Below are 57,671 nucleotides of genomic sequence, written 5' to 3'. Positions count from 1 at the left end.
GGGCGCCACCCCATCGCGGGGATGCTCGGCAGCTTCGCGTCCACTACCGTCGGCTTCGCCTCAGGCGTGCTGATCGGCGCCCTGGACGCCAACCTCTCCACCATCACCGCCTCCGTCGCCCCGCACGGCTATGACATCCACGTCTCCGTGGTGATGAACTACTTCTTCCAGGCCGTCTCGGGGCTCGTCCTGCCGCTGCTCACCGGCTTCCTCCTGGTCCGCTGGGTCGAACCCACGCTGCCGCCGTACCGTCCCGAGGAGGCGCAGGAGGCGCAGGAGGCGCAGGAGGCGCAGGAGGCGCAGGACGCGCGGGACGCGCAGGAGGCGGACGAGGGACGGGAAGGGGCCGAGGGGGAGGCAGACCCCACCGCGCTCGTCGAGACCATAAGCCCCGCGCAGCGGCGCGGGCTGCGGTACGGCGCGCTGGCGCTCGCCGCCTTCCTCGCCCTCGTGTTCACCTGCTGGCTGGTTCCGGGCGGGCCGCTGCGCGGACCCGGCGGCGGCCTCGTGCAGTCGCCGTTCTTCGACGGCATCGTCACCCTCGTCATGCTCGCGTTCCTCATCTGCGGCATCGCGTACGGCATCCCCGCGGGCACCATCCGCCGCGCCTCCGACGTGCCCCGGCTGATGGGCGAAGCCCTCAAGAGCATGCTGGGCTACATCGTGATCGCCTTCACCGCGGGGCAGTTCATCGCCATGTTCACCTGGAGCCATGTCGGCGACTACCTGGCCGTACAGGGCGCCGACGTGCTGCGCACCGCGCATCTGACCGGGTTCCCCGCGATCCTCGTGGCGATGGTGTTCAGCGCGCTGCTCTCGCTCGTGGTGTTCTCCGGCTCCTCGCTGTGGACGGTGCTCGCACCCGTTCTGGTGCCGGTGTTCGTCGGGCTCGGCTACCACCCGGCGGTGGTCCAGGCCGCGTACCGCGTCGGCGACTCGGTGACCCACCCCGTCTCGCCGCTCAACCCGTACGTGTACATGCTGGAGCTGTCGGCCCGCACCTACGACCGCACGTTCACCCTCGGCATGATCTTCGCCAGGCTGAGCCTGTTCGTGGTGCCGGTGGCGCTGCTGTGGACCGTACTCTTCGCGGTGTTCTTCTTCGCCGGCATCCCCTTCGGCCCCGGGGTGCCGACGAGACTGGGGCACTGAGGGGCAGCGGCGGGGCCACGCACACACGCACCAGGAGGTCGGACGCGATGGTGGAGGAGAGCGGGCGCCAGCCCGTCGACGGCGGCGCGGCCGCGCGGGGGACGGCCGGGCAGTCCACGGCGGTGCGGTGGCGGCGGGATATCCACCGGCACCCCGAGGTCGGCTTCACCGAGTTCCGCACCGCGAGCCTGATCGCGGGGCGGCTCGCCGACCTCGGCTGGGAGGTGCGTACCGGCGAGGACGCCCTCGCCCCCGGCGCCCGGCTCGGTGTGCCCGCGCCCGACCAGCTCGAACGGGCCTACTTGCGGGCCGAGTCGGAGGGCGGCGACCCCCGCTTCCTGCCCGCGCTGCGCGGCGGCAACACCGCGGTCGTCGCCACCTGGCGGGCGGCGGCCCCCGGGCGGGCGTTCGGGCTGCGGGCCGACATCGACGCGCTGCCGCTCCACGAGTCGGCGGACCCCGCGCACTTGCCCGTACGCGGCGGGTTCCGCTCCGTGCACGACGGCGTCATGCACGCCTGCGGCCACGACGGCCACATCGGCATGGCCATGGAACTCGCCGAGCGCATCACCGCGCAGCCGCCGCCGCGCGGCAGCGTCACCCTGCTCTTCCAGCCCGCGGAGGAGGGCGGCAGGGGAGCGCGCTCGATGGTGCCGCGGGGGGTCGCCGACGGTATCGACGTGTTCGTCGCGGCACACCTCGGGCTCAACCAGCCGACCGGCACCGTGGTCGGCGCACTGGACGGGCTGCTCGCCAACGCGAAGATCCGGGCGGTGTTCAGGGGCGTCGCCGCGCACGCCTCGATGGCGCCGCACGAGGGCCGCAACGCACTGCTCGGGGCCGCCGCCGCGACCCTGGCCGTACAGGGTCTCCCGCGGTTTCCCGGGCACGAGACCCGGGTGGCGGTCGGCGCGATCCACGGCGGCACCAGCAGCAACATCGTGCCGGACACCGCCGAGGTGCTGCTGGAGACCCGGGCGGACGACGGCGCCGTCAACGAGGAGTTGCGGGCCCGCGCGGAACGCGCCCTGCGCGGCGCCGCGGAGATGTACGGGCTCGGCGTCGACATCGACCTGATCGGCTCCGTCACGACCGCACGCGCGGACCGCGAGGCGGTCGCCCTCGTCGAGGCGGCGGCCACCGCCGGGGGCCTGCGGCTCACCGCGGCGAGTGGTGAGAGCGGGGTGGCGAGCGACGACGCCACCGCCTTCATGCGCCACGTCCAGGAGCGCGGCGGCATCGCCACCTACACGGCCCTCGGCGCCACCCTCACCGCCCCCCACCACACCCCGGCCTTCGACTTCGACGAGACGGCCCTGGCACCTGGCGTGGCATTCCTTGAGGACCTGGTGCGACGGTCCCTCTGACCTCCGCCCCGGCCTCCTGCCGCGGGGGCCGGGCGGACCGGGCGGGCAGGAACCAGGCGACGGCGGCGGCGACGGCACAGATACCGGCGGATATCCACAGCACCTCTGTGTAGCCGCCCGCCGTCGGCCCGCCGCCGCTGACGTGGGCGGCCAGCACGGTGGCGGTGAGCGCGCTGCCCAGGGAGAAGCCGGTGAAGCGGACCACCTGGTAGAAGCCCATGGCGCTGCCCGTCTCCCCGGCCGGGACCGCCCGCACGATCAGACCGGGAATCGCGGCGAAGGTGGTGCCGAGGCCCACCCCCAGGACACCCGTCATCACGAACGCCTGCCACAGCGCGCCGTGGAAGACGGCGAAGAACCCACCGCCCAGCGCGGCCACGAGGCAGCCGAGCGCGAGCACCGTACGGGCCCCGAGGCGTGCCACCAGGACCGGCAGCGCGCGGGAGCTGCCCAGCATCAACAGGGACAGGGGGACGAGGACGAGACCGGCCACGACGGGCGAGGCGGAGAACCCGAATCCGCCCGAGCGCGGCGACTGGACGAACTCCGTCACCGCCGAGAGCACCATGTACATCGCGGTGCCGAGCACCAGGGCGCAGGCGTCGCCCGAGAGCACGGAGGGATGGCGCAGCAGACGTAGCTGGACCAGCGGGTTCGCGGCACGTAGCTGCTGCACGGCCCAGGCCGCGAGGAGGACGAGCCCGGTGGCCAGCAGGCCGATGACCACCGACGAGCCCCAGCCCCACTCCGTCCCCTCCGCCACCGCCACCAGCGTGGCGACCAGGGCGAGCGCCAGCAGCAGGGTCCCGGCCAGGTCGAGCCGGCCGGTGCCGCCGCGTCCCGCGCCCGACGGCACGACCACGGCGACCAGGACCAGCGCGAGGCCGGAGACGGCAGCGCCGAACCAGTACGCGCCCGACAGCCCCCACGCCTGCGCGATCCACCCGCTGACCGGGTAACCGGCACCGAGGCCCGCCGCCGACGACACCGACAACAGCGCGATCATCGGCGCCACCCTGGCCCTGGGCAGTTCCTCGCGGGCGGTGGCCATCGCCAGTGGCGCCAGCCCGAGCCCCACACCTTGCAGTCCGCGGCCGACGACCAACGCCCCCAGGCCGTCCGCGAGCGCGGCCACGACGCCGCCCACCGTGACCACGGCAAGACCGCCGAGCAGCGTCGCCCGCCGTCGCGGACCGTCGCCGAGCCGGCCGAGGACCGGGGAACTCACCGCGCCGACGAGCAGTGCCACCGTCAGCGACCACTGCGCCGTGCTCAGCGACGCGTGGAAGTCGCGGGCGACGGTGGGGATCAGCGGAGCGCCGAACGAGCTGATGATGCTGGCGACCAGCGTGGCCAGCACCAGCACGGGACCTGTCAGCGCGCCGCGGCGCCTCCCGTTCATCGCGGCGCCCCGCAGGCCCGTACGCGACCGATGCCCATGGGACCTCCTCGGAAAAGCGCGTGTGATTCGCATGCAGTTTGACGGTACGCCTCTTGCGTGCGGTTCGCACGTATCCTGGGGGGATGGCGAATACGGGACTGGCGCGTGACCTGGCGGAGGCACTGGGGCAGCTCCTGCTGCGGCGCAACAGGAGCGCGCTCTACGACGCGATCCTCGAATCGGCGCCGACGGGGGTCGACCGCCAGACCTACCCGGTGCTGAGCGGGCTGGCCCGGCTCGGACCGCAGTCGGCGGCGCGGCTGGCCGACGAGGTCGGCATCGACCGCTCCGGCGCGAGCCGCTATGCCGACCGGCTCGAAGCCGCGGGCCTGCTGGAGCGCGGCCCCGACCCCGACGACGGCCGCGCCACCCTGCTCGCGCTGACGCCCGCGGGGCGCGCCGCGGCCGCCGGGCTGCGCGACGCGCTGACCCGGCACCTCGCGGGCCGGATCGCGGACTGGCCCGACGGGCAGGCCAGGGCCCTGGTCGACGGCATCCGCCTGCTCGTCGACACGCCCCCCGAGTGACTCCCCCCCCCGATGACGGGACGGCCCTCAGTCCTTGGCCGCCACCACGATGGTGCCCTGGGCCACCGCCACCAACCGCTCCTCGCCATCGCCGAGCATGTGCACGGTGCACTGGCAGACCGCCTGGCGGCGGGTGGTGGTGAGGGCGAAGGCCCGGGCGACGGCGGTCTCGCCGATCGCCGGCCTGCTGTAGTTGATCTTGTACTCGGCGGTGAGGGCGTCGCCGCCGAGTGCGAGGCCGCCCGCGAAGGTGAGCGCGTTGTCGGCGAGGTAGCTGATGACGCCGCCGTGCAGAAAGCCGTGCTGCTGCTGGAGTTCGGGGCGGTTGCGGACGCGGATCTCGGCCGAGTCGGGCCCCACGTCCGTCAGTTCCGCGGCCAGGAAGCGGCTGAAGGGCTGGGCCTCGAAGACGCTGTGCGCGAAGGCGGTGAGGTCGGTCGTCATACGGGCTGTCCTGTCGTGGAGTCGACGCGTGCGTCGATGGTGTCCTGGAACATGGCGAGCAGGCCCTCCGCGAGGCCGAGGACGTGGTGGTCGCTGCCGCCGTGCAGCAGGCCGCGCTGCACCTCCTCGGCGATGGCGAAGTCCTCCTGGTCGAAGACGGTGTCGTTGGTGAACCTGAACCGCTTCTCCAGTGCGCTCTGCCCCGCGGAGCCCGTGAAGTCCTCGGCGCGGTAGAGCATTTCGTGGGTCCACACGGTCCGGTCGGGGGCGAGCGGCCAGAACGTGTTGATGGACACGTAGTCGGGGTGGAGGATGAAGAAGGTGTTGGGGAAGAGCGTGTAGTACACCGAGGCGTAGTCCAGGATGCGCCACTCGTCCTCGGGCTTCGACGCGGTCTCCCCGATGTTGGTGCGCGCCGCGGACAGGCGGAAGTGCGGCCCGTCCTCGTCGTGCGCGATCACACCGCGCTTGAACGCGAACGCGAGGGTGTCCCGGTGCAGGTAGGGGACGTGGTAGCCCTCCAGGTAGGTCTTGATGAGCAGCTTCCAGTTGGCCTCCTTGACGACTTTGGTCTTCTTGTACGGCACCAGCGACGCCACGTCGAAGTTGACGAGGTCGTCGTGGAAGGCGCCGAGGAAGGCGGGTATGTCGAGCTTCGCGTCCCGGTCCCTCGACAGCCAGACGAGGCCGCCCGACTCGGTGGCGGGCAGCTCGATGAGGCCATGGTCGCAGGCGTTCACACCGGGGAAGTCCTGGGAGCGTGTGATGCCCTTCAGCGCGCCGTCCAGGCCGTAGACCCAGCCGTGGAAGGGGCACACGAAGTTCTTCACGGCGCCCGTCCGCTCCTTGACCAGCCGGGCGCCGCGGTGGCGGCACTGGTTGTAGAACGCCCGCACCCCGCCGTCCTCGCCACGCACCACGACATAGGGGAACAGGTCCCAGTCGCTGGTCACGTACGAGCCGGGGTCGGGCAGCGCCGAGGAGTGGCAGGCGACCAGCGGGAAGCGGCCGAAGGCGGAGGCCAGTTCGCGGTCGAGAAGGGACTCGTCGGTGTACTTGGTGACGGGGATCGTCACCACCTCGTCGAGCATCTTCTCGTCGCGCCGTGTCTCACGGAGCGTCATGAGCCGTTTGAGCATGGAGACCTGCTCGTGCTGCTGCATCTGGAACCCCTCCCCTGGGGCGGCCCGGCGGCGCGACGGGCTGGTGGCGCTCCGGCCGGGCATGGTCTGAATCGCCGTTCATTTGATCGTACGGCCGCCCATCCCGCGGAGGCAACGGAATCCGGATGGGGCGGGCAAGTCCCCCTGGGGCGGCGGAGGTTGGGCGGCCTCTCGGCGTGGCGGGCGCGGGACGCTCAGCGGGGCCCAGGCGGGTCGGGTATCCGCGCGGGGGCGCGGGGGGCCGGGGTGTGTGCGCCGAGGGCGCGGAGGCAGAAGCCGTGGATCTCGTGGCGCAGCAGGTCGTCGGCGACCCGGGGGTCGGGCGGCCCCGGCTCGGCGGGGGTGAGGCGGCCGACCAGGGACTCGGAGATCGCGCCGATCACCGCCGCCGCGGCGACCGCCACGTTCTGCGGCACGAAGGCGCCCTCGGCGATACCGTCGCCGATGACGGCCTCGCCGAGATCGGTGTACGCCCGCCGGTAGCCGAGCCGTTCGGCCTCCACGGTCGGGGACACCGGCTCGAACAGCAGGGACCACGCCATCCTGCGGCCCCTGAGCGCGCGTCCCGTGAAGGTGTGGATCAGCGCGTCGAGCCGGTCGCGCGCCCCCGCGGGCGCCGCCGCCACCGCCGCCCGCACCGCCGTCAACTCCCGGTCCGCCGCCCGCCGGAACACGGCCGCGAGCAGTTCCTCACGGCTGGCGAAGTAGGAGTAGAGCGACCCCGTGCTGACATGGGAGGCCCTGGCGATCGCGCTGACCTTCGCGCCCGCGAAGCCGTGCCTGGCCACCAGGTCGTGCGCGGCGCCGAGGAGCGCCACCTGCTTCTCCTCCGCGTGCCGCCTGGTGCGGTCGGTCTGCCGATACGCCATCGGGCCTCCTCGGCACAACACCTGAATTAGCCTTCAGAGAATAACCGAGCCGGGTGACCGCACGAGGAGCCACGCCGATGCATCTGACCGCCATGCTGGAACGCGCCGCCCGCATCGACCCCGCCAAGGACGCCCTCATCTACCGTGAGGAGCACCTGAGTTACGGCCGCCTGCTCGAACTGGCCAGGCGCGCCGCCACGGTGCTCGTGGAGCGGGGCCTGCGACCGGGGGACCGGGTGGCGGTGCAGACGTTCAACACCCCGGGGTTCGTGGTGGCCGCCTTCGGCGTCTGGTGCGCCGGGGGCGTCCTGGTGCCCGTCAACCACAAGCTGGCGGCGCCCGAGACCGCGTACGCCGTCGGGCACAGCGGGGCGCGGCTCGGCGTGGTGGCGGCGGAACTCGCGCCCCTCGCCACCGCGGCCACCGCCACGCCCGCCACCGCCACGGGTGACTCGGGCGGGGGCGCCCCCGCCACACCCCCCGTACGGTGGCTGACCACCGAGGCCGCCGCGCCCGGTCTTGAGTGGTTCGACGAACTGGTGGAGCGCGCCGAGCCGTTCACCCCCGCACCCGCGCCCGACCAGGACGCGGCGGCGCAGTTCCTCTACACCTCGGGGACCACCGGGGCGCCGAAGGCGTGTGTGCACACCCACAGGACGGTGTCCGCGGTGCCGCCGCTGATCGCCGCCACCCTGGGCCTCACCCGCGACGACCGCTTCCTGGTCGCCATGCCCATCTGGCACGCCGCCCCGCTCAACGACTGGTTCCTGACGATGGTGTTCCTCGGTGCCACCACGATCCTCCAGCGCGAGTACGCGCCCGTGGCGTTCCTCGAACACGTCGAGCGGCACCGGGCCACCGCGTTCTTCGGGCCGCCCGTCGCCTACACCGCGCCCACCAGGCTCGCGGCGGCGGGCGACGAGCGGGCCGACCCGGCGCGCCACGACCTGTCGAGCGTGCGGCGGTGGCTCTACGGGGGAGCGCCGCTGGGCGCCGACACCGCCCGTGCGCTGATGGCCGCGTACGGCACCGACCGCTTCACCCAGGTCTACGGGATGAGCGAGATGGGCCCGGTCGGCTCCGCGCTCCACCCCGAGGAGCAGTTGGCGAAGGCCGGCTCCATCGGGCGGCGCGGGATGCCGGGCGTGGACCTGCGTGTCGTCGGCGACGGCGGCCGGGACGTCGACGCGCCGGGCACCGGGGAGATCTGGCTGCGCGCCGACACCGCGATGACGGGCTACCACCGGGACCCCGAGGCCACCGCGGAGAGCTTCACCGACGGCTGGTTCCACACCGGGGACGTGGCGCGTATCGACGAGGACGGCTATCTGTACGTCGTCGACCGGCTGAAGGACGTCATCATCGTCGGCGGCGAGAACGTGCACTCGCAGGAGGTCGAGGAGGCGCTGCGCGGCCATCCGCGGATCGCGGACGTCGCCGTCCTCGGCCGCCCGCACCCCGAGTGGGGCGAGTCGGTCGTCGCGGTGTACGTGAGCGGCGACGGGGAGCCGGTGGGGCTCGACGAGATGCGCGACCACCTCGGCACCCGGCTGGCCCGCTACAAGCTGCCGCGCGAGGCGATCAGGGTCGAGCGGCTGCCGCGCAACCCGTCGGGCAAGCTCACCAAGCATGTGATCCGCGCCGAGGTGGGGATCGCGCCCCGCGACGGCGGCGCGTGACGGCGGAGACCGGCCGCGAGCGCGCCGGGGGCGCCACCTGCGGGGCCTTCGCGCCCGTACACGGAGAATGGTGGGGTGGCGGGGCCTGGGACGGCCCACGACGAGGAGCGGAGAGGAACAGGCGTGTTGCCGAAGTGGCGGTTGGGCGAGACGGTGGAGAGCCGTGCGGGTGAGGTCCGCTGGGACCGGTTCGGGCCTGAGGACGGGGAGCCCGTGGTGCTGCTGCACGGCACACCGTTCTCCTCCCGCGTCTGGGCGGAGACCGCGGCGGCGCTCGCCGCGGCGGGCCACCGGGTCCATGTGTGGGACATGCCGGGGTACGGCACGTCGGAGATGGCCGACGGGCAGGACGTGTCGCTCGCGGCGCAGGGGGAGGTGTTCGCCGGTCTCGTGGCGCACTGGGGGCTGGAACGCCCGAGCGTCGTCGCCCATGACTTCGGCGGCTGTGTGGCGCTGCGGGCGCATCTGCTGCACGGGGTGGCGTACCGGCGCCTCGCGCTCGTCGACCCCGTCGCCCTCGCGCCGTGGGGCTCGCCGTTCTTCCGCCTCGTCGGCGAGAACGCGCCCGTCTTCGAGCGCCTTCCGCCCCCTCTGCACCGGGCGCTGGTACGGGAGTACGTGGCCTCCGCGAGCCACCGGGGCCTCGGCGCCGACATGCTCGACGCGCTCGTCGCGCCCTGGACCGGGCGGCAGGGCGGGCAGGCCGCGTTCTACCGCCAGATCGCGCAGGCCGACCAGCGCTACACCGACGAGATCCAGCCGCGCTACCCGGACATCGCCGTCCCGGTGACGGTGTGCTGGGGCGAGCAGGACACCTGGATTCCCGTCGCCAGGGCCCATGAGCTGGCGTCGCTGATCCCCGGCGCACGGCTGCGGCTGATCCCCGACGCCGGCCATCTCGTCCCCCTCGACGCCCCGGCCGGACTCCTCGGCGCCCTGCTGGAGTTCCTGGCCTGAGGGCGGCCGGGCGGCCGTACGGGGCCGGGTGCCGGGGCCCGCTGACGTCAGGGGGTGTCAGCGCCCGGGCCCGGGCGCGCGGTGCCTCGCTAGGGTCGGAGCGCGGGCGCGGCCGCCCGGCCCACGGGCGCGCGAGGACCCAGCAGTCATGCGAAAGGGAACCCCATGAGCACTGCCGCCAACGTCCCGTCCACCGCACTGGTCACCGGTGCCTCCTCAGGGCTCGGCACGGAGTTCGCAGAACAGCTCGCCGCGCGCGGGCACGACCTGGTGCTGGTGGCGCGCTCCGAGGACCGGCTCAGGGAGGTCGCCGAGGAGCTGACGAGGAAGCACGGCGTCAAGACCCACGTGGTCGTGAAGGACCTCTCCCGGCAGGAGGCCGCACGCGAGGTCGCCCAGGAGTTGGCCGACCGGGCGCTCACCGTCGACCTGCTGGTGAACAACGCCGGCTTCGGCACCGCGGGGCGCTTCGAGCAGATAGCCGCGGAGCGCGACCACGACCTGCTGATGGTGAACGTCGTCGCCCTCGTCGGCCTCACCCACGCGCTGCTGCCCGGGATGCTGGAGCGCGGCAGCGGAGCGGTGCTCAACGTCGGCTCCACCGCCGCCTACCAGCCCAGCCCCTACCTCTCCGTCTACAGCGCCTCCAAGACGTTCGTACTGAACTTCTCGCTCGCGCTGCGCCAGGAGTACCGGGGCCGCGGCATCAAGGTCACCGCGGTCTGCCCCGGGCCCGTCGAGACCAAGTTCTTCGAGGTCGTCGGCACCCGCAACGCGGCCGTCGCGGGCAGCTTCACCACACCGGCCCCCGTGGTGCGCACCGCGCTCGCCGCCCTCGACCGCGACCGCCCGTACGTCACCCCGGGCCTCGGCAACGCGCTCAGCGCCCACCTCACCCCCCGCCGCCCCCGCTCCCTGGTGGCCTGGGTCGGCGAGAAGATCTGCCGCAAGGCGCTGAAGCCGGAGGACGGCCGGGGCGTCGCCGCCCAGAGCGCAGCGGGCTGAACCGCGCGCACGGGGGCGGGTTCCGCCGCCCCCGTGCGGTTCAGGAGCCCTCGTGCGGTTTCAGGAGCCGGTCGCCCCGCGCCCTCAGGCGAACCTGTCGGGGGAGAGCGCGGCGAGTGCCGGGTCGAGGGCGGTGCCGAGTACCAGGTCGGCCACCGCCTCACCGACGCCGGGGGAGTGCGCGAAGCCGTGCGCGTTGTCGCCGCCCGCCACGACGAGACGGGGGTCGCCGCCGGGGCGGCCCAGCAGCGGGTGCCCGTCGGGGGCGCGGGTCCTGGTGGCCACCGCCACCCGCGCGGGCACAGGACTGAGCCCCGGCACCTTCGCCGACAGCAGCCGGGACAGGCCCGACCAGTCGTCGGGGGTCACCGAGTGGTCGGGGTCCTCGGGGTCCACCGGCTTCGCCGCGACCCCCGGGTCGTCCAGGGTCACCCGTATGTCGTTCCCGCCGCCCGAGCCGTGGCCCCACAGCACCCGGCCGTCCTCCAACTGCCGCAGGAACGCGGGGAAGCGCTCCAGGTCGAAGTCGCCGTCGGGCTCGAAGGGCCTGAACCAGGTGACGGGCATACGCACCGTCTCAAGCGGCAGCCCGGGCAGCAGCGCAGGCAGCCACGCGCCCGCCGCGAGCACCACCTGACGCACCCTCATGGAGCGCTGCGCGGTGTGCACATGGGCGCCGCCCGGCACCAACTCCACCGCTGTGACACGGCAGTCGGAGAACACCCGGGCGCCCGCCTCCTGGGCGAGCGCCACCGCGGTGCCCGCCGCGCGCCCGGGGCGCAGCAGCCCCGCCGACGGCTCCCACACCCCCGTGTGGTGAGCGGGCATCCCGGTGTGCCGGGGGAACTGGAAGCGCAGCGCGGTCGCGCTGAACGTGCGTACCGGCACACCGTGGGCGCGCGCGGCGCGCAGCGTGCCGCCCGCGAGCGACCCGTTCTCCGGGCCGATCACCAGCGCCCCCGACGCCGTGAACAGCCCCGCGGGGCCGCCGTCCGACAGCTCGGGCCACAGCTCGCGCGACCTGCGGGCCAGCGGTACCAGGCCCGGGTGCTCGGAGCAGGCGAGCCGGAACACCCGGGAGCCGTCCTGCCAGGGGCCGAGCGCGTGCCCCGGGGTGAATCTCTCGAAGCCGACGGTGTCGACCCCGCGGGAGGCGAGACGCCACAGCGCCGCGGCTCCCCACGCCCCGAGACCCACCACCGCGGTCTCGGCATCCCATCCGCTCATGCCACCCACACTCCCGCCTCTCGTACCGGAGCCTCGGCACACTCCACCACGCGCGGGGGTGTCCGGGCATGAGTAACCGCTACTCACCCAGGGGCGGCCCGGCGGCGCGAACCCCGGGGCCGCGGCGCGGGCGTGGCACCACCGCCCCACACGGTGTCCGGCGTTTGGAGTACCGAGTACTCATGCCCGCCGGCCGCGGCGCATGGTGCCCTTCCTACGACACGGCTCAGATGTGGCGGTCGACGAGGAGGTTCTGATGCAGTTCCGGGTGCTGGGGCCCCCTGGGATCTACGACGACGTCAGGCAGCGCAGCGTCCAGCTCACGAGTCCCAAGCAGCGGGTGCTGCTCGGCGCGCTGCTGGTGCGCCTCGGAAGCCCGGTGCCGACCGAGGAGCTGATACGGGAGCTGTGGGGGGACAGCGCCCCCGACAAGGCGGCCAACGCCCTCCAGGCGCACGTCTCACGGCTGCGCCAGCAGCTCATCGAGGCGGAGCCGGGCCGGGCCAACAGCCCGCGCCTCGTGGTGCGCGGCTCCGGCTACGTCCTCCAGGCCCGCCCCGACGAACTCGACAGCGTCCAGTTCCGTTTCCTGGTCACCCGGGCCAAGCGGCTGATGGAGTCCGACCCGCACTCGGCGGGCGTGTTCCTGCGCAAGGCCCTCGGCCTGTGGCGCGGCCCGGCCCTCGACGGCGGCTCCCAGGGGCCGCTGTGCGCCGCCGCGGCCGCCCGCCTTGAGGAGGAGCGGCTGCTGGCGCTCGAAGACCTCGGCGACACCTCGCTCAGGCTCGGCCAGCACCGCCAGGTCGTACGCCGCCTTGAGGAGTTGGTGGCGTCGCACCCGAACCGCGGCCGGTTCCGCGAGCAGTTGGCCGCGGCCCTGCAACGCGGCGGGCGGCACGGCGAGGCGCGCGCGGTGCGCGACACCGTGCGCCGGCCGCGGGCCGCGGAGGCGCAGGAGAGCGGCAGGGCCGGCAATCTGCGGGTGCTGCGCGACCCGGACGCCCGCCCCGGCTGCGTCGACCTGGCCCCCGAGCCCGCCCCGGCCCGCGCGGCCGAGCCCGGCCTCGTGGAGGGGCCCGGCACCCAGGGACACGAACTCGTACGGCTGCGCAGCCGGGTGGAGGAGCTGGTCTCCCAACAGCACGCCATGCGGGCCGAACTGGAGCGCCTCACCGCGCTGGTGGAGCAGGGCGCGCCCGGCCTGCGCAGCAGCTCCGCCTGACCGGCCCCGCCCGCCAGGACACACCCCCACGTCGACCGCATGTCACTTCGAAGAGGACTGGACACGTTCATGGCCGTCATGCACAGGACCATCACCGGACCCGCCACCCCCGACCAGGTGTGGAAGGTGCTGCTGGACAGCGAGGCGTTCCCCGGGTTCATGGAGGGCGTGAGCGAGGTCAGGATCGGCGACGAGGACGGCGACAGCCGCGTCACGAGCTGGGTGGTCGAGCTGAAGGGCTCGGAGATGGAGTGGACCCAGCGCGACACGCTCGACCACGCCCAGCGCCGCTGGGACTTCGAGCAGACCGAGGGCGACCTCGCCGAGTACCGGGGCCGCTGGCAGGTCGCCGAGGCCCCCGGGGGCGCCGCGCTCGAACTGGAGGTGGAGTTCGACGTGGGCCTGCCCACGGTCGCCGACATGGTGCACCCCGCCGTCGTCCAGGCGCTTGAGGGCTACCAGCAGGCCGTGCTCGCACAGAGCGCCTGAGCCCCCCGCCGCCCCACCCCGGCCCGCCGCCCGCACCCAACGCCCCACGACCCGCCACCGGGAAGGACCATGGATAACTGATGGCTTCGACGAAACCCACGGAAGTCGCCGAGGAGTTCGCCGCCGACGTCGTACTTGCCGACGACGTCACCGGCTTCCCGGCGCCGGACCCCGAAGGGGTGTCCGAGGTGCTCCTCACCGGCGCGACCGGTTTCCTCGGGGCGTTCCTGCTCAGGGACCTGCTGCGGCGCGGACTCGTCGTGCACTGCCTGGTGCGCGGCGCCGAGCCCGCCGCCGCGCGGCAGCGGCTGACGGAGAACCTGCGCACCCTCGAACTGCTCGACGGGATGGACATGGACCGCGTCCACGTCCACACCGGCGACGTGACAAGGCCGCGGCTCGGCCTCTGCGAGGCGGACCACGCCGACCTCACGGAGCGCGTCGGCGCCGTCTACCACTCCGCGGCCAAGGTCAACTTCCTCACCCTCTACAAGTGGCTTCGCAAGTCGGTGGTGGCCGCCACCCACGAGGTGCTGCGGTTCGCCTGCGCGGCCCGCGCCACGCTCCACCACGTGTCCACCACCGGCGTGTTCGAGCCGAGGACCGACCGCCCGCCGCGCGCCGAACTCGACCCGACGGGGCCGCCCGAGGCCCTGTCGCTCGGCTACACCAAGAGCAAGTGGGTCGCCGAGCAGTTGGTCATCGAGGCGGCGCGGCGCGGTGTGCCGGTGACGATCCACCGCCCCGGGCAGGTGTGGGGCGACTCGGGGACCGGCGCCTGCCAGCCGAACGACTTCGTCTGGCGGTTCGTCAAGGGCGCCCTTCAGGTGGGCCAGTACCCGCGCAGGTTCCGCCTGGAGATGAACATGGTGCCGGTGGACTACGTCAGCGCCGCCATCGTCGCCGCGTCCCGCCACCCCGAGGGCACCGGCGGCATCTACCACCAGGTCAGCCCGAGGACGCTGAAGTCCGAGGAGATCCTGCGGCTGCTGCGCAGCGTCGGATACGACCTGGAGGAGGTCAGCATCCTGAAGTGGATGAAGGCGGTGGCCGCCGACGTCACCAACTCCATGGCGCCGCTGCTGAGCATCCTGGTGGAGTCCGAGAAGGTGGAGGTCGCCGAGTTCGCCGACAGGGTCACCAGGGACCTGCTGCGGGACTCGGGGGTCGACTGCCCCGACATCGACGAGAAGGTGTTCGGCGGCTACGTGGACTACTTCGTGCGCCACGGCATCCTGCCCGCGCCCGGCGCGTGAGGCACGCCTGACGGCCCGTCAGCAAAAGAGCGGTGTCCCGCGAGAGAACTCCTCGCGGGACACCGCTCGTTCGGGTGCGGGCCGGTGCCCGGACCTGCCTCTCCCCAGACGGCAGGTACGGGGCCTCAGGCCACCTGTTCCGAGCCCGCCGCGCCGACGAGGCGCAGCGGGGTCATGCGGTTGTCCTGGGTGCGGCTGCTGAGCTTGTCCATGCCGCGCTTCAGGTCGTTGCGGGCCGTGATGCCCAACTTGTGGTAGATGCGGTGCAGATGGTTCTCGACGGTGCGCACCGACACCACGAGGCGGTCCGCGATGTCCCGGTTGGACATACCGGCCGAGGCCAGCGCCGCGACCTCGCGCTCGCGCGGGGTGAGCGACGCCGACGCGTGCTCCTGCCGGGCGTCGCGCTCCACCCAGGCCGGCATCGGCACCCCGCAGCGGAGCTGGAGGTCGCGGCAGGCCGCCGCCGCCTCCCGGCTCTTGCGGTGCTGTCCCGCGGCCCGGAACGCCCGGGCCGCCTGGGCCGCCGCCTCGGTGGCGAACGGCAGCGCGCCCATCCGCACGAACTGCTCGGAGACGTCGGTCAGCGCGGCCCCGTCGCCCTCGGAGAGCGCCTCGATATGGCGGGCGTAGACCCGGATGAGGCCGCCGGTGGTGTGGGCCGCCCGCAGCAGCGAGTGGTGCCGGAAGCTGATCGCCTCGCCCTCGGTGACCCGGGCCGCGAGCTGGAGGGCGGCGACCGCGCGCACCGTGCGCCCCGCCGCGCCCGCCCGCTCGGCCAGCTCCGCCGCCTGCGCGCCCGCGGTGTAGAAGTCCCCGGTGTGCGCGAGGACCAGGGCGCTCTCGAACGCGACCTCGTCCTCGGCGACCGGGGACCTCGGCACCTCGGACCGCCGCGAGCGCACCTCGACGAGGGTGCGCAGCGCCCCCGCGTGGTCGCCCGCCTCCGCCAGCGCGCCCGCGAGCAGCGCCAGCGGCCAGGCCGAGGTCACCGGGTACTCGTGGGAGGTCCCGGCGGCCACCGCCCTGCGCAGCATCCCGACGGCCTCCTCGGAGCGCCCGAGCAGCCGCAGCAGCCGGCAGCGGTCGAGCAGCGCCTGGAGCAGCACCGGCCTGCCGTGGCCCGGCTCCTGGCGGTGGACGACGTCCAGCTCCTCGGCGACGTCCTGGAGGTTGCCGAGGAGCGAGGAGCAGCGGCCCGAGACGGACCTGGCGAGCATGATGGCGTCGGTGTCCCAGTCGGTCAGCGCCTCCTCATAGCGGTTGATGAGGTCCAACGCCCCTGCCGGGTCGCCGAGTTCGCAGCGGGCGAAGGCGACCGTGGGCACCAGCGCCTGGGCGACCGCGCGGCCCGCCACCCGCTCGCCGAGCATGGCCTCGCCGATGGTCACCGCCTCGTCGAGCCGGTCCGACATGACCGCGATCACGGCGCCGGTGCCGTGCAGCGCGTCGGCGTGCTCGGGCTCCACCCGCGCGACGGTACGGGCCAGCAGCTCGCGCGCGTCGTCGATACGGCCCAGGCTCCAGGCCATGTTGACGATGCGGGTGTGCGAGGCCGCGACGTACTCGTCCACCGGCACCCGTACCCGGGTCTCAAGGGCCGCGGAGAAGACCGTCTCGGCCTCCACGGAGTGGCCCTGGCCCACCAGCACCTCCCCGAGCAGCAGGGCCGCCCTGACGCGGTCGACGGCCTCGTCGGGCCGCCTGTCGACGCGCGTCAACAGGCGGCGCACATCGGTGACGTAGCCGGCCGAGTCGGGCATCGGCACGTGCAGCGGCGGCGGTTCCGGTGTGCCGGGGGGTTCCTGGAGCGCCAGCAGGCACATGCGCTCGGCGAGGGTGAAGTCCCGGCGCCTGATGGCGATGCGCGCCGCCTTCAGCAGCGCCGTGTGGTCGGGCGTGAGGCCCGCCTCGACGCGCAGTGACACGATCCTCAGGACGTCGTCGTCCCCGCGGGCCCCGGTGCGCTCCAGGGCGTCGGCTATCTCCCTGCGCAGCCGCTGCGCGGTGAGGTCGGACATCCGGGAGGCGACCACGACCCGGCTGAGCGGCACGGCGAGCCGCAGCCGCACCCGGGCCCTGGTGCGCTCGACGCTGACGATGCCGCGCAGGTCGAGGGACTCGGCGGCCTTGGCGAGCCCCGCGGCGGCGACGATCTCCAGTTCGAGCGGTTCCATGATGGCGAGCATGTGGACCAGCTCGTGTTCCTCGCTGCTCAGGTCGCGCAGCCCCACCCGGATCACGTCCGAGAGCCGCTTGCCCGGGCGCGCGGTCAGGCCCGACCAGCGCCACACCCCGTCGGCGCACTCCAGTGTGCCGTCCTCCAGGGCGTGTTCGATGAGTTCGCGGAGCATGAGCGCGTTGCCGTGGGTGGCCGCCCACAGCCGCTCAAGGGTGGTGGTGTCGGTGTGCCCGCCGAGCCTGGCGCGCAGTACCTGTCCCATGGCGCTGCTGTCGAAGCGCGCCACCTCGATGTGCTCGACGAGCCGTTCCACCCAGAGCTTGTCGACGCCCGGAGGGGTGGGCGCGTCCTGTCTGGTCGCCGCGAGCACGCTCAGCCGCCCCGCGGTGACGAGGCGGTGGAGCTGGACGCTGGAGGGCGAGTCGACCAGGTGCGCGTCGTCGATGCCCACCAGGGGCGGTGGCCCCCCGGTGCCGTCCTCGGTCGAGGGACGGATGCTGTCCAGGCACTCCGCGAGCGTGCCGAAGCCGCGCGCGCGTGTGTCGCCGCTCCATCCGACGCCGCCGACGTGCAGGACCGTGCGGCCCTCGTCGGCGGCCTGCCGCAGGGCGGTGGACAGGAGCAGGCTCTTGCCCACTCCCGGGGCGCCGACCAGGAGCGCGCCGCCCCGCCGCCCGAGGGCGGACCTGATGTGTTGCAGCTCGGTATCTCGTGCCGTTATCGGCCAGTTGAAAGCCTCACGCATTTCCATCTGCTTGTGCCCCCGCACTTGGATATTGCAGCCTGTTTTGCGATGCGTGTCCTGAATCTGTCGGTCCGCTTGGCCCCGAGGAGGTTTAAGCGTCAATTACCCGGAGGATGTGGGAAGTTGAGGTCAACGATTCCGACCCCCGCCGGATCAATTGACTCCTCGCCCGAAAGGACCGTACGAGACGCGATTTTCTGTTGTATGGCGGTCAGTATAGAACGGCAGACTGGGAGGCAAGCTGAAATGTCACCAACCCGTAGAAGAACTGTTGAAGACGCTGGCCGCCGTCGGTTTTCCAGTATGTACCCCCTTTAAACCGGCAACTTCGACCGGCAGGTCTGACAGTATCGCTGCCTGCCGTTCACCCGGAAAGGCTCGGTGTGATATTCAACATGCGCAGGAAACGATAGGCGGGCCCCCATCTGCATGCCAGAGGGAACCCGCCTGTCGGCCACTTCCTGAGATGAACCTGAGGTTCCGTCATGGGCTTGCACGGCGGTCGATCTTCCGTGTGGCCCATTAATTAATTTCGGGTCAAGAAATGTGTCCCGCGAGCACCCAGTCCCTGGCACGGTCCAGGTCGGCCCAGAAGGACGTGTACCTGCCGCCGGCCGCCAGGAGTTCCTGGTGCCCGCCGCGCTCGACGATCCGGCCCTCGTCGAGGAACAGGATCTGGTCGGCCGCGGCCACCGTCTGGAGCCGGTGGGCGATGACGAGCAGGGTGCGTCCCGCGGTCAGGGCGCTCAGCGCCTCCTGCACGGCCTGCTCGTTCTCCGGGTCGAGGGAGGCGGTGGCCTCGTCGAGCAGCACGACGGGCGCGTCCTTGAGGATGGCGCGGGCGATGGACACCCGCTGCCGCTCGCCGCCCGACAGCAGCGCGCCGCCCTCGCCGACCTGCGCGTCCCAGCCGTCGGCGAGGCGGTGCACGATCTCGTCGACCCTGGCGAGCCGCGCGGCCTCGCGCACCTCGGCGTCGGTGGCGGTGGGGCGGCCCACCCTGATGTTCTCCAGGATGGTGCCCTGGAAGAGGTAGACGTCCTGGAACACCGCGGAGATACGGGACATCAGGACCTCGGTGTCGATGTCCCTGACGTCCACACCGCCGATCCGCACCACACCGGCGTCGACGTCCCAGAAGCGCGGGATGAGCTTGCTCACGGTGGTCTTGCCGGAGCCCGAGGGCCCGACCAGCGCCGTCATGGTGCCCTCGGCGAGGGTCAGGGACACCCCGGAGAGCACCCGTCTGCCGTCGTAGCCGAAGTCGACGTTCTCGAACTCCACCGTGTTGTCCGCGGGCACCCTGGGCTCGTCCGGGGCGGGCAGGGTGGGCTGCGCCAGCAGCTCCGCCACCCGGTCCAGCGCGGCGCCCGCGGTGTGCAGGGTGGCGCCGAGGATGGCGGTCTCCGCGATCGGCTCGGTGAAGCGCACCGCGAGCACCAGCAGCGCCAGCAGCTTGGCGGTGCCGAGGTGGCCGTCGAGCGCGAGGTAGGTGCCGACGAGCAGGATCACCGTGAACGCGAGCTGGATCACCAGCGCGAAGCTGATCAGCCCCGGCACCCCGGTCAGCAGCACCCGGCGGGACGCCTCGGTCTGGGTGCGCAGCGCGTCGTCGAGACGCGCTCCCGAGCGGGCGCTGCCGCGGCCGAACACCCGCAGCACCGGCTGGGTCTGGGCGAACTCGACGACCCGGCCGCCGGTCACCGCCTGGGCGGCGCTGCGTGCCTCGTCGGCCTTCGCGCTGAGCCGGGTGCTCCACCGGTAGACCAGGGCGATCACCGGGACGGTGACGGTGGCCGCGAGCGCGAGGCGCCAGTCGAAGGCGTACATCAGCACCACCACGGTGGCCGGGGTGACGAAGCTGGTCACGAGCGGCCGCAGCAGATGGGCCGGGACACCCATGATGTCCATCACGCTTTTGGTGGCCAACTGGCCGAGCTGACCCACCCGTTCGGGCCCGAACCAGCCGAGCGGCAGCGCGGCCACCCGGTCGCCGATGCGGTGGTGCAGGCCCTTGGAGAGCATCGCGCCCGCCTCGAACCCGACGGTCAGGCTCCAGTAGTACGCGGCGCCGTACAGCACCGACACCCCGAGCATCGCCCACATCCAGGGCCACACGTCGGCCGGGTGGGAGCCGAAGAGCGCTTCCAGCACGGGCACGAGCAGGGCGAAGAACACGCCCTGGAGCACGGCGCCCACCACCAGCGCGACGACCATCCGCCGCACCGGCCTGGCCTGCTCGGGGCCGAGCACGTCGATGAGTTGACGGATCATCAGCCGATCCCTCCCGCCACGGTGGCGTCCACGGGCCGCGGCTTTGCCGCCTCGGGCCCGGGGGCGCCGCCCGGCTGCCAGTCGGTGGTGCGTTCGTGCGCGTGCCACATGCGCGCGTACCTGCCGTTCGCCGCGACGAGTTCGGCGTGGCGGCCGCGCTCCACGACGCGGCCCTCGTCGAGCACCACGATCTGGTCGGCGTCGACGACGGTGGAGAGCCGGTGGGCGATCATCAGCACGATACGGCCCCTGGTCAGCTCGGAGAGCGCGTCCTGGACGACGGCCTCGGAGTGCGGGTCGGCGTAGGCGGCGGCCTCGTCGAGGACGATCACCGGGGTGTCCGCGAGCGCCGCGCGGGCCACGGACACCCGCTGCGCCTGCCCGCCGGAGAGCCTGGCGTCCTCGCCGACCACCGAGTCGTAGCCGCGCGGCAGCGCCATGATCTCCTCGTCCACGCTCGCGGCGCGCGCGGCGGCGCGCACCTCGTCGAGGGTGGCGTCGGGGCGTGCCATACGGATGTTGTCGGCGACGCTGCCGCCGGTGAGCCTGACGTCCTGGAAGACGAACGCCACCCGGGAGTAGAGGTCGCCGAGCGACATCTCCCTGATGTCGACGCCGCCGATGGCGATGGAGCCCCCGGTCACGTCCCAGAACCTCGGCAGCAGCGCGGCCAGGGTGCTCTTGCCCGAGCCCGAGGGGCCCACCAGGGCGGTGACGGTGCCCGGCGCGAGGTCGAGGTCGACGTCGGTCACGGCCGGCTGGTCGCCGTCGTAGCTGAAGCTGACGCCCCGGTAGCTGACGCCGTCGTCCGCGGGGCTGCGCGGCGACTCGGGCACCGGCAGCTCCTCGGCGCCGAGGATGCCGGTGACGCGCTCGGCGGCGCCGGTGGCGATGCGCAGCTCGTAGCTCGCGTAGAAGAGCGACAGGATGGGCGCGGTCACCCCGATGCCGAGCAGTGCGAACGGCAGCAGGTCCACCGCGTCGAGCCACCCCTCGGTGACGAACCAGGCGCCGCCCACGAGCGTGACGAGCAGCACCGCGACCGGCGAGAGCACCACCTCGGCGGCCGTCTTCGAGTACTGGGTGGCGCGCACCCAGCCGAGGAAGAAGTCGGCGAAGTCGTCGGCCGCGCGGGCGAACTCGCGGTGCGCACGCCGGGTCTGGCCGAAGGTCTTCACCACGGAGATGCCCTGGACGAACTCCACGGCGCTGCCGTTGATCCGGCCCATCGCCGCGTCGTACTTCGGCAGATTCTTGGCCATCCCGGACATGGTGGCGCTGTAGAGGGTCAGCCCGACGAGCAGCGGGGCGACGGTGATCAGCGTCATCCGCCAGTCCACCCAGAAGAGGTATCCGAGCGACGCGGCGGGCACCACGGTCGCCGCGGTGATGTCGAGCAGGGAGTGCGCGATGAGGTGGTGCATCGCGTCGACGTCGTCCTGTACGGCCTGCTTGACCTGGCCCGAGTTGCGGGCCGAGAACCAGCCGAGCGGTACCCGGCCGAGCCGGTCGACGAGCGAGCGCCTGATGTGGAACTGGAGGTCGTTGTCGGCGAGATGGGAGATCCCCCCGGCCACCGTCATGAGCACGAGGCGCACCAGCAGCGCCCCGGCGCCGACCGCGGTGACCGTCCAGGCGTCGGCGGTGCGGTCGGGACCGTCGTCGACCAGGACCCGGCCGAGCTGGGCGATGGCGATGAACGGCACCACACCGGCCGCGGCGGCGACGGCCTGGGCGGCGACCGCCCAGCGCAGTTTTCCCTTGATCGGGCTGAGGATCGCGCCGAGCGCGGTCTTTCCCGCGGCCATGTGGCCTCCAAGCGCTTCGGTTGGACGGCTATTAGACGGTGTCTAACACCCTGGACTGTACCTGCTTCCCCGCCTGACGCGTCAACCGGCACCGGTCCTGGCGGGATGAAGAGGAGGTGAACTGTGGCGCGCCGGAGTGCCGTTGCCGGGAGGGCGCCCCGGCGCGCGGGATCGGGGACCGCCCTCCCGTCGGAAGCCGGAGCCGCGGGTAACCGTAACAGTGTTTTCAATGCCCACAACACCGCTCTTGCACACTGTCTAAGCGAGAGGGCTTCAAGATGCCCTGGTGACCTGCTGCTTCGTCCGAAAAAAACTTCTCGAACTGGGAGTTGTTCCGGAGTCAGCGGAGCCTGACGGCGCCTGACGGGGTGCCCCGGGGCATTCGTAACACCGTTGTCATAGTGTGGAGGGATGGCCAGGCTCAAGACACATGACGATGCGCTGCGACTGCGGCTGATCAACCGTGCCGCCGCGACGGTCTTCGACCGGGGCCCCGCGGCGCTCAGCCTGCGGCGGCTCGCCGCGGACGCGAGGACCTCGACCACGGCGGTCTACTCGCTCTTCGGCAACAAGGCCGGGCTGCTGGCCAGCCTCTACCAGGAGGCGATGCGGCTCTTCGTGGCGCGGCTCGGCGACATCGCCTCGACCGGCGACCCGGCGGGCGACGTGGTGCGCCTCGGCCTCGCCTACCGCGAGTACGCGCTGGCGAACCCCCATCTCTACGCGGTCCTCTTCCAGGAGAGCCCCGCCCAGTTCGACGCCACCCCCGACGGCAAGCCCCAGATGTACCAGCCCCTCGTGGACGCGGTCCGCAGGGGCCAGTACGCGGAGCAGTTCACGGCCGAGCCCGCGCCCGAGGTGGTGGCACTGGCCTGCTGGGCGACGGCACACGGCCTCGTCTCCCTCGAACTGTCGGGCAACGAACCGCCGGGACTGTCGATCGCCGACTCGTACGAGCGCACGCTACGGGCCCTGGTGGCCGGATGGGGCGTGCCGAGCGCCCATCCTGACGCGGGCTGACGGGCGCTGACGGCGGCCCGCGGCGGCGGCTGACACCCGCTGACACCGCTGACGGCGGCGCACCGCACACGCGCTCCCCGTGCCCCCGCGCGTGCCCCCGTGCCTCCAGACCCACGCGCCCCGGCAGTCCACCCCGCACCCAGGACACGGCACAGGCCCCGAGCGCCGAAGCTCTCGGGGCCTGTCCCGTGCGGTACCGAAGTGGCCTGTGCCGCCGGTCCGGTTGACGGTCTGATACGGGGTCAGCCGGTGAGGGCGACCGCCTGGGCGAGCAGCACGGGCACCCCCTCGCGGCTGCCGGTCCAGTCCCCGGTGCCGGGGTCGGCGCGCAGCCGCTCGACGCGCTGGGCGCCGGGCGCGGGCACCAGCCGGCGCACCACGAGGGTGCCGGGCGTGCGCCGCGGTGAGCGGGCGTCCACCGCGCGCACCAGCGCCTCAAGGGCCGCCGGGTCGATGGTGGGCTCGGGCGGGAACGGCACCGTCCACAGGTCGGCGGGGCGCACCAGCGGCAGCGGTCCGGGAAGCCCCTCGCCGCCCTCGGGGAAGACCACCCCGGCCCAGGCGAGGGCGCCGCCCGCACCCGGCCGCGCCTCCCCTGCGCCGCCGGGGGCCGCCGCGCCCTCCCGGTCCTCGTCGGGGGCGCCGACCTCGGGCGGCTCCTCCCCGTACACCAGCGTGACCGAGGCGACCCGCGCGCCCGCGCCGTCCCGCAGGGCGACGGACACACACCACTCGCCGTCCCGGTAGCCGCCCTCCGCCTCCCGGCGCAGGGTGAGCGAGCCCCCGGTGAACCGCAGCCCCGCGAGCCGCACCGTGAGACCGCGCAACTCCCGCAGGTGCAGCAGCGGCCAGCCCTCGGGCACCACCCAGTCGCCCCCGCCGACCGCGTACTCGACGACGACGCTGACCGGCACGGCCGGTGCCCCGCCCACCGAGAACTCGCCCAGGCAGGGGTGCTCGCCCGCGGTGAGGGTCAGGCTCGTGCGCAGCGAGCGGAACACCGCGTACTCCTCGACCCGCCCGAGGTAGTGGTCGAGCGCGTGCAGCCGGGGCAGGTCGGGGTGGCCGGTGAGCATCCCGAAGCCGCGGAGCTGGCTCGGCGCGAGCACGGCGCCCACCCGGCCGAGGAACACCGCCTCACCGGTGTGCCCCGAGGCCAGCTCCGCGCACCAGCGGCGGGCGCCCTCGGCCGGGTCGAGCGTGGACACATAGCGCACCGCGGCCGCGTAGTTGGCGATGACGCCGAGGCGCTCCCAGGTCGGCCAGCACAGCGTCTGCACCGGGAGGCCGAGGTTGTCCCTGGCCCAGAAGCCCAGCCTGGCCAGGGCCTCGTTGCCGGCCGCGTAGTCGATCTGGCCGACCATGCCGCCCATCCGGCCCGCCAGCGAGCCGACGTTGCTCAGCAGCCGCAGCCGGGCGCGCCGCCCCGGCTCGGCGAGGACCGCGGCCACCAGGTTGGCGAAGCCGGTGACCTTGACCTCGACGGTGCGCACCACGTCGGCCGCCGACTTACGGTCGAAACGGGCCGGTTCGTCGATGCCCGCGTTGTGCACCACGTGCGTCGGGCCCTCGCCGAGCGCGGCGAAGACCCGCTCGACCTCCTCCGGCCTCGTGCAGTCGCAGCGCAGGTAGTCGACGCGCAGCCCGTCGGCCGCCGCGCCCGCCAGATTGGCGAGGACCGTGCGCGCCTCCTCGGCACGGCGCACCTCGCTGCGGACCGCGGCGAGGTCCGCGGGGGTCCTCGCGGTGGCGAGCCTGGCGCGCCGCCAGGCGGTGAACTCGGCATCGTCCAGGGCGTTCCGCCCCTCGGCCGTGGGCCGCTCGCCGCGGCCCGTCACCACCACCCGGCAGCCGAAGGTCTCGGCGAAGGCGCGCGCCGCGGCGAAGCCGACGCCGCGGGCGCCGCCGGTGACGAGGACGGTGTCCTCGGGGCCCGGCGGGCGCTCGCCCGGCGGCGGCGCGTCCACCGCGGGCCGCCCCGCGAGGACATGGCGGCGGCCCGCGCGGTAGCAGACCTCGAAGTGCTCGGGCGCCGGGTACTCCCTGGCCACCGCGTCGGCCACGACGGCGGCCTCGGCCAGGTCCACGTCCACCACGCACATCCCGGCGGCGGGCAGCTCGCGCGGCAGGCACTTGGCGAACCCGGCCCAGACACCGCCGAGCGGCTGCGGCACCGCGCCGCCGCCGTGGCCGCCGAGCCCGCCGAGATGGGTGACGGCGAGGTACACATGCCGCCTGAAGCGCCGCTCCGCGGCCCACCGCGGGTAGGCGGCGCGCACCACGGCGGTGGTACGGGCGAGCGCGGACCGCCAGCCGGTGTCGCCCAACTCGTAGACGTTTCCCGTGACGTTGAGGTCGACGATCCCGTCCCAGCCTTCGCCTGGCGGTGGTTGTGCGCCGTCCGCGGTGTACGGGACCACGCGCGCCCCGAGCCGTTCGAGCGCGGCGCCGACCCCCGCCGTCAGCGCGGTCGGCTCGCCGACGAGCAACAGGCCGCGCCCGGCGAGGGGTTGGGCGGTCCCGGGGCCCTCGTGCGGCACCTCGACGGGCTCCCACACGAAGCGGCCCACCGGCCGTACGAAGGCGTCCGGGTCGAACGACGACAGGTGCGGGCGCAGCGCGGGCCAGCCGCCGGTCGCCCGTCCGCCCGGTGCCGCCGGGGGCGCGAGAGTCACCGTGCCCGCTCCTTCACGGTCACCTTGACGCCCTCACGGGGGAACAGGGTGATATAGCCGCGCTCCGGCGGTGTCGCGGTGTCCACCACCGTCACCCGGAACCTCCCGTGCACCGCGGCCACCGCCTGCCGCAGCAGCGTGAGGCCCATCCGCTTGCCGATGCACTGCCGCCGTCCGCCGCCGAAGGGCACATAGGCCGACCTGTCGCGGTCCGCCCCCGCGCCCGGCGCGAACCGCCCGGGGTCGAAGCGCTCGGGGTCCTCCCACTGGTCGGGGTTGAAGTGGGCGCCGTACACCGAGACCAGCACGGGGGTGCCCGCGGGGATGCGGCGTCCGCCCACCACGTCGTCCTCGACGGCCTGCCGGGGGAACTGCCAGACCGGCGGGTGCATCCGCAGCGCCTCGTCGACGGCCATGCCGGTGTACGTGAGGTTGTCGAGGTCGGCGATGCCGGGCACCCGGCCGCCGAGCATCCGGTCCGCCTCCTCTTCGAGGCCGCGCCTGACCTCGGGGACGCGGGCGGCCTCGTACAGGGTCCAGGCGAGGACGATCGCGGTGGTCTCGATGCCCGCGAGCATCAGCGTGACCAGGTTCGACCAGAACGCGTCCGCGGGCAGCTCCGACTCCTTGATGAGGGTGGCGATCTCGCCGCCCGTGCCCGCGTCGACGTCCTGCGCGGCGCGGGCGACGACCCGCTCCAGGGTGGCACGCGCGCGCCGCACCCGGCCCCGGTAGGGCAGCGGGATGAACGAGGGCAGGCTCTTCTCCAGCGAGCCGACCTCCTTGAAGATCGCCTCAAGCGCGGTGGAGAGCGCCCTGGTGAACTCGCTGCCGTCCTCGGAGAGGTCGCGGCCCACGAGGGCCTGCCCCACCACCCGCGAGGTCAGCCGGGTGGCCTCCGCGTACAGGTCGAACTCCCGCCCGGCGGCGGCGTGTTCGCCGAGCCGGTCGAGGAGTTCCGCGACCGCCTTGACGCTCTCCTCCTCGCGCGCGGCGATGGCTCCCGGGGTGAACGCCGGGTTCACCACCTTGCGGTGGCCGCGCCACTCGGCGTCGTCCAGGGTCAGCAGCCCCGTGCCCATGAAGATGCGGAACGCCTCGTAGTAGGCGCCCCTGCGGTAGTTGTCCACGTTGGACTGGAGGATGTGCCGGATGCCCTCGGGGTTGGTGACCTGCACCGTCGGGTTGTGCGGCCGGATCGGCAGCTTCACCATGTCGCCGTGGGCCCGCTGGGCGCGCAGGGTGAACCGCGGCGCGTCGGCGGCGTACAGCAGGGTCGAGCCGACCAGCGGCCAGGACAGCGGGAGCCCGGTGGGGCCCTCGGGCTCCGGCGGCTGTGCGGTGGCGCCCGTCACCGGGCAGCGCGGGGCGCCGTCCGGGAGGGCGTCGTCCTGCGGGAGGGTGTTCTCTTGCGTCATGGCGTCGGCTCCGGGGCGTTGGCGGCGGCGCGCGGGCGTTCCCGGTACGCGCCGGTGGGCTGGTGCACATGGCCGAGCACGACCCCGGTCATGTCCTTGATCTGGAGCACCACCCGTCCTTCCGAGGTGACGGCGACGGCCCTGTTGTCCTCCTCGCTCTCCAGGTCGAGGCGCGCGGGCAGCGAGTACAGCTCCACGCGCTCGCCGGAGGCGGCGAGTGCGGCGTCGGTGTGGCCGTCGTACAGGTCGATACGGCGGATGGTGCGCGGCACCGCGAGCGGGGTCCAGTCGCCGCCCTCGCCGGGGATGGCGGCGCGCTCCAGCACACACACCCGGGCGAGCCCGTCGAGCAGTACCGAGGGCACCGCGAGGTCGGGGAACCAGCGTGCGATGCCCGCCGGGTCGGGCGCGTACCGCGCGCGCCTGCCGCTGGGGTGGGTGCGGGTGTCGGCGGTGGAGACGAAGACCCCGCTGAGCAGCACCGCGGGGTTGGGCACGTGGTAGGGGTCGGCGAGCGGCCGCGTGCCCTGCTCGTCCCAGTGCTCCCAGCGGGGGCAGGGGACCGGCTCGTCGCGCAGCCTGACCTGGGCCGTGAAGTGGCGTCGGCCCCTGACGAGCACCCGCCCGTCGGGCGCCAGCACATCGCCGGTGACCTCCACCGCCACCACCGACTCCTGGGGGCCGTGGTGCACCAGGCGGGCGGTGATCCGTTTCGTCTCGCCGCGCCCCGGCCGGTAGACCCGCAGGAACGAGTCGAGGCTGACGTGCTCGACGACGGACGCGACCCGCCCCGGCACCAGGTGCATGGCGGCCTCCACCGCCAGTTCCGGCACAAAGGTGCCCGGCAGGGTGGGGTAACCGTTGACGACGTGCTCGTGGAGGTAGCCGTCGCGTTCCTGGCTGAAGGTGCGCACCACGGTCAGCCGCCCTGGCGCCCGGTCCACGATGTCGTCGACGTAGCGGGTGGGCGGCACGGGCGCGGTGGGCCCCGGCGGCGGGCCCGCGGGGGCGCCGACCGCCGGGGCGCTGTGTGCGGGCGTGGCGGTGCGCGCGGGCGTCGGTGTGGCGGTGCGGCAGAAGTCCAGGTAGCCGGGGGCCGCGGCCTCGATGGCGGCGCGCTCGGCGTCGCCGAAGAACACCGTGGCGGGCGGCGCGTCGGCCTGGTCCAGTTCGTGCAGGAAGTGGTCCACGCCCTCGGCCGTGGGCATCGCGGTGAACTGGGCGCTCTTGGCGAGGAAGGTGCGCATCAGCGGGGTGGCGCCGAGGCCGACGTCCCGCCACAGCGTCCAGCCGAGGGTGAACTCCCGGGTGCCGTGGGCGCGGTTGTGCAGCGCGGCGGTGTTGAAGTAGTCGTTGGCCGAGCCGTAGTCGGTCTCCCCCGTCTGCCCGGTGAAGCCCACGAACGAGCCGAAGTTGCACCAGCGCCGCGGCTGCCGGTCGCCGAACGCCGCCTTCAGGTGCGCGTAGGAGCGCACCTTCAGGTCCCGCACGGTGTGGAAGTCCCGCAGCCGCTTCTGGTCCACGGAGGCGGCGCGGTTGGTGCCCGCGATGTTCAGCAGCAGGTCGACGGTGCCCTCGGCGTCGGTGATCCGGCCCACCACCTCGTCGACCGCGGCGCGTTCGCGCAGGTCGCACACGTGGTACGTGACCCGCTGCGGGCCGCACAGCTCCCTGAGCGCCGCCAGGTTCCCGCGGATCTCGCGGGCGGCGCCGAGCCGGTCGTACGCCATGGTGGCCTCGCGCACCGTCATCCGCTCGGGGCCCGTGGTGCGGGCCCTGATGAAGTCCCTGCGCTCCTGGTGCTCCTCGCCCTGGGCGTCGTCCAGCGGGGTGGAGCCGATGATGTGCAGCCGGGGCCTGTCCCGGCGGGCCAGCGCGAGCAGCAGCGCCGCGCCGATGCCGCGCGCGCCGCCCGCCGCCACCACCGTGAGCCCGCCGCGCGGCGCGTCAGCGCCCGTGGCGCCCGGCTCCACCGCCGCCTGCCACAGCAGCCGTTCGCCGCCCGCGTGGTACACGACGGGCAGGAACTGCCCGGTGACCGTCTCGCGGGCGGCGTCGGGCTCGGCGGTGGCGAGGTCGCGTGCCTCGTGCACCACCGCGAGCACCCGGGTGCCCTGCCATTCGAGCGCGAGGCTCTTCGCGAACCCGGTGAAGAGCCCGGCACAGGCGTGCGGCACCCGCGCCGCGTCGACCCCGGCGAGCACGAGCACCACGAACGACTCGGGCTTCCCGGCGGCCGTGGCGCACGCCTTCGCGGTGCGGAACAGCGCGTCGTGCAGGGTCAGCAGCGCCTCGGACGGGGTGGCCCGCTCGGCGCGCAGGTCGACGAGGACCCGGACGTGCCGGGGCCGCAGCCGCTCCACGGCCGCTTCGAGCCCGTCGCCGTGCGGCAGCACCTCGACGCCCGGCACCCGGTCCAGGGTGTTCGTCAGCAGGGCGGTGCCCGCGGGGAAGAGGTCGGGCGCCGCCGGGCGGGCCGGGGCGGGCGCGGGCGTGAGACGCAGGACGTGGCGGTCGAGGAGGTGCGGCGCGGCCGGGGTGCCGTCGCCGGGGCCCTCGGGGGCCGCGGGTGGCGCCGCCGCGGTGTCGGCGTCCGCGGCCGTGCCCGCCGGGGGGCCCGGGTGGGTGTCTGCGGGGGTGGCCCCTGGTGTGCTCCCGCCTGTGTCGCCGGGCGAGTTGTCGGGTGGGGGTGGTGCGTCGGGGTGGCGGAAGGTGATCCGGTGGGTGGGTCCCTCCGGGTGCGCGGTGCGTTCGAGCACCGCGGTACCCGGTGCGGCGGCCTGCCGGGTCAGGAGGGCGATCAGCTCGCGGGCGCCCTCGGCCCCCAGCAGGGTGGCGCCCTGGTGCGCGGCGGTCATGCGGCCGTGCTCCTTTCCATGACGGCCAGGACGGGGAGCCCGGCCTCCTCGGCGAGGGAGCGCCTGGTCAGCGCGAACAGGAACGCGCCCTCGGCCGCGGGCCGCCCCGCCGTGTCGTTCCAGCCGGGCAGCGCGGTGCCGTTGACCCCGGCGACCAGCGCCACGTCGATCTCCCGGAAGGCGAGGTAGAGCCCGGCCACCGAGCAGGCTTCGAGGAACGACGCCTCGCCCGCGTCCACGGTGAGGCTGAGGCCGCGCAGGTCGAAGTAGTTGCAGAGCCGGGCCGCGATCACATTCGGCATCTCGCCGGGGAAGGAGTCCTCGGTGGGCGCGGCGATCAGGCCCGTGGCCCGCTCGGTGAGGCGCTGGAGGAACTTCGCCCGTGCGGCCGGCTCCCCGGCGTCCGCGACCGCCGCCGCGATGTCGTCGAGGTAGGCGCGGGTCTTGTAGAGCAGGGCGTTGCGGGTGGCGCCGGTGTGGCCCACCACGACGCCTGCCGTGCGATGGTGGCCCAGGCAGAACTCCCGTACCTTCTCGTCGAGTTGCTGCATGCAGCGGACCAGCATCAACTGGGTGCGGTCGGTGGCGCGGGCGGTCGGCGGCGGCATCCGCAGCTCCTGGAACGGCGGCACCGGGTAGACGGGGCCGAACGAGGGCTCGGGCGCCGCGCCCCCGCCCGCGCACCACCCGGCGACCTCGTCGGGCGCCGGGTCCCCCGGCAGCCGGGACGACCAGCCGACCACCACCAGGTCATCGTCGACCGGCGCGGGCACCGCGACCGGCACCCCCGAGGCCCGCGTGGACGCGTGGTCCTCGGAGAGGATCAGATGCGCGTTGGTGCCGCCGAAGCCGAACCCGGAGACCGCCACCCGGCGCGCCCGGTCGGCGCGCGCGGGCCAGGGCACCGGCTCCGTGGGCACCCGCAACGCGTCGGAGAGCCCGGCGAGTTCGTCGGGCAGCCGCTCGAAGCGGTACTGCGCGGGGATCACCTCGTGCCGCAGGGCGAGCAGCGCATGGATCACGGACACCACGCCCGCCGCCCAACCGCTGTGCCCCACCAGGGACTTGTTGGAGGTGACATAGGTCGTACGGGCACTGGCGTAGCGGGTGTGCAGACCGGTGAACTCGGCCATGTCGCCCGCCGGGGTGCCGGTGGCGTGGGCCACGATCCAGTCCACGTCGTCCGCTTCGAGGCCGCCGCGCGCCAACGCCCGCTCCACGGCCAGCTCCTGGCCCGCGGGCGCGGGCGCGTAGATCGCCTTGCCGCGGCCGTCGGCGGAGAGGCCGACCGCGGAGAGCAGCCCGAGCACCCGGTCGCCGTCCGCCCTGGCCCGCGAGAGCCGCTTCAGCACGACGAGCCCGGCGCCGTCGGAGAACAGCGCACCGTCCGCGCCCGCGTCGAGCGCGCGCACCGCGCCGCCCGCCGAGAGCCCGTTGAGCTTCGCGAACAGCACGGAACCGCTGGGCGCCAGGGCGAAGGAGCCGCCGCACACCGCGATGTCGCTCTGCCCCGAGAGCAGGTCGCGTACCCCCAGGTCCATCGCGTACAGCGAGGACGAGCAGGCGGTGTCCACCATCCGCAGCCGGGTGCCGGACGGCAGGATGCCGGCCATCGCGTCCCGGCCGACGCGGTGCGGCAGATACGCGGCCGAGGGGTCGTCGCCGCGGTGGAAGCGGCGGCGCAGCGCCCGGCCCACGGGTCCGGTGACGGCGTCGTCGCCGTCCTCGGCGAGCGCGTCGAGCGCCTCCCCGAGCACGAACGCCTCCTCCAGGTGCTGGCTGCCGTCCGGGGTGTAGCCGACGCAGAACGAGAACCGGTCGGCCGGGCCCCTCGCGACCCCTTCGAGCGCCTGGTGGAGGCTGTGGCGCAGCCACAGCGCGGTGTGGTCGAGCCCGGCGTCGGCCAGGCCCTCGTCGCGCAGCAGGGCGTGCGGGGTGAAGCCGGTGATGAAGCCGGAGCGCCGCTGGTACGTCTTGTCGGGCGCGGCCCTGTCGTCGTCGTGGAAGCGGCGCATGTCCCAGCGCTCGGCCGGGGCCTCCACGAACAGCTCGTCGCCCTCGACGAGCAGCCGCCAGAACTCCTCGGGCGACGAGGCACCGGGGACGGCGAGGCCCATGCCGACGACCGCGATCGGGTCGGCCGTGTCGTCAGTGTCGTCAGTGCCGGCCGTGTCATCCGCGTCATCCGTGTCATCCGCGTCGGCCACGGCCGCCACCGGGGCCTCAGGGCCCGGTGCGGCGGTGTGCGCGGGTTCTGCGGTGTGCGCGGGTGCGGTCCGCGGGGCGGGCTCCGCCGCCGCGGGCGGGGTGGGGGACATGGCAGAGCGCAGCAGGGTGAGGCCGCCGTCCGCGAGCACGGTCTGCCCGGTGACCCAGCCCGAGCGCTCCGAGCCGAGGAAGAGCACCACCTCGGCCAGGTCCTCGGGGCGTCCGAGGCGGGCGAGCGGGGTGGCGGCCACGGTGTTGGCGCTGACGTCGTCGAAGGAGGGGAACAGCTGCCCGACCGGGTTGTCGATCAGGCCGCAGGAGGCGGCGTTGACCCGGATACGGTCCCCGGCGAGCTCCGCCGCGAGATAGCGGGTCAGCGACTCCAGGGCGGCCTTGGAGACACCCACCGGCAGGTAGTTCGCCGGGGTGGTGACCGAGCCGAGCGAGGAGACGTTGACCACCGCGCCGCCCGCACCGACGGCCCTGGCGAGCAGCGGGCGGGCGTAACGGGCGCACCACAGAGGGCCCTTGACATTGGTGGCGTAGGTGCGGTCGAGCAGTTCTTCGGTGATCTCGTCGAAGGGCACGAAGGAGCCCGCTGCCGCGTTGTTGACCAGCAGGTCGAGGCGGCCGTGCGCCTCGCCGATCTCCGCGAACATCCGCTCCACCTGCGGCTGCCTGGCCACCGAGCCCCGTACCACCCGCACGTCGAGGCCCCGTCCGGTCAGCTCGCGCGCCTGCTCCTTGGCCGCGTCGTAGGAGTGGAAGCAGCCGAGCAGCACCGTGGCGCCGCGCTCGGCGAGCCGCTCCACGACGACCCGGCCCACGCTGCCCGCACCACCGGTCACCAGGGCGATACGCCCGGTGAACTCGGGCTCCGCGAGGGGGGCTCGGGCACTCATCGGGCGCCGCTCCCCTCGGTGACCCCGGCGGCGACGAAGTCGACGACCTTGCCGAAGGTGTCATAGTCCGCCACCCGCAGGCCCGTCGGCGGCCTGCCGAGGCCGAAGCGGTCGCCGAGCCTGCTCAGCAGCTCGGTCTGCTTCACCGAGTCCACCCCGAGGTCCGCTTCGAGCAGCACGTCATCGGTGAAGATCTCCTCCGGGTACTCCATCGCCTCCGCGTACAACGTCCGTACCAGACCGGTCAGTTCGTCGCGGCCGAGGGCGGCGGGGGCCGCCGCGTCGGCGGTCACGTCGGCGGCGGGGGGCTCGGGTGCGGTGGTGGGCACGGGGGCCGCGGCGGCGGTGGCGGGAGTGGTGGGGAGCGGGGTCGCGGGGGTGGCCAGCGGGGCGCGCAGTGCGTCGGCGGCGGCCGTGAGGCCCGCCTCCTCGTCGCGGCCCGCGAGCGGTGCGACGGTGTGCGCGGCCGGGTACGCCTCGGCGACAAGACCGGTCAGCACCCGTCCCGCGCCGACCTCGACGAAGGTGCGCCCGCCCGCCGCGTGCAGCGCCGCGAGCGCGGACCTGAAGTCGACCGGGGTCACCAGGTGCAGGGCCAGCAGCTCCGCCAGATCGTCGCCGTCCCGGTAGAAGCGGCCCAGGATGGGCGAGTACACCGGGACCTCGGCCGGGCGGCGGCGGAACGCGCCGATACGGGCGGCCAGTTCGCGGCGCGCCTCGGCGAGCAGCGGGTTGTGGAAGGGGTGCGGGGAGCGCAGCGGGGTCGCGCCGATCCCGAGCTGCCGCGCGACGGCCTCGGCGGTGGCGATCGCCTCGGCGGGGCCCGACACCACCGTCTGCTCCTCGGCGTTGTCGACGGCCACCACCAGCGCGGGGTGCTCAAGCAGCGCCACCAGGCGCTCGGCGCGCTCCCGGCCGCAGCGCAGCGCCAGCATCGAACCGGCCTGCGCGGTGTGCGCCCGTACCACCGAGATCCGCTCGCACAGCACCGCCGCCGCGTCGCCGAGGTCATAGGCGCCCGCGCAGGTCAGCGCGGCGATCTCGCCCAGGCTGTGCCCCAGGTGCAGGCCCGCGCGCACCCCGCGCCCCGCGAGCAGCCTGTGGGTGGCGACCGAGGTCGCGAACACCGCGAGTTGCAGCGTGTCGGGGGCCTGTTCGAGCAGGGCGGTGGGGGTGGGTGGGGTCGGCGAGAAGAGCGTGGCGGACACATCGCGGCCGAGGCGCTCCTTGGCGACGGCGTCCACCACCTCGAAGGTGCCCCGTACGGCGTCGGCGCCGCTCTCCCAGAGCCCGGCGAGGGCGCCGGGGCGGTAGGCGCCCTGGCCGGGGAAGAGGGCCACGGTCAGGTCAGGATCTCTGGTCACAGCGGTAACTCCAGTCGTAATCAGACCCGCGACAGGGCGGTCGGTGCGGCCGGTGACGGTGCCTTCTGCGGCGCGGTCAGACCGGCCGGTTCGTTCAGGTCGATCCGGCGCACCACACCGGGCCTGCCGCCCTGGACGGCGACGGCGAGGGCGTGCCGGGGGGTCGGCCGCAGCAGCTCGAACCACCAGCCCGTGGCGGTGTCGGCAGGCTGCGCCGGGTCGTGCACGGTGATGGCGGCCGCGCTGCGCGGCGAGAAGTGGAAGCCGTCGAGGTTGCGCCGCATCCCGGTGCCGAGGGCCTTGAGGTACGCCTCCTTGAGCACCCACAGCTCCCGGGTGCGGGTGACGCGCTCGGCCGGTCCGAGCGCGTCGAGTTCCGCGCGCTCGCACGGGGCGAGGAAGCGCGCCACATGGGCGGCGGAGTCCGCGGTCAGCGGCTGGCTCTCCACATCCACCCCGCAGGGCCTGCCGTCGGTGACGGCGCAGACGGCGAGGCCGTCGGTGTGCGAGACGCTGAAGCGCACCCCGTAGTGGGCCGGGCGCGGCTCGGGCCGTCCTTCGGGGCTGGTCCAGAACCACCATCCGGCCATCGGGTGCCCCGTCCGCGCGCTGAGCGCGAACCGGCTCAGCAGCCGTCCCGCGAGGAACTGCCGCTTCTGACGCGGCATCAGCATCCGGTCGTGGCGGGCCCGTTCCTCGTCGGTGAGCATCCTGGTGCCCCCGGCGTGCTCGGCGAACCGGTCCCAGGCGTGTTCCGGCAGCAGCCACAGGTCCGTCACAGCGCGGCCCCCGGCAGTCCCGGCGGCCTGAGCAGGTCCGCGCCCTCGGCCAGCCGGTACGCCAGGTCGAGGGACTGGTGCCAGTTGAGCCGGGGGTCGCACACCGAGCGGTAGCGCTCCGGCAGGTCGTCGAAGCCGACGCCGCAGCCGCCGCCCACGCACTCGGTGACGTCGTCGCCGGTCAGCTCCAGGTGGACGCCGCCCGGGTGGGCGCCGAGGCCGAGCAGCACCTCGAAGAAGCCGCCGGTCTCGTCCAGGATGTCGTCGAAGCGGCGGGTCTTGTGCCCGGAGGGGGAGCCGATGGTGTTGCCGTGCATGGGGTCGCACACCCAGGCCACGGCCCTGCCCTCGGCGGTGACCCGCTCGACGAGGGCGGGCAGCACCCGGCGCACCCGCTCCGCGCCCATCCTGGCCACCAGGGTGAGGCGGCCGGGATCGTTGTGCGGGGAGAGCCTGTCGATCAGCGGCAGCAGCTCATCGGCGGTGACTCCGGGGCCGATCTTCACCGCGATCGGGTTGCTGATCCGGGAGAAGTACTCCACGTGCGCCCCGTCGAGGCGCCGGGTGCGCTCACCGATCCACAGCAGGTGCCCCGAGGTGGCGTACGGGTGCCCGGTCGAGGCGTCGACCCTGGTCAGCGCGGACTCGTAGTCGAGCAGCAGGCCCTCGTGGGACATGAACAGCTCGCCCGGGGTGTGCCAGCCGTCGCCGGTGCCGATGAAGCCGCCCGCCCGTTCGATGCGGTCGGTCAGCGCCTCGTAGCGCTCCCGCTCGGGCGCCGTCGCCGCGAACTTGCGCAGCGCGGCCAACGCGGGCTCCACGCCGGAGAGTTCGCCGCCGCCCCAGGCCCGTACCAGGTTCAGCACGGCGGCCGACTGGTGGTAGACGCGGACCATCCGGTGCGGGTCGGGGGTGCGGGCGGCCGCGGTGAAGGCGTGGCCATTGACCGCGTCGCCCCGGTACGCCGGCAGTTCCACCCCGCGCCGAATCTCGGTGTCCGAGGAGCGCGGCTTGGCGTACTGCCCCGCCATCCTGGCCACCGTGACCACCGGCAGCGACATCATGTACCCGAAGACGGTGGCGAGTTGCTGGAGCGTGCCGACGCTGCGGCCGATCGAGGGGGCGCCCACCGCGTCCAGCGCCTCGGCGCAGTCGCCGCCCTGGACCAGGAACGCCTCGCCGCGCGCCACCGCGGCGAGACGGCTCTTCAGCAGGTCGCACTCGCGCGGCATCACCAGCGGCAGGCTGCCGGTGAGGGTGTGCACGGCGGCGTCGAGCGCGTCCGGGTCGGGCCACGCGGGCTGCTGTCCGGCGGGCAGCGAGCGCCAGCCGGTACCGGCCGCGTGGGCGTGGGGCAGGTCGAGCAGGGGAGTCACGCCGTCAGCTCCGCTCGGTGAGGCACCGGCGTCAGCGCGCCGGTGACCAGGCTGTCGAGTATGGCCGCGCCGTGCCGGGTCATCACCGACTCCGGGTGGAACTGCGCGGAGGTGAAGCCGGGGCCGCGCAGCGCGTGCACCTCGCCGGTGGCGGGGTCGCGCGCGACCTCCACGGGACCGAGGCGCAGCGGGGAGTCGAGCACGCAGTGCGCGGTGTAGGCGGCGAACGTGTTGTAGAAGTACACCGGTTCGGCCGTGCCGAACAGGTCGACGGTGCGGCGCACACCCTGTCCCGGGACGTCGAGGCGGCGCAGTTCGAGGCCGAGCAGCGAGCTGAGCACCTGGTGGCTGAGGCACACCGACACGAAGGGGATGCGCAGGTTGAGGAGGCTGCCGGTGACCGCGCGCAGATGCGCGATCTTGGGGTGTTCGGTGTCCCGGGGGTCGCCGGGGCCTGGGCCGAGGACGACCAGGTCGTAGCCGGTGAGCCGGTACGGCTCGTCGTAGCGGCGCACCGTGACGTCGTAGCCGAGGCTGCGCAGTTGCAGGGCGCCCATCGCGGTGAAGGTGTCCTCCGCGTCGATGATGAGCACCTTCTCGCGGGTCGCGGGCCCGGCCGGGACCGGCGCCAGCCAGAAGTCCGAGAGCGGCGCGTTGCGCGCGGCGAGCGCCGCCCTGACGCGCGGCTCCTCGTCGAGGCCGAGGGGGGTGCGGCGGTCGGCCACCCGGTGCAGGGCGTCGAGCAGGCCCGCGGCCTTGGCGGCGGTCTCCGCGGCCTCCTTCGCGGGCTGCGAGTCGCGCACCAGGGTGGCGCCCACCCCGATCCGCATCCGCCCCGACGCGTCGGTGTCGGCGGTCCTGATCATGATCGCGGAGTCCATGCGGCGCCGCCCCGCGGCGTCCCGGCCGACGAGCGCGGCCACCCCCGAGTAGTAGCCGCGGCCGGCCGGCTCGAACCTGGCGATGACGCGGCAGGCGCTCTCCACCGGGCTTCCGGTCACCGTCGGCGCGAGCAGCGTCTCCCGCAGGATGTCGCGCACGTCGCGGGCGGTGTGCCCGACGATCCGGTACTCGGTGTGCGCGAGATGGGCCATCTCCTTGATGTGCGGCCCCACCACGTGCGCGTCGTCGCACACGCGGCTCATCATCTTCAGCTCCTCGTCGAGGACCATGTACAGCTCGTTGGTCTCCTTGCGGTCGGTGAGGAAGTCGAGGACCGAGTCGACCGTCGGACCGCCCTCGGGGTAGCGGTAGGTGCCGCTGATCGGGTTCATCACGGCGACACCGTCGTCGAGGCTCACATGCCGCTCGGGGCTCGCGCCGATGAAGGTGCGCTCGCCCGTGTGGATCAGGAACGTCCAGTACGCGCCCGGCTCCCCGCGCAGCAGCCGCCCCCAGAACGCCAGCGCGGTACGGGCCGACCAGTCGGGGATCTCGGTGACGAAGGAGCGCTTCAGCACGAAGTTGGCGCCCGAGCCGTGCCCGATCTCCTCGGCCAGCACCCGGGCGACCAGTTCGCCGTACTCCTCGTCGTCGAGGTCGAAGCGGCCCTCGCCGGTGGCGACGGGCCAGCCGAGCACGGTGTCGAGCACGTCGCCGACGGGCAGCAGCGCGGCCTCGCGCACCGGCATCGCGAGGACCGGCTCGCCGTCGTCGGGGGCGTCGAAGCCGCGCTCGGCGATCACCCGGTAGGGCAGTACGGCCAGCACCTCGTGGGTGCCGGGGTCGCCGAGGTCCGGCACCGGCAGCTCGTGGACGCCGCCCACCTCGGTGAACTCGCCCAGCAGCAGGTCGACATGGCCGGGGGTGCCGCTCTCGGGGCGGTGCAGCAGCGCGAACGGGGTGCCGCCCTCGGCCAGTTGCGCGAGCGTCCTCATGCCGGCTCCCCCACGGGCGCGGGGGCCGCGGCCGACAGCGCGTCGAGCACCGTACGCGTCGGCAGCACCATGCCGCAGCGGGACGCCGCGTACTGGAGCGCCATCCGGTGGTACTCGGGGGTGAAGTCGGCGACCGCGTCGGCGACCACGAACGGCTGGACGGTGTGCGCGAACGCGTCGGTCGCGGTGAGCAGCACCCCGACATGCGCGTAGATCCCGCAGATCACCAACTGGTCGCGGCCCTGCTCGCGCAGGAACTCAAGGAGCGGGGTGTGGTGGAAGGCGCTCGCTCGCCACTTGGTGAGCACCGTGTCCCGCGCGGTCGGCGCCAGCTCCCCGGGGATGCCGGTGTCCGCGGGGTCGGCCGACATCCCGTCGCCCCAGAAGTCCACCAGCAGCCCGCGCTGCTGCGGCGTCATGTCGCCCGGCTGCGCCGAGTACACGACGGGCACGCCGAGTTCGGCGCAGCGCGTGCGCAGCGCCGTGACATGGGCGAGGAGGTCGGTGCGTGGCTGCGCGCCGGGCGGGAACGGGGAGAGGAAGTAGTGCTGCATGTCGTGCACGAGCAGCGCCGCGCGGCGCGGGTCGACCCGCCAGGAGACGGTGTTCTCCGGCAGCTCGCCGGGGCGCGGCATCGGATACGGGTCGATCGGGGCGATCGCCACGTCGGTTTCCTTTCCTGTCGTAAGACGGCTGGTGGGCCGTGCCCCGCCGGGTGGGGGAGCGGTCGGTTGCGGGGCGGGTGGTTCAGGCGCCGAGGGAGGCGCCGCCGTCCACGGTCAGGTCGTGCATGGTGATGTGGGCGGAGCGCTCGGAGAGCAGGAACAGCACGGCGTCGGCGATGTGCGAGGGCTCGGCGACCCGGCCGAGCGGGATGCCGACCCGGAAGGTGTCGGGGGTGCCGTCCACCGAGGCGGACACGGCGGCGTCGCCCTGGAGCGCGGTGAGCATCGCGGTACGGGTCGAGCCGGGCGCGACCGTGTTGCAGCGCACCCCGTGGCGGGCCAGTTCGAGGCCGAGGCACTTGGTGAACATCGAGGACGCCGCCTTGGACGCCGCGTACGCGGCCAGCGTCGCGCGCGGTGTCACCGCGGCGTTGGACGCGATCGTCACGATGGAGCCGTGCCCGCGCTCCACCATGCGCCTGGACACCGCGCGGCTGACGTGGAACACCCCGCTGGTGTTCACCCCGAAGATGAAGTTCCAGTCCTCGTCGGTCAGTTCACCCGTCGGCTTGCTGCGCAGCACCCCGGCGCCGTTCACCAGGTAGGAGATGGCGCCGAGTTCTGCCTCGATCTTGTCGACGGCGATGTCCACCGCCGCGCTGTCGGTGACGTCCACCGCGAGCGGCAGCACCCCGGAGCCCGCGGCGTCCAGTTCCGCCGCCAGCTCCCACAGTGCCACGACATCGCGGTCGAGCAGGGCCACCGGCACCCCGGCCCGGGCGAGCGCCCTGGCCACCCCGGCGCCGATACCGCCCGCCGCGCCGGTCACCACGGCCACCCCCGACCAGTCGGAGCCGGCCGCGGGGGCGGCGGGGCGCGTTGCTGTCTCGTATGTGCTGCTGTTCATCGGTTCACCTGTCCCAGTACTCGGTCGATCGCTTCCGCGGGCACCTTGAGCACCCGCCCGGTGAAGCCCGCCAGGGATTCCAGGTAGCGCGCGCGCAGCGCCGCCTCGTCGACCTCGACGCCCCGCCCGTTCTCGACGAGTACGCGGCCGCCGACCAGCACGGTGTGCACGTCCGCCGACCCGGAGAGCCACAGGAAGCTCTCCAGCGGGCGCGGGTTGAGCAGGTAGCGCCAGTCATCGGCGCGCACCAGCAGCAGGTCGGCCTGCTTGCCGGGTTCGAGGCTGCCGACGGCGTCGTTCCAGCCGAGGCCACGGGCGGCGATACGGGTGCCCATCGCCAGCGCGTCGGTGGGCAGCACCTCGGTCTGGTCCGCGCTCATCTCGTTGTACATCTGCCAGGCCGCGCGCATGGTCTCGGCGATCCCGGCGCCGGGCAGCGCCGCCGCGTCCGTCGAGAGCGACACGTCGAGCCCGGCCCTGCGCAGTGCGGGCACCACCCCGGTCTCGGTGAGCGCGGACTCGCCCGAGGGGCCGTACTTGCCGGGAGAGTGGCTGATGTGGGCGTGCGCGGCGAGCATCAGCTTCTGCTCGTCCTCGTCGAGGAACGCGCAGTGCCCGGCCATCAACCGCTCGTCCACCAGGCCGTGCCCGGCCAGCCTGCGGAGCCCGGTGTCGCCGTAGTAGCGGCGCATCAGGTCGGCCTCGTGCCGCAGCGCCCCCACGTGGGTGGAGAACGGCAGCCCGTGCCGCGCGACGAGGTCGCCCATGCCGCGGGCGAGTTCGTCGGTCATGTTGGTGACGTACGAGACGTTGGGCCTGGCCCTGAGACGGCCCGTGGTGTCGGCCTCGGCCTCCCGCAGCAGCGCCTCGAAGCCGGCCAGCACGGTGTCGGTGTCGCGGGTGCGGGTGAACCGGGACTCGCCCGGCGCGCACACCGCGTCCGCGGCCCAGGTGCTCGCGGAGAACCGCAGGCCGAGGCGGCGGGCCGCGGCCACCATGGCCGAGGGCCGGTTGAGGGAGCCCATGTCGCCGAGGGTGGTCACACCGCCCCGTAGCTGGGTCCACATCGAGTACTCGGCGATGGCCTGCGCCTCGTCCGGCGCCATGGCCTCGATCAGCGGGTCGAAGCGGTCGAAGGTGGCGGAGATCTGGTGCATGTCACCGCCGCCGCCCATGAATCCGACCTGGTCCTCGCGGTCGGAGACCGGGCGCAGCGCGCCGCGCATGGTGAAGCCCATGGCGAACATCTCGTGCCAGTGGGCGTTCACGAAGCCGGGCAGTACCATCATCCGGCTGGCGTCGACGGTGCGCAGACCGGCCCGCACGGCCGGATCGAGCGCGGCGGCCTGCCGCGCGACCTCGTCGGCGGGGCCGACCGCGGCGACGGTGTCGTCCACGACCAGCACGGCCCCGCGGGCGTGCACGGTCTCCTCGGCGTCGGCGGTGTAGACGGTGCCGCCGGTGATCAGCCGGGCGGTCATCACGCCGGCTCCGCGCTCGGCGCGGCGGGGGCGAGCGAGGCGAAGTGCGCGAGCCAGCCGTTCAGGGTGGGCGCCGCGACCAGCGCGTCGAACTGGACCGGCACCTTCGCCTTGCGCCAGCGGCTGACAAGACGCATGATCTCCAGCGAACTCAGGCCGAGCAGGACCAGGTTGCCGTCCGGCTCGATCTCGTCGGGCGCCAAGCCGAGCAGCGGCGCGACGATCGCGCGCAGTTCGCCTTCTGCGGGGAGCGTAGAGGTGTCCACGTCAGCCTTCCTGGTCGGACGCGGCGTGTGCGGCCAGCGCCTTCTTGTCGACTTTGCCGAGGGGGGTCAGGGGGAGCTCGGGCAGGTAGCGGACCACGTCGGGCAGCTTGTAGTCGGCGACACCGCGGGCGTGCACGGACTTCTTGAGGTCGGCGAGCGGGACCTCGGCGCCCGCCGCGACGAGGAACGCGCAGATCCGCTCGCCGAGGAACGGGTCGGGCACCCCGATCACCGCCGCCGCGGCCACCCCGGGGTGGGCCAGCAGCAGGTCCTCGACCTCGCCCGCGGCGACCTTGTCGCCGCCGCGGATGATGGTCTCCTTGATGCGGCCCTCGATCACCAGGTCGCCGTCCTCGGTGAGCCTGGCGAGGTCGCCGCTGCGGTAGAAGCCGTCGGGGGTGAAGGCGCGCCGGTTGTAGTCGGGCACCCGGTAGTAGCCGCGCAGCGTGTACGGGCCGCGGGTGACTAGCTCGCCCACCTCGCCGGGCGGCAGCACGGTGCCGTCGCCGGCCACGATGCGCACCTCGTCGGCGTCGGAGATCGGCCTGCCCTGGGTGGTGAGCACCGCCTCCTCGGGGTCGTCGGGCCTGCTGAACGTGAGCAACCCCTCCGCCATGCCGAACACCTGCTGGAGCCGGGCGCCGAGGGTGGGGGTGATCCGCTCGGTGAACTCGCGCGGCATCCGCGCCCCGCCCACCTGCACGAGCCGCAGGCTCGACAGGTCGTCCTCGGCCCACTCGGCGGCTTCGAGCCAGAGCGTCATGATGGACGGCACCATCGCGGTGACGGTGGCCCCGTGCTCCTCGACGAGCGGGAAGCAGTCCAGCGGGTTGGGGGTGTCGGCGAGGACGACGGTGCCGCCGGTGTGGAAGGTGCCGACCACGCCGGGGCAGCCGAAGGCGAAGTTGAACTCGATCGGCAGCACGGCCAGATAGACGTCGTCCTCGGTCAACTCGCAGACGCGGGCGGCCTGGTGGGACATGTAGACGTAGTCGTTGTGGGTGCGCGGTATCAGCTTGGGCAGCGCCGTCGTACCGCCGGAGAGCAGGAAGAACGCCACGTCGGACGCGGCGGGTTCGGGCAGCGGGCGGGGCTCGGGCACCGCCGACTCCACCTCGGCCACCGACACGAACCCGTCGGTCTTGGCGCCCAGCACGAACAGCGTCCTGAGGGTGGTGGTGTCGCCCTGCACCTGGCGGGCGAGGTCGCGGAAGTCGAAGCCGCGGTGGGTCTCGGGCACCAGGTAGGCGACGGCGCCGCTCAGCTCCACCAGGTGGGTGATCTCGGTGGCGCGGTGCGCGGGCAGTGAGAACACCACCTTCACCCCGAGCCGCATCAGGCCGAACGCGATCGCCACGAAGTCCGGCACGTTGGGGAGCTGCACCACGACCCGGTCCCCGGCGCGCAGCCCGTGCGCGGCGAACCCGGCGGCCAGCCGGTCGGCCCAGCGGTCGAGTTCCGCGTAGCCGACGCGGCGCCCGCCGTGCACGAGCGCGGCCTTGTCGCCGTGGGCGCGGGCCGCGCGGCGCAGCACCTCGCCCATGGTCTCGCCGCGCCACAGGCCCTCCTCGCGGTAGCGGGAGGCGAACTCCTCGGGCCAGGGGGTGAATCCGTCGAGCATCGCGCGCCCCTACGCCGACTCGCCCGCGGGCGCCCCGGGGGCCGCCTCGGCGATTCGGACGACGGCGGCCGCGGCCTCCATGCCGGTGCTCGCGCCGACCAGCAGCACATGGTCGCCCGGCCGCACCTGTCCTGTGCGCCACACGTGTTCGAGGCCGAGGAAGAGGTCGGCGGCGCCGGTGTGGCCGACGGTGTTGACGTAGTCCCAGACCGTCTTCTCCTCGGGCACGTCGAGCGGCAGCAGGAACATCGCCTCAAGGGCCGGGCGGGCGAAGCCGACGTGGCACACCTTCGCGACCTGGTCGAACGTGAGCCCGGCCTGCTTCAGGGTGTTCTCGACGACTTCGGCGACCCGGTCGCCGAAGTTCTTGATGGGCGGCGCCTGCCCCGCGGCCCACTGCTCGCGCACCTTCTCGGCGCGCTCCGCGAAGTTCAGGCCCCTGCCGCGGGTGACACCGGGCGGGAACAGCTCCTCGCCCGCCCGGTGCAGGATCTCCATCGAGGAGTCCGACAGCGAGTCGAGCGCCAGCAGCTCGGCGAAGCCGGAGCGGCGCGAGAGGACGAGTGCGGAGCCCGCGTCGGCGAGCACGAACAGGCTCGACGCCCGCCAGCGGTCGACGCCGGGCGTGGAGTAGTTGTCGCCCGTGGTGATGAGCGCGGCCTCGTGGGTGGGGTTGGCGATCAGCCGGTTCGCGGCGATGTCCACCGACGCCAGCATGCCGAGGCAGCCCTGCTTGACCTCGACGGCGGGCACCGGCCGCTCGACGGTGTTGTTCAGGATGTAGTGCACCGCCGACCAGCCGTCGGGGCCCTGGTGGTGGGTGTAGCTGTGCAGCAGGATGCCGATGTCGTCCGGGCCGTGCCCGGACCCGGCGAGCGCCGCCCGCGCCGCGTCGATCGCCATGTGCGGGGCGGGCGTGGACTCGCTGACGGCGGCCGAGCGCATGCCGGAGGACTGCCGGGCCTGCTCGTCGTAGAGCCCTTCCGCGACCGCGCGCTCGGCGGGGATCAGGGGCGGCAGATGGCTGCCGATCCCGGCGAGATACAGGTTCTCAGTCCTCATCGAGCCGACTCCTTCGTGTCGTGGCACGTCCTGGTGGCTGTCCGAAAGCGCCTGTCGCGGCGGTGGCGCGGGCCCGGTGCCGAAGTGGCGGTGTGAGCGGGGCGGACAGGGGTAGCTGGTGGGTGCCCGACCGGGGTGCGGTGCCCGCGGCCCCCGGGGGTGCCACGGCCGCGCGGCGGGCGGCTGGTGTCTCGTCGGCAAGCACAGCACCGGTACGGCGGTGCCTCATGAGTAGGCGGTACTCAACCGCCGCGGGCGCCCCCGGTGGCGCCACCACCCCCCGTGCACCCGCCCACCCCGGGCACCAGGTGGCCGCGCGGCCGGCCGATTTGAGTGGCGACTACTCGCGTGCGCGGCCGCCCCGGGTGGTGTCCTGCTACTGCGCGGCCGCCGTGCGGACCCGGCCGTGTCCCGCGGAGACCCGCAGGACACGCCCCGGCACGCGGCGGGAGCGAGCCGACGAAGGGCACTCACGAGGGGGAGTCCAGATGACGTTGTCCCGTCCGGAACCGGGCGACTGGTCAAGCTCCGCGGAACTGGCCGAACTCCAGCGGTCCCAGCTCCCGAGAGTCATGGCGCAGGCCCTGAAGTCGCCGTTCTACGCGGCACGTTACGAGGGCCGCACCCCGCCCCGTGACGCCGACGACTTCGGCGGCGTCGAGCTGACGACCAAACAGGACCTGCGCGACCAGTACCCGTTCGGGATGCTGGCGGTGCCGCGCGAGCAGCTCGCCACCTACCACGAGTCCAGCGGCACCGCGGGCCGGCCCACCGCCTCGTACTACACCGAGGGCGACTGGGTGGACCTCGCCGAGCGGTTCGCCCGCAAGTGGACCGGCATCGACCCCTCGGACACCTTCCTGGTGCGCACCCCCTACGGACTCGTCATCACCGGGCACCTCGCCCAGGCCGCGGGACGGCTGCGCGGCGCCACCGTCATCCCCGGCGACGCGCGCTCGCTCGCGACCCCGCTGTCCCGGATGGTGCGCGTCCTGAAGACCCTCGACGTGACCCTCACCTGGTGCAACCCCACCGAGATCACCATGCTCGCGGCGGCGGCGAAGGCGGCGGGGCTCCGCCCCGACCAGGACTTCCCCGCGCTGCGCGCCATGTTCACCGCCGCCGAGCCGCTGACCGCGGTGCGCAGGCGGCGGCTGAGCGAGGTGTGGGGCGGTGTGCCGCTCGTCGAGGAGTACGGCTCCACCGAGACCGGCACCATCGCGGGCCAGTGCCCCGAGGGCAGGATGCACCTGTGGGCCGACCGCGCCGTCTTCGAGGTGTACCACCCGGAGACCGGGGAGCTGACCACCTCCGGGCGCGGCCAGATGGTCGTCACCCCGCTGTACCGGGACGCGATGCCGCTGCTGCGCTACAACCTCGCCGACGAGGTCGAGGTGTCCGAGGCGCCCTGCCCCTGCGGCTGGCTGCTGCCGACCGTGACCGTCCTCGGCAGGGCGGGTGACGGGCACCGGGTCGGTGACGGCACCGTCACCCAACAGCGCCTCGAAGAGCTGGTGTTCTCGCTGCCCGCCGCCTATGAGGTGCTGTTCTGGCGGGCGATGGCCCACCGCGACGTGCTGCGGATCGAGTTCGAGGCCCCCGACGAGGTACGCGGCCAGGCCGTCAAGGAGCTGGGCGAGGCCGTCGACCGCGAACTCGGCGTCCCGCACCGGGTCACCGGGCTGCCGCTCGGCGGTCTTGTGTCGCCCGAGGCGCTGCGTACGCCGCGGGACATTCTCAAGGCGCGGTACCTCTTCGCCGAGGGCGAGGACTGGGACAAGGCCATCATGTACTTCTGAGTGGTCACCGGTTTTCGGCTCTCCGTTTCGTCGGGGGGTGTGGGGAGTTGCCCGCCCGCCCGATCCCGCCTCCTACCACCATCCCCCCGTCGTCCCCCGAGAACGGCATCCAATCGTGAGCGGTGACTCCATGAGCGCGCTGTCCTCCCTGCCCCCGAGCCCCGCCGAGCCGGTTGCGGTCGTCGGCATCGGCTGCCGCTTCCCCGGCGGCGCCGACTCCCCGCAGGCCCTGTGGGACCTGCTGATGGACGCGGTGGACGCGTCCGGACCCGTACCCGAGGAGCGGTGGGCGCCCCAGCGGGCCCAGTCGCGGGAGAACGCGGCCGTGCTGACCCGGGTGAGCCCGAACGGCTCCTTCCTCGGCGACATCTCCGGCTTCGACGCCGCCTTCTTCGGCATCTCGGCCACCGAGGCCCGCCAGCTCGACCCCCAGCAGCGCATCGCGCTCGAAGTCGCCTGGGAGGCCCTGGAGCACGCAGGCATCCCCGCGACCTCGCTCGCGGGCACCGACACCGGGGTGTTCCTCGGCGTCGGCACCGACGACTACGGGCGCCGCCTGCTGGAGGACCTGCCGGGCGTCGAGGCGTGGACCGGTATCGGCTCCTCGCTGTGCGGGGTGCCCAACCGCATCTCCTACACGCTCGACCTGCGCGGCCCCTCGCTCGCCGTCGACACCGCCTGCTCGTCCTCGCTCGTCGCGCTGCACCAGGCGTGCGCGAGCCTGCGCGCGGGCGAGGTGCCCCTCGCGCTCGCGGGCGGCATCATGCTGATGGCGGGCCCAGGACTCACCACCGTCCTCGACCGGGCGGGCGCCATCTCGGGGGACGGCCGCTCCAAGGCGTTCGACGACGCCGCCAACGGCTACGGGCGCGGCGAGGGCTGCGGCGTCGTCGTCCTCAAGCTGCTCTCCGCCGCGCGGCGCGACGGCGACCGGGTGCTCGGGCTGATCCGCGGCAGCGCCGTCCACCAGGACGGCCGCACCGACGGCATCATGGCGCCGAGCCCCACCGCGCAGGCCCATCTGATGCGCAGGGCCTACGAGGCCGCCGGGGTCGTCCCGGGCGACGTCGACTACGTGGAGGCGCACGGCACCGGCACCCGGGTCGGCGACCCCATCGAGGCGTCGGCGCTCGCCGAGGTCGTCGGGGCGCGCACCGACGCCGCGCGGCCCTGCCTGATCGGCTCCGTGAAGACCAACATCGGGCACTGCGAGGCCGCCGCCGGGATCGCCGGGCTGATCAAGACCGTGCTCGCCATGGAGCACGGGGTCATCCCGCCGACCCTCTCCACCAGCGGGCCGCGCACCGACATCCCCTGGCGGGAGTCGGGGCTGCGGCTGGTCACCGAGGCCACCGACTGGCCGGGGACCGGCCGCCCGCGCCTCGCGGGCGTGGCCAGCTACGGGTACGGCGGCACCATCGCCCACGTCGTCCTCGAACAGGCACCCCGTACCGACACACCCCGTACCGACACACCCCGTACCGACACGTCCGGCGCCGAGGAGACCGGCACCGGCACCCTCGCGCATACCGGCACCGGCACCGGCACCGGCTCCGAAGCGACCCCCCGGCTCACCCTCTACCCGCTCTCCTCCGCCACCGCGCCCGGTATCGCGGGACAGGCCGCGAGCCTGCTCGCCGCGCTCGACGGGCACGAGCCGGCCGACGTCGGCCACACCCTGGCGCACCGCCGCGCCCACCTCGCCTCCCGCGCCGCCGTGCTGGCCGGGGGGCGCGACGAACTCGCCCGGGGCCTCGCCGCGTTGGCCGGGGGCGAGAGCGACCCCGCGGTCGTCACCGGCGAGCCCACAGGGCCCGCGGCCGACCCGGTGTGGGTGTTCTCGGGGCACGGCTCCCAGTGGGCCGGCATGGGGCGGCAACTCCTCGAAGAGGAACCGGTGTTCGCCGCCGCCATCGACCGGCTCGGGCCGATATACGCCGAGGAGATGGGCATCACCCCGCGCGACGTCCTCACCCGGGGCGACCTCGGCTCCGTCGACGTCATCCAGTCCATGCTGTTCGCCATGCAGATCGGCCTCGTCGAGGTGTGGCGCAGGCACGGGGTGCGCCCCGGCGCGATCATCGGGCACTCGGTCGGCGAGATCGCCGCCGCCGTCACCGCGGGGGTGCTCGACGAGGCGGACGGCGCCCGCCTCATCTGCCGCCGCTCCATGCTGCTGCGCAAGGTCGCGGGCAAGGGCGCCATGATCATGGTGGACCGGCCGTTCGACGAGGCCGCCGAGCGCGTCGCCGCCTCCGGCATCCCCGGCACCCTCTGCGCCGCCATCGCCGCCGCGCCCTCGTCCACCGTCGTCGCGGGCGACATCGACGCGGTGGACCGCGCCGCCGCCGAGTGGGCGGGGCTCGGCTGGACGGTCCGCCGCGTCGACTCCGACGTCGCCTTCCACAGCGGCCACATGGACGAGGCCGCCGCCGACCTCGCCGCGGCCGTCGCCGACCTGCGGCCGGGCGAGCCCGGGGTGCCGCTGTACCTCACCGCGGTCGACGACCCCCGCTGCGGCCGCCGCCAGGACGCCGGCTACTGGGCCGACAACCTGCGCAACCCGGTACGCTTCCAGCAGGCCGTGGCCGCGGCGGTCGAGGACGGCCACCGGGTGTTCCTGGAGATCTCCGCGCACCCCGTCGTCAGCCACTCCGTCACCGAGATGACCACGGGGCTGCCCGGCGCCCTCGTCCGGCCCACCCTGCGCCGCAACAAGCCCGAGAAGGCGACCCTGCTCACCTCGCTCGCCGCCCTGCACTGCGCGGGCGTCCCGGTCGACTGGCGCGTCCTCCAGCCCACCGGCCGCCTCGCCGAACTGCCCGTCCACGCCTGGCAGCACGAGCGGCACTGGGTCGACGCCCGCGCGGGCGCGGACGAGCCGCCCGTCGACACCCTGCTCGGCACCCCCACCGCCGTGCACGGCTCACGCACCCGGGTCTGGCAGACCACGCTCGACTTCCGCACCCGCCCCTACCCGCGCCGCCACCCGGTGCTCGGCACCGAGATCGTCCCCGCGGCGGTGCTCCTCAACACCTTCCTCACCGCGGCGGGCACCGACGAACTCGCCGACGTCCGGCTGCGCCAGCCCGTGGTGGTGCCCCAGCAGGAGACCCGGGAGGTGCAGATCGTGCACGACGAGGCCGGGCTCAGGCTCGTCTCGCGGCGCGTCGGCGCCCCCGACACCGCCTGGACCACCCACACCCTCGCGGCTCCCGGCACCGGGGAGCCCGTGACACCCGTCGCCGCCGGGCCCGCGGCCGAAGCGCTCGACCCGGGCTTCGTCGTCGAGCGGCTCGCCGAACTCGGCGTCGCCGACATGGGATACCCCTGGACCGTCGACGAACTGCACCGCGGCGACGCCACGTTGACCGCGACCGCGACCGCACCGCTGGACCGTAGCTGGGCCGCGGTCCTGGACGCCGCGCTCTCCATGGCCTCCGTCATCTTCCCGGGCCCCGCGGCCTTGCGCATGCCCGCCCGCATCGACCAGGTGCTGCGCGCCGGGGCCCCGCCGCGCCGCGCCGCCATCGCCGTACGCCTCGACCCCGAGCGGCCCACCACCGTGCACGTCGACATCCGCGGCCTGGCGGAGGACTCCGGCTCCGCGCTGTCGCTGCGCGGGCTGCACTACGGGGAGCTTGACGGCGAGCTGTCGGAGGAGGAGCGGAGCACCGGGGGCCGCTTCAGGACCGACTGGCACCCCTTCCCCGTGGACACCACCGCACGCACCACCCTCGGCGGCCGTACGGTCCTGGTGCTCGGGCCGCTCGCGCTCGCCCGCTCCCTGGTGCCGGAGGCCGCGGCCCACGGCGCCACCGTCAGCGTCGACAGGGCGGCGCTCGCCGACGCCGACCACGTGCTGTTCGCGCCCGGCGCGATGCACCAGGGCGGGCTCGAACCGGCTGATGTGGCGGCCGAGTTCACCCGGCTCGTCGCCGATGTCGCGGCGCTGCCCGAGCGCCGCCCCGTGCTGTGGTGCCTGACCGGCGGCGTCCGCGAGGCGGCCACGGACGGCGCGCTCGCGCAGGCCCCGCTGTGGGGCATGGGCCGCGTCGCGGCCAGCGAGCACCCCGAGTTCTGGGGCGGCGTCATCGACCTGCCCGCCGGGCAGCTCACCGAGGTCCCGGCCAGGCTGCTGCTCAACCTGCTGCATCTGCGCCCCGCGGAGCCGGTGCTCGCCGTCACCGCGGACGGCGCCCTGGTGCCGCGCCTGGTGCCCGCGGAACTCGGCCAGGACACCGCGCCGTTCACCTGCCGCCCGGACGGCACCTACCTGGTCACCGGCGGCCTCGGGGTGCTCGGCCTCGAACTCGCCTGGCACCTCGCGGAGCGCGGCGCCCGCCGGATCGTGCTGCTCGGCCGCACCCCGATGCCGCCGCGCGCCGAGTGGTCCGACGACGACCCCCGGGTCCAGGCGGTACGCCGCCTGGAGGGCGCCGGAGTCACGGTGCGTACCGTCGCGGCCGACATCACCGACGCGGCGGCCACGAGGAGGGAGCTGGAAGCGCTCCAACTCCCGCCCGTACGGGGCGTGGTGCACGCCGCGGGCACCGTGCACAGCGCGCTGCTGCACCGGCTCGACGAGGCGGACCTGCGCGCCGTGATGCGGCCCAAGACCGAGGGCGCGCTCGTCCTGCACGGCCTCTTCCCGCCCGGCGTCACCGACTTCTTCGTGCTGTTCTCGTCCGCGGGGCCGCTGCTCGGGCTGCCGGGCCAGGGCGCGTACGCCGCCGCCAACACGTTCCTCGACGTACTGGCCGCGTACCGGCGCCGCGGCGGCCACCGGGAGTCGGTGTCGCTCGCCTGGACGAGCTGGCGCGGGCTCGGCATGGCGACGTCGGCCGAGGCGACCGACGTGGAGCTGCACGCCCGCGGCACCACCGACATCGCCCCCGACCACGCCTTGCGCGCCTTCGACCAGACGCTCGCCGACCAGGGCGGCGCGCTGGTCGCGGTGCTGGGGCTGCTGCGCGGGCACACCGGGCCGCGCCCCGCGCTGCTGGCGGAACTCGCCGCAGGCGACACGGGCCAGCCCGCCGAGGTGCCGGACTGGGTGGGCCTCAGCGGCGACGAACTGGCCGCGTACCTGCTCGACGACGTGCGGGCCAGGGTCGCTTCCGTGCTCGGGGTGCGGGCCGACGCGGTCGGCGTCCACCGCCCGCTGACGGAGGCGGGGGTGGACTCCCTGCTCGCCGCGGCCGTACGCGTCGCCCTGGAGCGGGACCTCGGGGTCGCGCTGCCCGCGACGCTGCTGTGGAACTACCCGACCGTCGGCGAGATCGCGGGCTATCTGAGCACCGTGCTCGCCGACCACCACGGCCACGACAGGGAGCAGGAGCAGCAGGAGCAGGCCACGGCGTAGCGGCACGGCACGGCACACGGCACGGCACTGCACGGCACTGCACGGGGCCGCCGCCCTCCCGCACAGCGGGGGAGGGCGGCGGCCCCGCGGTCGCTCAGCGGCCCGCGAGCATCGCCTCTGCGCCGTCGAGCGAGCGCTCCACGGTGAAGCGGAAGAAGTCCGTCTCCTCGGCCGCGAGCGCCTCCGGGTCGGTGCCCCTGCCGCGGGCGCTCGTGCCCACCGCGGCGAGCCCGGGGCGGGACTCGTCCTCCGCGTAGGCGGCCATGGCGCGGCCCATGTCGGCGCGGGCGGTGGGGAAGCTGCCGCGGTCGTCCTCGACCGCGACGAGCGTGAAGGCGCTGTTGAAGAGGTACCGGTAGACCGTCGGCGCCTGGTCCCCGAAGCCGGCCTTCATCAGCACCCGGATGCCGGTGTCGATGGTGGGCAGCGCGGAGGGCACGTTCGGCCCCACCACGCACAGCCGCCGCGCCACCCCGGGGAACTCCCGCAGCACGGCGCGGCCGTCGACGAGCATGGCGCGGAACCACTCGCGCCACGGCTGCTCCTCGCCCGGCACGGGGATACGGGAGATCACCCGGTCGGTGATGCCCATGACGACCGCCTCGCGGTCCCCCACGTGGTGCGCCACCACCCCGGGCCACACGTCGAGCTTGGTGGCGATCTGGCGGATCGACCAGCCGTCGAGCCCCCGCTCACCGGTCAGCTCGACCGCGGCGTCGATGATCTGTTCCGCGGTGATGGGCGGGAGGCCAGCCGACGCCCGTGACCGGCGGCGAGGTGCAGAGTCAGCCATGACGAGAGACCTAACGCTCAGGGATGAGTGCCGAAGCGGCGCTACGAGGGCCCGGCTTCCGGGGGCCGTCCGACGGTTCCCGCCGGGGCCGCGACGCCAATTACCACACGGCCCCCGGGGCGCGTCCACGCGGCGCCCGACTGCCACCCCGCGGTCACGCCCCCGGACGCGTCCGCGACGTCGCGCCTTCCTGACGGCGCCACTTCGCGGCCACGCCCTCGCGGGCACCCTTTCACCCTAACCTATTAGCCACTGTCTAAGAGTCTGGTGTAGTCTCTTAGCCAGTGTCCAAGAGGTGTCGTGCGACCCCTCGGGCACGGCCGCCTGCCCCGGCAGGCGCGCCGACCCCCTCCCCACTCCCGTCCCGGCGCGGACCCCGTGCCGCGCCCGCCGAACCCTCGGAAGGCTCCACGCCATGCGCAAATGGATGCCGCTGCTCGCCGTGTGCCTCGGCACCTTCATGCTGCTGATCGACGTGACCATCGTCAGCGTCGCGCTGCCCCAGATGACCGACTCGCTCGACACCTCGTTCTCCGCGATGCAGTGGGTCGTCGACGTCTACGTCCTGGTCCTCGCCGCGCTGCTCATGGCGATCGGCTCGCTCTCCGACCTCGTGGGCGCCCGCCGGGTGTACCTGATCGGTCTGGTCGTCTTCGCGCTCGCCTCGCTGACCTGCGGCCTCGCCACCACCAGCGCGATGCTGATCGCGGCGCGCGGGGTGCAGGGCCTGGGCGCCGCCGCCATGTTCGCCACCAACTCCGCGCTGCTCGCCGACAACTACCGCGGCCGCGACCGCGGCATCGCCTTCGGGATGTGGGGCGCCGTCAACGGCGCCGCGGCCGCGGCGGGCCCGATCCTCGGCGGCCTGCTCACCGAACACCTCGACTGGCGCTGGATCTTCTACGTCAACCTGCCGGTCGCCGCGGTCGCGCTCTACATCGGCGCCCGGCACCTCGCCACCTCCGCGCGGCGCGCCGACCGGCGCGTCGACCTGCCGGGCACCGTCGGCTTCACCCTGGTCGCCACCCTGCTCATCTTCGCCCTCATCCGCGCGGGCGAGGAGGGCTGGGGCGCGGGCAGCACGCTCGCCCTGTTCGGCGGCGCCGCGGTCGCGCTGGTGGCGTTCGTCCTGGTCGAGCGGGGGCGGCGGGACCCGATGCTCGACCTCGGGCTGATCCGCACCCCGTCCTTCGCCACCCTGATGTTCGGCGCGGTCGTCTTCAGCGCCGCCGCGTTCGCCAACCTCGTCTACGTGTCCGTGTGGGCGCAGTCGGTGCTGCACTTCAGCCCGGTGAAGGCCGGTCTGATCCTGATGCCGTTCAGCGGGATGTCCTTCGTCGCCGCGGGACTCGGCGGGCGCTTCCTCGCGAACATGCCGCCCCAGTATCCGATCGGCGGCGGGCTCGTGCTGATCGGCGGCGGCTCGTTCCTCGAAATGTTCCTCACCGGCACCTCGGGGTGGACGGCGATGCTCGCGGGCTTCCTGGTCGCGGGCTTCGGCGTCGGCATCGCCTCGCCCATCCTCGCCTCCGCGGCCCTCGCCGCCGCGCCCCCCGACCGGGCCGGCATGGCGGGCGGCGCCGCCAACACCTTCCGCCAACTCGGCTTCGCGCTGGGCATCCCGGCCGTCGGCACCGTGCTGTCGGGCGCCGTCGCGAGCAAGCTCACCGGCAGCGGCCTCTTCGGCGACGGCGACGCCAAGGCCGACCTCGTCACCGGCGGCCAGGCCGACACCCTGCTCGCCGCCGTCCCCGAGGGCACCAGGGATGCCGCCCGGCGTACCGTCGAGGACGCCTACGCCTCGGGGCTCGACCAGGTCTTCCTGGTCGGCGGTGTCGCGGCGGTCGTCGCCGGCCTCCTCGTGCTGCTCCTCGTACGCCCCTCCGCGCGCCGCGAGGAGGCCCCCGCGCCGCGGCCGGCGGCCGAACCCCTCCAGACGGTCGGGGACGAAGGGCTCCGCGCGGGCTGAGTCCAGCTCTTCACGACACCTCCACATAACGCGCGACACATACGGCCGTGACACGGTGTCCGGGTCTTCGCCCCATCGGCGAAGACCCGGAGGCATGCACATTCCGGAAATCAGTTCGGCGGGCCAAACACCTTCGTGGTGGATTCGCGCGATAAAGCCGCACTCGGCTATTCACCCACCGGCAACGTGTTCGGTCCCCGGTGACGAAACTCTGCGCGCCCGTCACAATGGAGCGCATACTTGCCTGTTGGGGAACGGGTCAGCAAAGAGCCGCAAGCCTGTCTTCTAACCGTTCGTGCGACTGTACGTGAAAGGTGGGGGATGACCGAGGGGCGCGTGGGAGACGGTTTGCGGGCGGCCCGCATCAGGGCCGGATTGACCCAGGAAGAGGTGGCGCGCAGAGCCGGAATCAGCGTACGCACCCTGCGGCACATCGAACGCGGCCATGTGCGCACGCCCCGCCATCAGTCGCTGGACAGGCTGGCCCGCGTCGTCGGATACGAACTGTCCGCCACCCGCCGCCCCCGTACCACCGCGGCCCGCCCCGACTGGTCGCCCGTCCCCTGCGAGATACGCCTCCTCGGCCCCCCGGCGGTGCTCTACGGGGGCGCACCCGTGGCGCTCTCGCCGAAGCTGCGCGCGCTGCTCGGGCTGCTCGCCGTCCAGCCCGACCAGATCGTCAGGCACGACGAGATAGCCGACGTCCTGTGGCCCGACGAGCCCCCGCCGGGCAGCTCCAACCTCCTGCACAGCTACGCCGCGCGACTGCGCCGCGTCTTCGCCAGGGAGACCGACCACCGCGGCGGCGAGCACCGGATCAGAACGGTGCGCGGCGGCTACGCCTTCAACAGCGCGGGCGCCCACCTCGACCTGCGCGACTTCGAGGAGCGGGTCGCCAGGGCCGAGCGCACCGAGGCCGCCGACCCGCAGGCGGCCCTCGACCTGTACGGCGAGGCGCTGCGCGGCAGACGCGGCAGGCTCCTCCAGGACGTGCCCCAGCTCTGGCAGCACCCGGCCGCGGTGCGGGTCGCCCAGCGCCATGTCGACGTCGCCATCGACTGCGCCGACCTCGCGCTCGGCCTCGGCCGCCCCGCGTTCGCCGTCGAGCACCTCGCCGCCGCCGTCCACGACGAGCCGCTGCACGAGTCCCTCCAGGCCAGGATGATGCTCGCGCTCGCCGGCTCGGGCCGCCGCGCCGCCGCCCTGAACCTCTTCGCCGAGCTGCGGGTGCGGCTGCGCCAGGATCTTGGCGTCGAGCCGAGCGACGAGGTCTGGCGGGCACGGCACGCCATCCTCGCCGCCGAGTCGGGCGAGCCGCCGGGCGTCGCCGAGGCCGTCCTGACCTCCACGACGCTCTCCCGCACCCCGCTGCCCGCCGCGGCCTTCGAGCCCAGGGGCACAGGACTCGAACCCGTGCGCGGCCTCACCGTCCCCGCCCAACTCCCCTCGGCGCCGACCCCGTTCATCGGCCGACGGCAGCAACTCCAGGCCCTCGATGGCCTCCTCGACACCCGCAGGGGCGACGGCGCCTCGGCCGGGATCGGCGTCGTACACGGCCCGCGCGAGGTCGGCAAGAGCGCGCTCGCGGTGCGCTGGGCCCACCAGCGGCGCGGCGAGTTCCCCGACGGGCAGCTCTATGCCAACCTGCGCGCGAGCACCGAGCGGCCGCTCCAAGTCGCCACCGTGCTCACCCGCTTCCTGCACTCCCTCGGGGTGCGCGACGAGTGGCTGCCCGACAGCCCAGAGGAGTCGTCCGACCTGCTGCGCAGCCTCACCGCGGGGCGCCGCTTCCTGGTCCTGCTCGACGACGTCGGCGACCCCGACCAGGTGCGCCCGCTGCTGCCCGGCACCCCGGGCAACCTGGTGCTCGCCACCGGCAGGACCCCGCTGACGGGTCTCGTGGCCCGCGAGGGCGCCATCGCGATCCCCGTCGGCGTCCTCACGCCCCCGGAGTCGTACGCCCTCGTGGAGGCGTACCTCGGCGTCGCACGCACCGCCGCCGAGCCCGGCGCCACCGCGGAACTCGCCGCGCTCTGCGGCCATCTGCCGCTCACCCTGCGCACCGCGGCGGTACGCATCGCCGGGCGCCGCCCGCTGTCCATCGGCGCCGCCGCCGCGGAACTCAGGGGCACCGCCCACCACGGGCCGCGCGCCGCCGCCACGGCCGCCCCCGGATACCACACCGGCGCGCCCCGCACCCCGTCGAATTCCCCCGGAAAAACCCCGGAGAACCCCGGGGGGCCGCTCGCGCCAATGGCTGACACGGGCGCTGACAGCGCCGCCGAGAACTGACACCGGCTGCGCCACCGCCCGCACCCCCGGAAAACGCCCCAGCTCAGCGACCCCAATAACGGCGCCCCGGCCGCCCCCTGCCCTTTCCCCGGGCCCGTAAAGGCTTTTCGCGCCGCCGAGTTCGGTTGCCGAGGCGGGCGAGCGGTCATAGGTTCACGCTCGCGGAACGGTTTCCGCCGCCCGGCCCGTTGTGGCCCTCTTTGCTCATGCGCCCCCGCGCGTCGCCGCCGGGGAGTTCTCCCGGGAATGCCGCCCGGCACCGGCAGACGCGCGACAAGCCGTTCGGAGAGGATCGGAAATGGTGAAAATCACGGCCGAGGAGGCCCAGAAGTGGCTGATCGAGGAGATCGCACAGCGCCTCGGCACCGAACCGTCGCAGGTCCCCCCTGACCAGTACTTCGACGAGCTGGACCTCGACAGCACCGCCGCCCTGATCATCGCGGGCGAGATGGAGAAGTGGCTGGGCTTCGAACTGGGCACCACCGCCCTCTGGTACCACCCGACGATCGAGGCCCTGGCGGCGCACATCGCCGAGGAGTCCGAGCGGCGCACCGCCGCGGTGTGACGGCGGTGGGCCCGGGCGCCGGCACCCCCGGCCGAAGGCCCCGCGCCCACCGCGCCCCGCCGGGAGCGGCACACGGGCTCCCGGGGCCGCACGCCCCGGGGGAGCCGTGTGCCGCTCCCGGCCACGGCCCGCCCGGCGGGCCCGCGCACCCCGAAGGCCCGCCGACCGCCCGCCCCGGTGGCCCGCCGCCCCCTCCGACCTCCCTGTTCGCCCCAGATCCAGAGAGACTCGCCGTGAACTCTTCGCAGGAATCCGACCTCGACCGTCGGCTCGCCCGGGAACCCCTCGCCATCGTCGGCCTCTCCGCGCTCTTCCCCAAGTCCAGCAATCTGCGGGAGTTCTGGTCGAACGTCGTCTCGGCCGCCGACTGCATCGACGACGTGCCCGCCGACCACTGGGACGTCGGCGAACACTACGACCCGGACCCCACCGCGCCCGACAAGACCTACGCGAAGCGCGGCGGGTTCATCCCCGACACCCCCTTCAACCCGCTGGAGTTCGGGCTGCCGCCCAACACCCTGGAGGTCACCGACGTCCTCCAGCTCCTCAGCCTCGTCGTCGCGCGCGACCTGCTGAAGGACGCGGGCGCCGACCAGCCCTGG

The 57,671-nt window shown here is 73.9% G+C and carries 39 protein-coding genes (2 of these 39 cut by a window edge); 16 read left to right on the top strand and 23 right to left on the bottom strand.

Annotated features, from left to right (window positions below):
- Nucleotides 1-1,152, top strand: partial view of an AbgT family transporter gene (locus tag ACIBIW_RS02105; RefSeq protein WP_399330920.1) — the 3' portion only. 528 nt of this gene lie to the left of the window's left edge; 1,152 of the gene's 1,680 nt are visible here — the last part of the coding sequence; its start codon lies beyond the left edge, outside the window; its stop codon occupies nucleotides 1,150-1,152.
- A gap of 47 nt (nucleotides 1,153-1,199) precedes the next feature.
- Complete coding sequence (locus ACIBIW_RS02100; protein ID WP_399330918.1) at nucleotides 1,200-2,519, top strand: amidohydrolase; 1,320 nt, start codon at nucleotides 1,200-1,202, stop codon at nucleotides 2,517-2,519.
- On the opposite strand, the gene ACIBIW_RS02095 is transcribed toward ACIBIW_RS02100, so the two are convergent.
- Entirely contained in the window at nucleotides 2,422-3,921 is a 1,500-nt protein-coding gene (locus ACIBIW_RS02095; protein ID WP_399330916.1) for an MFS transporter, read from the bottom strand. The genes ACIBIW_RS02100 and ACIBIW_RS02095 overlap by 98 nt on opposite strands.
- Before the next feature lie 122 nt (nucleotides 3,922-4,043).
- Here ACIBIW_RS02095 and ACIBIW_RS02090 point away from each other — a divergent pair, with 122 nt between their 5' ends.
- Nucleotides 4,044-4,487: a MarR family winged helix-turn-helix transcriptional regulator gene (locus ACIBIW_RS02090; RefSeq protein WP_399330914.1), complete on the top strand. Its 444-nt coding sequence runs from the start codon at nucleotides 4,044-4,046 to the stop codon at nucleotides 4,485-4,487.
- Nucleotides 4,488-4,514: 27 nt separating this feature from the next.
- Here the strand turns inward: ACIBIW_RS02090 and ACIBIW_RS02085 are convergent, their stop codons facing one another.
- The 3 genes from ACIBIW_RS02085 to ACIBIW_RS02075 form a co-directional block, all read right to left on the bottom strand.
- A complete protein-coding gene (locus ACIBIW_RS02085; protein ID WP_399330912.1) occupies nucleotides 4,515-4,931 on the bottom strand; it encodes a PaaI family thioesterase in 417 nt (138 codons plus the stop codon).
- Nucleotides 4,928-6,094: an aromatic ring-hydroxylating dioxygenase subunit alpha gene (locus tag ACIBIW_RS02080; protein ID WP_399330910.1), complete on the bottom strand. Its 1,167-nt coding sequence runs from the start codon at nucleotides 6,092-6,094 to the stop codon at nucleotides 4,928-4,930. Before ACIBIW_RS02080 ends, ACIBIW_RS02085 begins: the two co-directional genes overlap by 4 nt.
- A 194-nt stretch (nucleotides 6,095-6,288) precedes the next feature.
- On the bottom strand, nucleotides 6,289-6,963 hold the full coding sequence (locus ACIBIW_RS02075) for a TetR/AcrR family transcriptional regulator (RefSeq protein WP_399330908.1): 675 nt from the start codon (nucleotides 6,961-6,963) through the stop codon (nucleotides 6,289-6,291).
- Nucleotides 6,964-7,040: 77 nt separating this feature from the next.
- Here ACIBIW_RS02075 and ACIBIW_RS02070 point away from each other — a divergent pair, with 77 nt between their 5' ends.
- From ACIBIW_RS02070 to ACIBIW_RS02060, 3 genes are all read left to right on the top strand, one after another.
- Entirely contained in the window at nucleotides 7,041-8,642 is a 1,602-nt protein-coding gene (locus ACIBIW_RS02070; protein ID WP_399330906.1) for a class I adenylate-forming enzyme family protein, read from the top strand.
- Nucleotides 8,643-8,768: 126 nt separating this feature from the next.
- Nucleotides 8,769-9,599: an alpha/beta fold hydrolase gene (locus ACIBIW_RS02065; protein ID WP_399331873.1), complete on the top strand. Its 831-nt coding sequence runs from the start codon at nucleotides 8,769-8,771 to the stop codon at nucleotides 9,597-9,599.
- Nucleotides 9,600-9,764: 165 nt separating this feature from the next.
- On the top strand, nucleotides 9,765-10,604 hold the full coding sequence (locus ACIBIW_RS02060; protein WP_399330904.1) for an SDR family NAD(P)-dependent oxidoreductase: 840 nt from the start codon (nucleotides 9,765-9,767) through the stop codon (nucleotides 10,602-10,604).
- 84 nt (nucleotides 10,605-10,688) lie between these two features.
- Here ACIBIW_RS02060 and ACIBIW_RS02055 read toward each other — a convergent pair whose 3' ends face one another.
- Complete coding sequence (locus ACIBIW_RS02055; RefSeq protein ID WP_399330902.1) at nucleotides 10,689-11,831, bottom strand: FAD-dependent oxidoreductase; 1,143 nt, start codon at nucleotides 11,829-11,831, stop codon at nucleotides 10,689-10,691.
- Between the two features lie 256 nt (nucleotides 11,832-12,087).
- Here ACIBIW_RS02055 and ACIBIW_RS02050 point away from each other — a divergent pair, with 256 nt between their 5' ends.
- The 3 genes from ACIBIW_RS02050 (at nucleotide 12,088) to ACIBIW_RS02040 (ending at nucleotide 14,798) form a co-directional block, all read left to right on the top strand.
- Nucleotides 12,088-13,053: a BTAD domain-containing putative transcriptional regulator gene (locus tag ACIBIW_RS02050; RefSeq protein WP_399330900.1), complete on the top strand. Its 966-nt coding sequence runs from the start codon at nucleotides 12,088-12,090 to the stop codon at nucleotides 13,051-13,053.
- A 69-nt stretch (nucleotides 13,054-13,122) separates the two neighbouring features.
- Nucleotides 13,123-13,542, top strand: coding sequence for a type II toxin-antitoxin system RatA family toxin (locus tag ACIBIW_RS02045; RefSeq protein WP_399330898.1), 420 nt, complete (start codon nucleotides 13,123-13,125; stop codon nucleotides 13,540-13,542).
- An 80-nt stretch (nucleotides 13,543-13,622) separates the two neighbouring features.
- A complete protein-coding gene (locus tag ACIBIW_RS02040; RefSeq protein WP_399330896.1) occupies nucleotides 13,623-14,798 on the top strand; it encodes a thioester reductase domain-containing protein in 1,176 nt (391 codons plus the stop codon).
- Nucleotides 14,799-14,923: 125 nt separating this feature from the next.
- Here the strand turns inward: ACIBIW_RS02040 and ACIBIW_RS02035 are convergent, their stop codons facing one another.
- From ACIBIW_RS02035 to ACIBIW_RS02025, 3 genes are all read right to left on the bottom strand, one after another.
- Nucleotides 14,924-17,725 carry a LuxR C-terminal-related transcriptional regulator gene (locus tag ACIBIW_RS02035; RefSeq protein WP_399330894.1) on the bottom strand — a complete coding sequence of 934 codons (2,802 nt, stop codon included), beginning with the start codon at nucleotides 17,723-17,725 and terminating at the stop codon, nucleotides 14,924-14,926.
- 537 nt (nucleotides 17,726-18,262) lie between these two features.
- Nucleotides 18,263-19,999: an ABC transporter ATP-binding protein gene (locus ACIBIW_RS02030; protein ID WP_399330892.1), complete on the bottom strand. Its 1,737-nt coding sequence runs from the start codon at nucleotides 19,997-19,999 to the stop codon at nucleotides 18,263-18,265.
- The gene (locus ACIBIW_RS02025; protein WP_399330889.1) at nucleotides 19,999-21,807 is read right to left on the bottom strand and encodes an ABC transporter ATP-binding protein; all 1,809 of its coding nucleotides are present in this window, start codon (nucleotides 21,805-21,807) and stop codon (nucleotides 19,999-20,001) included. The genes ACIBIW_RS02030 and ACIBIW_RS02025 overlap by 1 nt, the downstream gene beginning before the upstream one ends.
- Nucleotides 21,808-22,218: 411 nt before the next feature.
- Between ACIBIW_RS02025 and ACIBIW_RS02020 the strand changes: the two genes are divergently transcribed.
- A complete protein-coding gene (locus ACIBIW_RS02020; RefSeq protein ID WP_399330887.1) occupies nucleotides 22,219-22,827 on the top strand; it encodes a TetR/AcrR family transcriptional regulator in 609 nt (202 codons plus the stop codon).
- 242 nt (nucleotides 22,828-23,069) lie between these two features.
- Here ACIBIW_RS02020 and ACIBIW_RS02015 read toward each other — a convergent pair whose 3' ends face one another.
- From ACIBIW_RS02015 to ACIBIW_RS01950, 14 genes are all read right to left on the bottom strand, one after another.
- Nucleotides 23,070-25,502, bottom strand: coding sequence for an SDR family NAD(P)-dependent oxidoreductase (locus tag ACIBIW_RS02015; protein ID WP_399330885.1), 2,433 nt, complete (start codon nucleotides 25,500-25,502; stop codon nucleotides 23,070-23,072).
- A complete protein-coding gene (locus ACIBIW_RS02010) occupies nucleotides 25,499-26,920 on the bottom strand; it encodes a cytochrome P450 (protein WP_399330883.1) in 1,422 nt (473 codons plus the stop codon). Before ACIBIW_RS02010 ends, ACIBIW_RS02015 begins: the two co-directional genes overlap by 4 nt.
- Nucleotides 26,917-29,778, bottom strand: coding sequence for a KR domain-containing protein (locus ACIBIW_RS02005; protein ID WP_399330881.1), 2,862 nt, complete (start codon nucleotides 29,776-29,778; stop codon nucleotides 26,917-26,919). Before ACIBIW_RS02005 ends, ACIBIW_RS02010 begins: the two co-directional genes overlap by 4 nt.
- Entirely contained in the window at nucleotides 29,775-32,888 is a 3,114-nt protein-coding gene (locus tag ACIBIW_RS02000) for an SDR family oxidoreductase (protein ID WP_399330879.1), read from the bottom strand. The genes ACIBIW_RS02005 and ACIBIW_RS02000 overlap by 4 nt, the downstream gene beginning before the upstream one ends.
- Complete coding sequence (locus ACIBIW_RS01995) at nucleotides 32,885-34,252, bottom strand: acyltransferase domain-containing protein (protein WP_399330877.1); 1,368 nt, start codon at nucleotides 34,250-34,252, stop codon at nucleotides 32,885-32,887. Before ACIBIW_RS01995 ends, ACIBIW_RS02000 begins: the two co-directional genes overlap by 4 nt.
- Nucleotides 34,253-34,272: 20 nt before the next feature.
- Complete coding sequence (locus tag ACIBIW_RS01990) at nucleotides 34,273-35,031, bottom strand: 4'-phosphopantetheinyl transferase family protein (protein ID WP_399330875.1); 759 nt, start codon at nucleotides 35,029-35,031, stop codon at nucleotides 34,273-34,275.
- Complete coding sequence (locus ACIBIW_RS01985; protein WP_399330873.1) at nucleotides 35,028-36,407, bottom strand: 3-deoxy-7-phosphoheptulonate synthase; 1,380 nt, start codon at nucleotides 36,405-36,407, stop codon at nucleotides 35,028-35,030. The genes ACIBIW_RS01990 and ACIBIW_RS01985 overlap by 4 nt, the downstream gene beginning before the upstream one ends.
- Complete coding sequence (locus ACIBIW_RS01980; protein ID WP_399330871.1) at nucleotides 36,404-38,284, bottom strand: anthranilate synthase family protein; 1,881 nt, start codon at nucleotides 38,282-38,284, stop codon at nucleotides 36,404-36,406. Before ACIBIW_RS01980 ends, ACIBIW_RS01985 begins: the two co-directional genes overlap by 4 nt.
- The gene (locus ACIBIW_RS01975; RefSeq protein WP_399330869.1) at nucleotides 38,281-38,949 is read right to left on the bottom strand and encodes an isochorismatase family protein; all 669 of its coding nucleotides are present in this window, start codon (nucleotides 38,947-38,949) and stop codon (nucleotides 38,281-38,283) included. The genes ACIBIW_RS01980 and ACIBIW_RS01975 overlap by 4 nt, the downstream gene beginning before the upstream one ends.
- Before the next feature lie 82 nt (nucleotides 38,950-39,031).
- Nucleotides 39,032-39,856 carry a 2,3-dihydro-2,3-dihydroxybenzoate dehydrogenase gene (locus ACIBIW_RS01970; RefSeq protein WP_399330867.1) on the bottom strand — a complete coding sequence of 275 codons (825 nt, stop codon included), beginning with the start codon at nucleotides 39,854-39,856 and terminating at the stop codon, nucleotides 39,032-39,034.
- Nucleotides 39,853-41,337, bottom strand: coding sequence for an amidohydrolase family protein (locus ACIBIW_RS01965; RefSeq protein WP_399330865.1), 1,485 nt, complete (start codon nucleotides 41,335-41,337; stop codon nucleotides 39,853-39,855). The genes ACIBIW_RS01970 and ACIBIW_RS01965 overlap by 4 nt, the downstream gene beginning before the upstream one ends.
- Nucleotides 41,337-41,603 carry a phosphopantetheine-binding protein gene (locus tag ACIBIW_RS01960; protein ID WP_399330863.1) on the bottom strand — a complete coding sequence of 89 codons (267 nt, stop codon included), beginning with the start codon at nucleotides 41,601-41,603 and terminating at the stop codon, nucleotides 41,337-41,339. Before ACIBIW_RS01960 ends, ACIBIW_RS01965 begins: the two co-directional genes overlap by 1 nt.
- Nucleotide 41,604: 1 nt before the next feature.
- A complete protein-coding gene (locus tag ACIBIW_RS01955; RefSeq protein ID WP_399330861.1) occupies nucleotides 41,605-43,224 on the bottom strand; it encodes a (2,3-dihydroxybenzoyl)adenylate synthase in 1,620 nt (539 codons plus the stop codon).
- A 9-nt stretch (nucleotides 43,225-43,233) separates the two neighbouring features.
- Nucleotides 43,234-44,286 carry a ketoacyl-ACP synthase III family protein gene (locus ACIBIW_RS01950; protein WP_399330859.1) on the bottom strand — a complete coding sequence of 351 codons (1,053 nt, stop codon included), beginning with the start codon at nucleotides 44,284-44,286 and terminating at the stop codon, nucleotides 43,234-43,236.
- A gap of 488 nt (nucleotides 44,287-44,774) precedes the next feature.
- On the opposite strand from ACIBIW_RS01950, the gene ACIBIW_RS01945 reads away from it, so the two are divergent.
- Together ACIBIW_RS01945 and ACIBIW_RS01940 are read left to right on the top strand one after the other, a co-directional pair.
- A complete protein-coding gene (locus ACIBIW_RS01945; protein WP_399330857.1) occupies nucleotides 44,775-46,085 on the top strand; it encodes a phenylacetate--CoA ligase family protein in 1,311 nt (436 codons plus the stop codon).
- A 115-nt stretch (nucleotides 46,086-46,200) separates the two neighbouring features.
- Nucleotides 46,201-51,450 (top strand): type I polyketide synthase, encoded by a 5,250-nt coding sequence (locus ACIBIW_RS01940; RefSeq protein WP_399330855.1) that lies wholly within the window; start codon nucleotides 46,201-46,203, stop codon nucleotides 51,448-51,450.
- A 94-nt stretch (nucleotides 51,451-51,544) separates the two neighbouring features.
- Here the strand turns inward: ACIBIW_RS01940 and ACIBIW_RS01935 are convergent, their stop codons facing one another.
- The gene (locus ACIBIW_RS01935) at nucleotides 51,545-52,243 is read right to left on the bottom strand and encodes a TetR/AcrR family transcriptional regulator (RefSeq protein WP_399330853.1); all 699 of its coding nucleotides are present in this window, start codon (nucleotides 52,241-52,243) and stop codon (nucleotides 51,545-51,547) included.
- A 415-nt stretch (nucleotides 52,244-52,658) separates the two neighbouring features.
- On the opposite strand from ACIBIW_RS01935, the gene ACIBIW_RS01930 reads away from it, so the two are divergent.
- The 4 genes from ACIBIW_RS01930 to ACIBIW_RS01915 all read left to right on the top strand — a co-directional run.
- Nucleotides 52,659-54,212 carry an MFS transporter gene (locus tag ACIBIW_RS01930; RefSeq protein ID WP_399330851.1) on the top strand — a complete coding sequence of 518 codons (1,554 nt, stop codon included), beginning with the start codon at nucleotides 52,659-52,661 and terminating at the stop codon, nucleotides 54,210-54,212.
- 321 nt (nucleotides 54,213-54,533) lie between these two features.
- Nucleotides 54,534-56,504, top strand: coding sequence for a BTAD domain-containing putative transcriptional regulator (locus ACIBIW_RS01925; RefSeq protein ID WP_399330849.1), 1,971 nt, complete (start codon nucleotides 54,534-54,536; stop codon nucleotides 56,502-56,504).
- Nucleotides 56,505-56,802: 298 nt separating this feature from the next.
- Entirely contained in the window at nucleotides 56,803-57,069 is a 267-nt protein-coding gene (locus ACIBIW_RS01920) for an acyl carrier protein (protein ID WP_399330847.1), read from the top strand.
- Between the two features lie 233 nt (nucleotides 57,070-57,302).
- A protein-coding gene (locus ACIBIW_RS01915; RefSeq protein ID WP_399330845.1) for an SDR family NAD(P)-dependent oxidoreductase crosses the window boundary here: on the top strand, nucleotides 57,303-57,671 show its start. 6,561 nt of this gene lie beyond the right edge of the window; the window shows 369 of its 6,930 coding nt (coding positions 1-369); the start codon lies at nucleotides 57,303-57,305; its stop codon lies off the right edge, out of view.

Source organism: Streptomyces sp. NPDC050560, assembly GCF_044457285.1.
Taxonomy (GTDB): domain Bacteria; phylum Actinomycetota; class Actinomycetes; order Streptomycetales; family Streptomycetaceae; genus Streptomyces.
The sequence above is the reverse complement of the archived record's forward strand: the minus strand, read 5'-3'. Positions and strand labels throughout refer to the sequence as shown.

Coding starts and splice junctions, on each gene's coding strand:
- ACIBIW_RS02100 (WP_399330918.1), top strand. CDS start 1,200: ATGGTGGAGGAGAGCGGGCGCCAGCCCGTCGACGGCGGCGCGGCCGCG.
- ACIBIW_RS02095 (WP_399330916.1), bottom strand. CDS start 3,921: ATGAACGGGAGGCGCCGCGGCGCGCTGACAGGTCCCGTGCTGGTGCTG.
- ACIBIW_RS02090 (WP_399330914.1), top strand. CDS start 4,044: ATGGCGAATACGGGACTGGCGCGTGACCTGGCGGAGGCACTGGGGCAG.
- ACIBIW_RS02085 (WP_399330912.1), bottom strand. CDS start 4,931: ATGACGACCGACCTCACCGCCTTCGCGCACAGCGTCTTCGAGGCCCAG.
- ACIBIW_RS02080 (WP_399330910.1), bottom strand. CDS start 6,094: ATGCAGCAGCACGAGCAGGTCTCCATGCTCAAACGGCTCATGACGCTC.
- ACIBIW_RS02075 (WP_399330908.1), bottom strand. CDS start 6,963: ATGGCGTATCGGCAGACCGACCGCACCAGGCGGCACGCGGAGGAGAAG.
- ACIBIW_RS02070 (WP_399330906.1), top strand. CDS start 7,041: ATGCATCTGACCGCCATGCTGGAACGCGCCGCCCGCATCGACCCCGCC.
- ACIBIW_RS02060 (WP_399330904.1), top strand. CDS start 9,765: ATGAGCACTGCCGCCAACGTCCCGTCCACCGCACTGGTCACCGGTGCC.
- ACIBIW_RS02055 (WP_399330902.1), bottom strand. CDS start 11,831: ATGAGCGGATGGGATGCCGAGACCGCGGTGGTGGGTCTCGGGGCGTGG.
- ACIBIW_RS02050 (WP_399330900.1), top strand. CDS start 12,088: ATGCAGTTCCGGGTGCTGGGGCCCCCTGGGATCTACGACGACGTCAGG.
- ACIBIW_RS02045 (WP_399330898.1), top strand. CDS start 13,123: ATGGCCGTCATGCACAGGACCATCACCGGACCCGCCACCCCCGACCAG.
- ACIBIW_RS02040 (WP_399330896.1), top strand. CDS start 13,623: ATGGCTTCGACGAAACCCACGGAAGTCGCCGAGGAGTTCGCCGCCGAC.
- ACIBIW_RS02035 (WP_399330894.1), bottom strand. CDS start 17,725: ATGCGTGAGGCTTTCAACTGGCCGATAACGGCACGAGATACCGAGCTG.
- ACIBIW_RS02030 (WP_399330892.1), bottom strand. CDS start 19,999: ATGATCCGTCAACTCATCGACGTGCTCGGCCCCGAGCAGGCCAGGCCG.
- ACIBIW_RS02025 (WP_399330889.1), bottom strand. CDS start 21,807: ATGGCCGCGGGAAAGACCGCGCTCGGCGCGATCCTCAGCCCGATCAAG.
- ACIBIW_RS02020 (WP_399330887.1), top strand. CDS start 22,219: ATGGCCAGGCTCAAGACACATGACGATGCGCTGCGACTGCGGCTGATC.
- ACIBIW_RS02010 (WP_399330883.1), bottom strand. CDS start 26,920: ATGACGCAAGAGAACACCCTCCCGCAGGACGACGCCCTCCCGGACGGC.
- ACIBIW_RS02005 (WP_399330881.1), bottom strand. CDS start 29,778: ATGACCGCCGCGCACCAGGGCGCCACCCTGCTGGGGGCCGAGGGCGCC.
- ACIBIW_RS02000 (WP_399330879.1), bottom strand. CDS start 32,888: ATGAGTGCCCGAGCCCCCCTCGCGGAGCCCGAGTTCACCGGGCGTATC.
- ACIBIW_RS01980 (WP_399330871.1), bottom strand. CDS start 38,284: ATGAGGACGCTCGCGCAACTGGCCGAGGGCGGCACCCCGTTCGCGCTG.
- ACIBIW_RS01970 (WP_399330867.1), bottom strand. CDS start 39,856: ATGAACAGCAGCACATACGAGACAGCAACGCGCCCCGCCGCCCCCGCG.
- ACIBIW_RS01965 (WP_399330865.1), bottom strand. CDS start 41,337: ATGACCGCCCGGCTGATCACCGGCGGCACCGTCTACACCGCCGACGCC.
- ACIBIW_RS01955 (WP_399330861.1), bottom strand. CDS start 43,224: ATGCTCGACGGATTCACCCCCTGGCCCGAGGAGTTCGCCTCCCGCTAC.
- ACIBIW_RS01950 (WP_399330859.1), bottom strand. CDS start 44,286: ATGAGGACTGAGAACCTGTATCTCGCCGGGATCGGCAGCCATCTGCCG.
- ACIBIW_RS01945 (WP_399330857.1), top strand. CDS start 44,775: ATGACGTTGTCCCGTCCGGAACCGGGCGACTGGTCAAGCTCCGCGGAA.
- ACIBIW_RS01935 (WP_399330853.1), bottom strand. CDS start 52,243: ATGGCTGACTCTGCACCTCGCCGCCGGTCACGGGCGTCGGCTGGCCTC.
- ACIBIW_RS01930 (WP_399330851.1), top strand. CDS start 52,659: ATGCGCAAATGGATGCCGCTGCTCGCCGTGTGCCTCGGCACCTTCATG.
- ACIBIW_RS01925 (WP_399330849.1), top strand. CDS start 54,534: ATGACCGAGGGGCGCGTGGGAGACGGTTTGCGGGCGGCCCGCATCAGG.
- ACIBIW_RS01920 (WP_399330847.1), top strand. CDS start 56,803: ATGGTGAAAATCACGGCCGAGGAGGCCCAGAAGTGGCTGATCGAGGAG.